Genomic DNA, 57,671 nt, shown 5'->3' with positions numbered 1-57,671 from the left:
CATTTATGTAATGGGGTTTAATCCTGGGGCAACTAAATCAGATTTTCATTCAAATGCTGGTAAGGAAACCAATTCATATCCCGAATTTGTATTGTCCACAGCATATGACGTAGCACAAGATTTAATTACCGGTTTGGAAAGAAGAAGTAAACCAAGAGTAATATCAGGCTGGAAAAACCGCTTAATGTTATTCAACTTCAAGTTTCTTAGCCGTGCATTGGGCATTAAAATAATGGGGCAAATAAGTCCAGGAATGAAATAAGTAATTACATCCTAGTTCCTTATTTCAAAGTCACAAAGATTTTGTAAAAAAGGCATTAGAATTTTTGGAAATATAAATAGAAAATAAAATGAAAAACAAAAGACTTCAGTTACTTCAGAGTTTTATTGGCAAACCATTTTCGGGAAGTCCGTCTCCATTTGCCAAATGGCTGAATGGGACGGTGATTTCTGTTGATGAAAAATCGGTTGAATTTCAATTTGAGGTAAGAAAAGAGATGACCAATCCGGCAGGAACCCTTCACGGCGGTGTCATTTGCGGTATGTTTGATGATTGCATCGGTGTTAATTTTATGATTTTAGGTACAGAATATTTCTTCCCAACGATTAATCTAAATGTAGAATTTTTTAGTGCGGCAAAAGAAGGCGATGCTGTAATAGTTAAAACAAATATCATAAAAAGAGGAAAATCTGTAATCAATATAAAAGCTGATATGTTTAATTCTGAGAGAATTATTGCTTCAGCCACATCAAATCTTGTGATAAGCGAAATGACGATAAACATGTAGGTACATTTTTTATTCAATTTATTGGTTACAATTGATTTTGGAAATTATTTTTTTTGGAATAATTTATATGATAAAGGCAAATTGTATTGATTCCTAAATGATGGTAAAAGGACATAAAAATAGCCCATTTCCGAAGAAATGGCTATAATTTTGTTTGGATAAAAATTGTAAATTTACACACCAAGTTAAGGTTTCGATTACAGATGAATTTTAGTCTTTGCTTAAAGCTTGGGGTATTTAAGACATGAATTTTAAGTTTGCGAAGCATGTCAAATGTGATATTATTAGGAAAGAGATAGGCTTACTTTTATAGTATTTTAGAAAAAAATCATGGAAAATTATTTAAAAAAAACATTGCAAATCTTAGTACTTTCTTTATTTGCGAGTACTTCTTTACTAGGACAATCGTCTATTTTTAAAAAAAGAGAATCGTATCAGACTCTTAATCAAATATGGGAGTTAGAACCTGAAACAAAAAAGGAACCTTTTTTGATTACTACCTATAAGCCGGTTTATGTTTTGCCTTTTCGATTTTCGAGCCATAGACGTGCTGTTGACTTTGTAGTGCCAGCTGATGAAGTTTCAACTGAGAAATCAATTCAATTGGACAATGTCGAAGCTACAATTCAATTAAGTTTCAAGGCCAAAATAGCACAAAATATTTTTGGAAAAGGTGATTTATGGATAGCTTATACCCAAAAATCGTATTGGCAAGTATATAATGCCGAATTTTCAAGACCTTTTAGAGAGACCAATTATGAGCCGGAACTTATCTTTAACTATCCCATAAAATCTGATTTTTTGGGTTTGAAAACCAAAATGCTAGGGTTTGCTTTTAACCACCAATCTAATGGAAGAGAAGGCAATCAATTTTCTCGCAGTTGGAATCGTTTCATTATGCACGCTGGCTTTGAAGACAAAGATTGGAGTTTAATAGTTAGAACTTGGGTTGCTTTTCAAACCAATGAAAATCCCGATATCGAAAACTATATGGGCAGAGCCGATGCTACCTTTAATTACAGATTGAACAAACATTTATTGACCCTAAAAGCACAGCATTCATTACGAACCGGTGATGAAAACCACGGTAGTGTTGAATTCGACTGGGCTTTTCCAATTTATGGAAATTTAACAGGCTATGGCCAATTTTTTCACGGATATGGAGATGCAATGATTGATTACAATCAAATTCATACCATTGGGGGAATCGGAATAGTATTTGCGGGAACTTTATAAAAATTCACCTCTTCTTTTTCTCTTACTTTTTTCCATTTAAATTGCTTAGGCAAATAATCATAAGTCATTTCCGGTTGCAATAAAAAATCGATTAGTTTGCAAATTGCCAAAACATCCAATGTTTTTTTGGAACTGTTTTCAAAGGCGAATGAATTTGGACTTTCGGAGAGTTGTTGTTTGTTTTCAACAGTGATATAAGGTCCAGAATCCCTTTTGCGTTATGGTAGTCATTGCTATAATGTGATTTTTACCAAACCACAAAATAAACGGGATTACTTAATATTCCTCCCCATTCTAATGTAACATAACTAAAAAGAATTGATGAAAGGTATTTAACATTCATCAAATAAACTTTTAGTGGTTTATAGCTATTTAGGCGAACCTCTTGGTGCAAAATTCTAACCTTTTATTAGAAGAATTGAAACTTTTATGTGATTGTTTTGAAGGTTAAAGGTAATATAAGTTTAACTTAGAATCAAACAGAATCTATTTTTCATTTATACAAATTGGTAGTGGAATTGCATAATGTGCGTATATATACTTGTTTTGTAATCAGGTATTTATGCTCTTTTTAAGTTTGTTGAACTACTTTAATTTTAGGCTTCTAATATAACATCAGCGGAAGCCGAAAAACTGAAAAAATGAGTAGGCAAAAATTAAAAATTTAATTCAAATGGATTCAAAATTAAAAAACGCAGAAGTTCTAGAAGCAGTATTAAACAATGTTGCGCAAATTACTAACATTCAAATAATCATCGATACGGATAAGATCCAGAATGATTATCCAAACGGAGGAAGCAAAGATCCTGCAAAGCCAACAGGAATAGGACATCAATACCAATATATGGTAAGTTCTAATTTGACAGGAAGTACTGGAAGCGGTACCGCTGACTTGACTATTAATGCACTCGTTGGTGATGTCGTTCGGTTTAATGCTGTATCCGAGTATGACAATTTCAACAGTGCAGTTATAATGTATAATGTGCAGAAATTTGGTGGTTCAAATGTATTCGGTGATTTTACATCCAAAGTATTTACTGCGCCAGGAGTTCAGCCATCAGTAGGCGCGTCTCCTCTTCCAATTCAGCCTGTTAATACAATGACATATTGGTTTTATCAAGCTGACGTGATTACCAGCGGAACGGAGCAATATAATATTAGTTTTGCTCTTTATACTTTAGACAGAACTTCTGCTGCAATGAAATTGTTTGGCTATTTTGTATGGGATCCAACAATTATAGTTAAAGGGTAATTTTAAAAAAAAATCTATAAAATAAAAGAATGGCTATCTAGAACATCTGTTTATGATAGCCATTTTGTTTTTCAAAATGTAGAAGCTACCATGCTGTTCAGTTTCAAAGCCAAATTAGCTCAAAGAATTTTTGGTAAATGTGTTTTATTGCAGGTTTATAATTCAGAATATTCAAGGCCTTTTAGGAAACCAACTTTGAACCGTAAATTATTTTTAACTATCCTGTTAAGTTTGATTTTTTGAAGATAAAAATGTTTGGATTTGCATTTAATCACCCGTCAAATGGGAGGGAAGGACATAAATTTTTCCCGAAGTTGGTACCGATTTATTTTGCATACAGGTTTTGAAAATAATCAATGGAGTTTGGTTGTCAGAACATGGTTTGCAACTGAAATTAACAAAAACCCGGATATAGAAGATTATATGGGTAGAGGAAGCGTTCTCTTTAATTATAGAATAAATAAACATTTGTTGACATTAAAGGCACAACATTCGTTACGATTTGGTGAAGATAACCATAGCAGTATTGAGTTGGACTTGACTTTCCCCCATATATAAAAGTCTAAAAGGATATGGCCAATTTTTCACGGATATGGAGATGCAATGATTGATTGTAGTTAAATTCGTACTATTGGAGAAATTGTTTTTTTGCAGGAACTTTATAAAAATATACCTCTGAATAATTTATTGAAGAGTGTATGAAAACCGCCAAATAAAAATAAGAGGCAAAACTATTTTGATAACAGAAGCGTAATTGTCTCTGCCGAGTTTACTCTCGAGGATTTGAAAAAAGCTTTACACCTCTAAAAACATGAAAGGGACTAATTTTTATTCATTAAAAATTAGTCCCTTTTGCTAAAATATACTGGTGCAAAACGGTATTAATTATTATGTTATTCGTATTTTTACGAACATAATAATTTTATGAAAATGCCGGCTGTAAAAACAAATCATTACACAGAAGAACAAGAACAAGCTGCCCGTTTTGCTAAAGCTTTGGCACATCCGGTGAGGATAGCCATTTTACAACTACTCAATAATCAGACTTGTTGTTACCATGGTAATATGGCTGAGGAATTACCTATTGCGAAATCAACCCTTTCCCAGCATTTGAATGAATTGAAAGATGCAGAATTGATCCAAGGAAATATTACGTCGCCAACAGTAAGATATTGCATCAATAGGGACAAATGGAATTTGGCTATCCGTTTACTAAGCGGAATTCTACCACCGAATCTAGAACCAAATGTTGCCATAGTTGTGAATCCGGAACAATTAATAAATAAATAGTACCCTAAGACTTCTGTTTTTAAAATTTAAGTAAAAAAAATGAAAACAATTAAAATTCTTGGCCCAGGCTGCCCAAAATGCAAAACCACTTTTCAGAATGCAGAGAAAGCCGTCGCTCAATTAGGAATTGAAGCCAAAATAATCAAGATTGAAGATATCGAAGAAATGATGCGATATAACGTACTGACCACTCCTGTTTTGATGATTGATGATTTAGTAAAAATAAAAGGAAGAATTGCCCAGATAGACGAAATTAAAGATTTTTTAAAACAATAAATACAATGGAAAAACAAGTAGAAGTATTCGAAATCTGTCCAACCAAAACGCAAGCACTCATTAAAAATGGAGCATTATTAGTAGATGTTCGTGAAAAAGAGGAAGTGGCACAGTTAGCCTATGATGTACCAAATATCATCAATATTCCTTTAAGTATTTTTGAAGAACATTATACCGAGATTCCAAAAGACAGAGAGGTTGTTATGGTTTGCAAAACAGGCGGAAGAAGCCTGAGAGCTGCCGGATTTTTGGTCTATCACGGATACGAAAACGTAATTAATATGAAACACGGAATAGTTCGTTGGGTTCAGAAAGGATTCCCTACTATTGGCGATACTGCCGCGGTTTTAGAAAATGCTGCAGAACATACTTGCTGTGATTCACATTCTCATGAATCCGAAAGAAAAAATAAATGCTGCCACTAATGATGCTATAAATCTGCTGTTTAAACAGCATAATTAATATAAAACGATAATGTTTGACTGGCTGCAAAATTTTGCCGATTGGCTGATTTATTCAGTCTTTGCAATTGAACAACATTCCAAACTTGGAGATGCTTTAAATTTTTTCGTATTTGATACGTTAAAAATTGCTTTATTGCTTTTTTTAATCACAACGGTAATGGGGATTGTCAACTCCTATTTTCCTGTGGAAAAAGTGCGCAATTTTTTGAGTCGCAATAAACTCTATGGATTAGAATACCTTTTTGCGTCCTCTTTTGGGGTTATCACACCATTTTGTTCGTGTTCATCAGTTCCTTTGTTTATTGGTTTTGTCAAAGGAGGAATTCCGCTTGGAATCACATTTACCTATCTTATAACTGCACCATTGGTAAACGAAGTAGCGATTGCACTATTTTTAGGAACTTTTGGATTTAAAATAACGGCTATATATGTTGGAACCGGAATACTTTTAGGTATTATTGGCGGTTATACTTTAGGCAAATTAAAGTTGGAAAAACATCTTTCTCCATGGGTACAAAGCATTATTAACAATTCCCACACAGAAGAAGAACTGATAGAAGAAAAGCTAAGCTTGTCAGAGCGATTTCCCAATATTTTAAAAGAGGCCTGCACTATTGTCAAAGGGGTTTCTCCATATATTATCATTGGTATTGCCATTGGAGGATTAATGCATGGTTTTGTTCCGACAGGATTTTTTGAAAATTATATTAATACGGGACAATGGTACGCAGTGCCATTGGCAGTTATCATGGGAGTACCAATGTACAGCAATGCAGCTGGAGTTATTCCGATTATTCAAGTATTAGTAGCCAAAGGTGTTCCGCTGGGAACTGCCATAGCTTTTATGATGGGAGTTATTGGTTTGTCCCTGCCCGAAGCAATGCTTTTGAAAAAAGTAATGAACTGGAAATTGATCGCAATTTACTTTGGGACTATTGCTTTCTTCATGATTGTTTCCGGCTATATTTTTAACATTATTCTATGAAAAAATTAAAATCATAGATACCCCAAAACAATAAAACAATAAAATGATGAGTAAAAAAAAATTTTTAGCATTCGTGTTTACAACACTAATGATGTTATCTGTTTCTTTTATTGGAAACGCTCAAACCAAAAATGTCTCAACTGTCCAAGTAATTCAATTTCACTCGGAACACCGTTGTATGACCTGCAACAAGATTGAAGAATTAACTAAGGTTGCCTTAAAAAAGTATCCGACAATTCCGTTTTCGTTGGTGAATGCCGACGACAAAAAGAATGAAAAATTGTGTACTCAATTTCAGGCTTATGGCAGTTCTTTGTTTTTGTACAATACCAAAACCAAAAAAATACAGAATTTAACTGAAATGGCTTTTATGAATGCGGGAGACCAAGATAAATTCGTTAAGGAATTCAATAAGAAAATGGATGCTTTCCTAAAATCCTAAATATGGAATGGTTAAATGCATTGGCTCAAAACAGTGAGTTTCCATTATTGGCGGCATTGGCTTTGGGGTTACTAACAGCAATTGCCCCTTGTCCTCTGGCAACCAATATTACGGCAACAGCTTTCATCGCCAAAACCATTGACAATAAAAAAAAGGTTTTATGCAGTGGCATGCTTTACACTTTGGGAAGAATGTTTTCATACACTCTTATTGGAGTAAGCATCTACTTGGGCACAGACAAATTCCAAATAGCAAAACTTTTTCAGGCAAATGGAGAAAAATATATAGGATTTGTATTTGTTTTTTTTGGCCTGATAATGCTAGATGTTATCAAATTCAATTTCATAAAAGGAGGAGATTGGATCGAAAAACTTTCAGATAAATTAAAAATAAAAGGTTTACAGGGTGCTTTTTTATTAGGTGCTTTATTTGCTTTGGCATTTTGTCCCTATAGTGGAGCTTTGTTTTTTGGAATATTAATTCCGATGACCATCAAATCCGGTTTGACAATGGCTGTGTTGTTTTCAATTGGTAGCGGAATACCTGTAATTATTTTCGCTTTTGTCATCGCTTTTAGTATGGAAAAACTTGGGATATACTTCAAAGCCGTAACCAAAATTGAAAAGGTAATGCGGATCGCAAATGGAATAATATTCATAGGTACAGGATTTTATTACCTAAACATCTATTTTAAAATAAATAGCATGCTAAGTTTTTAAAAATAGAAATAATTTTGCTAAAAATTAGTTAGAACAAATGAACTGAATAGAAAAGAATAAAAAGGCGATGTGTCAATAACCTTTTTAGTATAAATCTAGTCTAAAAGCATACAGCTTTAGATAATTTTAAAAATTTCAATTACAATATCCATGATAAACAATGTACTTATTGAAGATCAATACAAAAGAACCCGTTTATTTGAAAAAGAAAATATAAATTATTTGGTTCGGGTTTTGAAGAGATTTAATACTGTTCCCAAGATAAACAACATAAATATCATTACTTCAAATAGTGAGCCTGATTTATTTAAAATTGTTCCGAACAAATCCGTAATAATTGGTTCTTCCTTCTTAGACAAACCTGTTTTGGCCTTAATTTATTTGAGGTATGGAATTGAATGGCAACTTTGGTATAAAGCTTTAGGGAAAGATAAATCCAATGCGCTTTTATGCGATTTAGCTGCTTTAAAAGTTACTAAAATATTTTATGGAATATTGCCAAAAGTGGATAAAGAAAAGGTAAAAAAGCTCAATCATTTTTTGATTGACATGATTAAAGATGATGAGCATTTGAATGCGGAATCTCTATTAAAATATGCAGAATTGGAATCTTTACATGGAATTAAAAATTCTAAAAAAGTATTTGAAAAATCATGGGAACCCATTCTTGAAAATTTGGCGAAACCAACAGAATATTTATTAATGTCAGGGGGGGATCTGAGATTGAATATTGACGAAATTGAATTGCTAAATAAATATGGCTGCCGACCCTTTCCAAGACCAGATGCTTTTACTTTCGCCTCATCAACTGCAACAAGTATTTCTAATTTTGCATTTGACAAAACAGACAAAATTAGGCGCATATTAATTCAAAATAGCTTGAAAAAAGGTTTCAAAGATACAACCATTGCATTTTCAGAGTTATTAAAAAGCAATCTAAGGAAAACGCTTAAAATAAAAGAGGAATGTCAAATAATTTTTTCACCATCAGGAACTGATTCGGCCCTTCAAATTGCGGCAATTACTCAAATTATTTCTGATAAGGAAATTACACATATTTTAGTTGCTTCTGACGAAACGGGCAGTGGTGTGCCTGCAGCTTTAAAAGGATGTCATTTTGAGAACACAACAGCTTTAAATTATCCGGTTACAAAAGGGGATAAAATTGATGGTTTTAGAGATGTTGATTTGATTAAAATTCCTTTAAGAGATGAAAACGGTGAGTTAAAATCCACATTACAAATGGATGCGGAGGTTTTTGCTGCCATTTCAAAAACGAATGAACAAGGGAGACATATCGTATTGCATGTAATGGATCAATCAAAATTAGGGTATCAATCACCTAGTGAGGAAATAATACAAAAAATTGATGCACTCAAGAATTTATCGATCCAAATTATTATAGACGGCTCACAACTTAGACTGGACCCAAAAGACATACAAAATTATTTAAATAAAGGATATATTATTACAATTACCGGGAGCAAATATTTTACCGGCCCTCCGTATTCAGGTGCCTTGATCTTGCCTAAAAATATTAGCAGACGTATTAATTCAATAAAGGTTGCGATACCGGCAGGTTTAACCAATTATTATAATCATTCTGATTGGCCAGCATCTTGGTTTTGTTCCAAAGATTTATCAGATGGGTTTAATTATGGTTCAAATATGCGCTGGAATGCTGCGATAGTTGAAATGGAGAGGTATTACAAAACACCTATTTTGTACAGAAATATGGGAATTGAGATGTTTTGTAATTTTGTAGAAGATTCTATTAAAGATGCCGTTTTTTTGGAACCACTTTTTGGAGATAAAACAAAAACTAATTCATATAACAGCAACGAATTTGGATTAAGAAACATTTGTACCATTTTCCCTTTTTTCATTCTTAAAAATGAGAAAGTATTATCTGTTGATCAGGTAAAGAACCTTTACATATTGCTTAATTCTGACCTCTCTGATAAATTTGAGGGTTCATCTGTAGAAATCATTAGGCTTGCAGCCCAAAAATGTCACATTGGGCAACCTGTAAATGTAAAATATGGCAATGATTGTCAAAGTGCCGTTTTGAGAATTAGTTTGGGAGCCAGAGTTATATCTGAAAGTTGGGTCAACAGGGATATCAGTCTCTTTTTTAGAAATATTGAAGCACAAATGAATCAGATTACTTTAATTATAAAAAAGCTAGAATTAATCATAAACAATCCTGAACTGTTGAATTAAACATAATTGACCATGAATTGTAGGTAATTTTATATTGCCCCATATTGGATCGGATTCAAAAGTTAGGAATTAGACAAAAAGATTTGCTAATCGAAATAAGAAGAAATTAATTTTCTGACTCCTCTGAAGTAGGATCAGAAAGCTTTTATATTTGCGTTAAATGAGGAGACATTTGTACTTCTGTCTTCAAAATTGTTCAAGATTATCTAATAATTGGAGATTATTGTGTTGATGGATTACACTCTCTTACAGAATATATGAATGAAGCACGGTAAGTTTTTTTAAAATCACATAAAAATAAGCTTCAAAACTAAAAAGCCGAAAGATTTCAAAGCTCAGAAAGAATAATTTCTTTTGTTCATAGTGTTTCAATTCATTTCAACTTTTTACACTACACCAAAAAGTAGCTGTTTGGATGAATGAAATTGAGTTAAATTTTAATTATTTAGCTGATTATCTGTTTAATACGTATAAAAAAAGTAAATTTGTATATAATCCGTTTCATTTTTAGTTTAGGATGTATTAGGATTATGACAGTCTACCATTATAAAAGTACATGCCTGAAAATGCAATAGTTATAAATTAACTAAATGTACTAGCCTAGGTCAATATGATGAAATTAATTCTTCACAAACATGGCGGAAATTATCGAAATACGGCCTCTGACAATAAACGACTACAGACAACTCATGGAAGCAATGAAAGCTTCGTATAAAAATTGGTCGGGTAGTCTTTGGTCTCCAAATGCGATTGATTCACTCATAGAAAAGTTTCCCGAAGGACAGTTTGTTATTTGCAGTGATCAGAAAATAGTTGGCTGTGCATTGTCAATTATTGTGAAATATGATGATTTTGGAGATAACCATACTTATGCACAAATTACGGGCAAGTATTCTTTTACGACTCACAACACGGCAGGTGATGTGCTTTATGGCGTTGAGGTGTTTATTCATCCGGAACAAAGAGGTAAACGTTTAGGAAGGAGACTCTACGATGCCCGAAAAGAATTGTGCGAAAAATTGAACCTTAGGGCAATAGTCTTTGGAGGAAGAATTCCGAATTATCATAAATATGCAGATAGCATGCGCCCTAAGGAGTACATTGCTAAAGTAAAAATGAAGGAGATATATGATCCTGTTTTAAGCTTTCAATTAAGCAATGATTTTCATGTAAAAAAAGTTTTGACCAACTATATGCCTGATGATCTTCAGAGCAAGGAGTATGCTACTCTTTTGCAATGGGATAATGTGTATTATGTGAGTGAGAATGATTTTAAAAAAAGGATAACCCGAAACGTCCGATTGGGTTTGGTTCAATGGCAAATGAGGTTTTATGAAACAATTGATGAGATGTTTAGGCATGCTGAATATTTTATTGACTCGATATCGGCATATCACTCAGATTTTGCCTTGTTTCCCGAGTTATTTAGTGGCCCATTGATGGCTTTGATTGAAAGTAAAAATGAAGCAGAGTCAATGCGGAAACTAGCAGATTATACCAACCAGATAAAGGATAAATTTAGTGAATGGGCGGTTAAGCATAATGTTAATATAATCACCGGTAGTATGCCATTGCTCGAGAATGATGCCCTTTTAAATGTAGGTTACCTATGTCATCGCAATGGTCATGTAGAAAAATATGAAAAAATTCATGTTACTCCTGATGAAGAAAAATTTTGGGGGCTAAAAGGCGGGCGAAATATAAGAACCTTTGAAACAGATGCCGGCCTTGTGGGCGTATTGATTTGTTATGATATAGAATTTCCTGAACTCGCCCGAATTTTGGCAGAAGAAAGAGTTCAGATACTTTTCGTCCCATTTCTCACAGATACTCATAATGCCTATATGAGAGTCAGACATTGTGCTGCCGCACGGGCAATAGAAAATGAATGCTTTGTCGCCATTACGGGTAGTGTCGGAAACCTTCCACAAGTCGAAAATATGGATTTACACTACTCTCAGGCAGTCGTATTTACGCCTTGCGATTTCGCTTTTCCTTTTAACGGAATAAAAAGCGAAGCCACAGCCAACACAGAGATGATATTGATTTCCGATGTAGATTTACGTCTCTTGGAAGATTTGCACTTTCACGGCAGCGTTAGAAACCTGTTGGATAAAAGAAATGATATTTATTCATTGCAACTAAAAAAGTAATTAGCGATGCATAAACATTTTTGTACTTACACTTGATTAAACTAATTATCAAAATTATAACGATGAAACATTTAGAAAATCTTAGTCAGTTTGAACTGGAATTGCTCTTAAAGTTTCCGGTGTATATTTCTTTGCTTGCCGCAAATAACAACGAGGGGTTGGATGAAACAAAAAAGGAGGCTGCTATTAAATTCTCTCATGTCAAAACCTTTTCCTGCAATCCCAAGCTTCACGATTTTTATCAATTAGTAGATAAAAATTTCGAAGAATCAATCACCAAACTTGACAACGAACTCCCCAAAGGGAGAAAAGAACGCGAGCTTGCTATCAGGGAACAATTGGCAAAGCTTGAGCTTATATTACAAAAAATGGACAAAGAATACGCAGCAAAGATGCACCGCAGCATGACATCTTTTAAAAACCATGTTTCAAAAGCACATCAAAATGTTCTTGAATATTTTGTGTTCCCAATACCCATCAAAGGCTTAACCGATTAGATCATATTTAAACAATGTCTTTCAGATCATGCTCATTTTATTTTAGTCTCTTTTACAATTACCTAGAGGTTTTACAACCACTAGGTAAAACTGTGGATGGTTTACATTGGTATGCAAACATTACATAAACAAGTTACCTGTGCTATGTAAATTGTAATAAGAAAGTAGATCGATTTAACAAAAAATTGGAGATACTTATTATTGGAATTTGATTATTAACCATTATTAAGAACAAACCACAGGGGTTAATTATAATTTTAGTTTAAATATCGGTATTTATCTGGTAAAAGTAGATTTGAAAAGTATCGATTTATAATTATTTGATTTCTAATTATCTGTTCTATATGAGGTAGTATTGCTACTAAATTTTAAAATACGGTGCTAATAAATCCTCAAAACGATACAATCCGGTCCTCTTGTTTTTTAAGTTTTCAGCAACGAAAATTACTCCGGTACCAAACGCTTCTCTTGAAATAGACTCGTGAATAAGCCTGACTGTTTGATACGGAAACCCAAATATTACTTCGTGTTTTCCAACAATACCACCGGCTCTTACCGTGTTAATGTTTTCTTTTTCAATATCTAATGCTTCAGCAATTTTTATTGCGGTACCAGAAGTCCCTTCTTTCGTTTTAAAGTGTTCTTCGTTGATTTCAATATCTACCAAAGGGGCTATTTTTTTTAAAAATTTTGCAGCAAACAATAAAAAATTTACGCCTAAAGTAATGTTAGGAGACCAAAAAACAGTGGTTTGACTGGATAAATTTTTCAATAGATTTATTTCCTCTTCCTTATAATGCGATATAGCAGTAATAATTTTTATTTTTCGTTCAGAGGCTATTATTCCATAGGTGTAAATTCCTTGATTGGAAGAAAAATCAATAATAATATCCACTGGATGTTTATCCAGAAGTTCTTTTATGGTTGTTTTTGAACTGGAATATATTAATCCAGGCTCATCTGAGTGAATACCAAAAAATTCAGGAACCGATCTATGTTCTAAAATGGTGCTTTGTCGTAACACCCATTCCAAACAAAACTCTTTATTTTCAAGCAATACCGAAGCAACTGATTTGCCCGTTTTTCCAAATCCAATTAATCCTACTTTCATAATTGCTATTATTAATTCAATAAATTATTTTAAAAAAAATGATTCTCAGATGAATAATTAATTTAATGCTACATAAGAAAAGGGGGATTAAAAGAGAGGAAGGATCATACGATATTTGCTTAGCAAATAAACAAACAGCTCTTGGATTTATGTAATATTGAATAATCCAAATTGATTAAATTAAATTTGATTGATACAAGGTTTTTACTTCAGCCTTGTATCAATCTTTAATATTTAGTGTTTTATGTATGAATAATCTAATTTTAATCTCTGATCATTTTTAATTCTTTAAGAATTGATTCTAAGTATAATATAGAATCAATCAGATCTGCTTTATCAGCAAACGGAGCTGCCGTTTTTTCAAATTTTTCAGTTCCATCTAAAAAAGTCTTGATGTTTTCTTGTTGTGTTTCTAATGCTTTTATGTTATTTGAGCTGCTAGGAATTCCAAGATCACTTATAGAAACACCTCGTTTATTTGTTAAAGCAATGAAGGGGATTTTATTAACAACCACATTAATTCTTTCTATATATAAATCAACTAATTCCCCTTTCTTCATTTGTTCAAGTTCGTTTTTCTGATAATACTTCTTAATTACTGCGGTAGGACTAATAATACTGGTTGTCATTGACAATGATTGTGCATTGGAATTGCTTACTGCTATTATGGATATAAAAGATAAAATAAATATTTTTCTCATGATTGTTTTAAAAAAATTAATGTGTTATAAAATGTTAGTTGAAATTATTGGCGGGGCCATTTTTTAATATAGATTGAAATGCATTAGAATATTCTATTTTGGTGTTGAAAATCAAATGCTTTTAAATATTAATTGCATTGTTGTTAAGATGCTGTAGCGTTATGGGAACGTTTAAAATGTTATAGCGTATTTCTTAAATTTATTAATGTTGGATTCTTTTTTAATTTAAAGGTCATTTTCTTTTTTTAGGTTTGTAATTGTTTTTAATTTGGATATTGCAAACTAAACCAATATTTGCATGATTAAAGTTGACCGTCGTCAATCTATATTAATAATTTATTTATGGGCTTTGAAATTTTAAAATATTCTTTTAAAAGTAACCAACTTTTAGGTGAAATTGAACCTGAATGTATGTCGGAATTAGAGGAAATAAAGAGCGTTCAATTGTTTACTAAGAATGATGTTTTGTATGAGCAAGGTTCAGTGGCAAAGGCTTTATACCGAATAAGAAAAGGGAAGGTTAAAATAGAACAGCTTAACCAAGACGGCAAAACAAGAATAGTTTATGTATATATCCAGGATGATTTTTTTGGTTTTCGACCTTTGTTAAGCAATGAAAAACATCCCGTGTCCGCAATTTTTTTAGAAGATAGTGAAATTGAGATTTATGCGGGAAACGAATTCATTAAGATTGCTAAAGAATCCCCTAATTTATCATTTAACCTAGTTGAAATTTTAAGTTTTGAATTTAATGTTTGGATCAATTTGATTTCTTCACTTTCACATAAATCAGCAAAGGAGAAAATTGCTTTAATTTTGTTGATATTAAACGAAAAGTATAGAAATGATGATGGAATATCGGAAATCATTATGACTAAATCTGATATCGCCAAATATAGCGAAACATCAAAAGAAACAGTAGTCAGAGTTATTGGTTACTTGGAGGAACAAGGAATCTTAATAAATAAGGGCAGAAGTTTTGAAATTACAAACCAAAAAATACTTGAAATTATCGCTGAGGGATTCTAAAAAATGAACTTTTAAAACAATATTTTCCAATATCAGTTCTTTCCATTCGGTTTCTGATTTAATAAAAACTACAGCAATACTTTTTCTTTCTTATTCTTTTCCTGAATGCTGACTTGCATACTAATCGACTTTAATTCGGTCACAACGGCATCGAAAAAAGTTTTAAGGGAAAAATTGGATGTGATTCCAGTAATGAAAAATTGAGATCTTCAGAAAAAACTGCTAATGTAATTTCCTGTATAACCCCTTTTAGGCATAGAGAAAACGGTTTGCAAAAATTAGAGGTAGATATTAATATTTAGTTGAAAAATTAGCAAGTTAAGATGGAGAGGTGTAAATTCCAGTGCCTTTGATCACCTAATTAGGCTTTAAGTTGTCTATGTAAATTGAAATGTAATATAATGCTAGTCAGTTGATTTTGATTAAGTGCCGGTTATCAATTAGCTCTGCTCTATTGAAATTGGAATTAGATGGTCAGTCATGCCGTTTTTTTTTCTTAATTGTTACTCTACTTTTTATAAGCATTTCCAGTAATATACTGATGTTTAAATTGTATTCTTAAATTGGAATATTCGATTTTTAGGATGCTTGTTTGCAAATAAAAAATAGAATTATTTTTATGCGGTTATGAATTTGTGTTTTATTCTGTTATTTTTGGAAATTTTAGGAAGTAAATAGTAGTTTATAGCAACATTCTTGATGATTCTATTTCGCTCAGCAATAATAGTATAATTGTCATTACTGAAGATAATTTGAAGTGATTGCGGGTGGTACCAGTTGTAGATTAAATTCCGATAAAGAATTAAAACAATAAGCCAAATTAAAATGTAATTACCTCTTTTGCTAATAACGTTCCAAATAGTTTCTTTATAAAATGAAGCAAAAAATTAGAATCATTATACTTTTTCTTTTATTTACATTTATTGTTAGTGCCCAGTCTAAGGATTTTGTTTTTTCTCCAATTAATGTTTTACAGGGATTGAGTGATAATCAGGTAAGGTATATATTACAGCTGCCAGATGGGAGAATGATTTTTAAAACAAGTGGGAATATTAATATCTATGATGGTGGACAATTTAAATACATTCATCGGGCAACTGGTGATGTCTATCCATTAACTTGTTATGATGGTTTCTATCGAATTTATCAAAGTAAAGATTCGCTTCTTTGGATAAAAGATACTCATAAATTGATGTGTGTCGATCTTCGTTCCGAAAAATATCTGTCTGGTTTGAATTCCTATTTTAACAAAAAGGGATTTAGAAAACCTATTGAAGATTTTTTTATGGATTCTAATAAGCAGCTATGGATCCAAGTTTCCGGGAAGTTGTATAACGATGATTCTACTACTATCTTAGACTTATCTGCTAATCAGGGGCGTTTACAAGATTTAGAATCTGTCAAGAATAATTTGTATTTATTTTATAGTACAGGCGAAGTTGTCTGTTATGATTTAAAAACAAAACACAAACTTTACAGTATCGCTGCTTATCAGCCAAAACAACAAGAGCTTTTTAAAAACACTTCACTGGTAGTTAAGGGAAACATTGGCTTTTATCAATTGCGAAATGGAAGTAAAGGAGGTTTTTTCTTTTTTGATACCCAAAAACGTACTTGGAAAAAAATACTCGAAACTAATTACACCCTTAACACATTGGTAGTTAATTCAGATGATATTGCATATATCAGTTGTACTTATGGTATTTGGATAATTAATTGTAAGAGCGGTGAAAAACGTTATTTGCCTACATTGAAAAAAGTAGATGGAAGTATTTTGGATACTGAAATAAGTACTCTTTTTTATGATAAACAAGGAGGATTATGGCTAGGGACACTCAATCAAGGACTACTTTATTATCATGCTTCCAGATATAAATTCAATTATATTGGACGTTCCTATTTTTATAAAAACTCTTCAAAAGATGTAATAGTTCAGTCATTTGCAGAGGATGATGCTGGAAATATATACATTAAATGCCAATCAGGGATTTATCGCTATGCTGTCTCTTTGAAAAATGATAAGTTAACTCTTGTTCCTTCTTCGTTAGTGCCAAAAGAGGTTTTTAAAAAACTTAATCATAATAACAAATCGATTAATCTTAGTGTTAACCAAACTGCCTCACTTACTGATGTGCGTGGTTGGCAATGGACTGGAACTCAAGACGGATTAAAACTTTTTGAACCTAAAAAACAAAAAGAAAGATTTTTTTATACCAAAGACGGTTTGTCAAATAATTTTGTACATGCTATTTTAGAAGATAGGAAACATAACATTTGGATAACAGGTAGTTATGGGATAACAAAACTGCAAGTAGATTCTGTAAGTGAAAAAATTCATTTTACTAATTTTACTTCAGAAGAAGGAACATTGGAAGGAGAATATTCAGATGGGGCAGCATTTGAAGCAGCAGACGGAACGCTGTATTTTGGAGGTATAAATGGATTTAATGTATTGAAATCAAATAATGTGGTTTCAGAAAAATTACCATTTAAAGCTGTTTTTACTAATTTGTTTTTACGAGGAGTAAAGGTTGAATCAGGAAAAAAATATGATGATCGTCTTATTTTGCCTCAATCCGCTGCCTATACTAAGGCAATAGAATTGTCTTATGATCAGAACTTCCTAACCTTTGAATTTTCTGCGCTCAATTACCAAAACCCTTCTCAAACGTATTATCGTTATCAGTTAGAAGGTATTGATAATGAATGGAGAGAAGCTACTATTAGTGGACGAAACGAAAACTTTAATTCTGACGGCATTCTTAAAATTCCCTATACTAATCTTCCTCATGGAAAATGCAAACTAAAGGTTATGACCTCGAATAATAATCGACATTGGAATGGATTAGTTACCGAACTACAAATCACAATCAACGCACCATGGTGGAAAACTTCGATTGCTTATATAGTGTTTATAGTTCTTTTTATAGCTCTAATTGGTTCAAGTTTCTATGCTTATGTTTCTTATACCCGAAAGAAACTGGAACAAAATCATAGAGAAGAGGTTTTATTAATTAGGATAAAAAACTTATTAGAACAATGCGATTTTCTTCAATCAGAAAAGGAAACTTATTTAACTCAAACAAATTTAAATTCCATACAATCTGTTGAAGGGAATAACGGGAATAATGCTGATAGTGCTTTTTTAGCAAGAGCTTTGGAACAAGTAGAAAAAAACTTGCACATTTCAGACTATTCCGTAGAGCAACTCAGTCGAGATCTTTGCATGGATCGTACAGGTTTGTATCGTAAATTAATTGGGTTATTGGATAAATCGCCTTCCTTGTTTATTCGAAATATTCGCTTGCAAAGAGCTGCTGCATTGATTCTTGAAGGAGAACTCAATATTTCAGAGATTACTGAAAAAGTGGGTTTCAGTAGTTCTAGTTATTTGAGTAAATGCTTTCAGGAAATGTACGGTTGCCGTCCGTCTGAATATGCCGAAAAGGCTAAGAAATCAACCTAATTGTTGTTTATTTCAACATGATTGTTGTTCTGTTTTTATTCTTAAAAAATACTTTTGTTACTAACATAAATTGAAATTATTAATTTAATCAGTAACCATGAAATTTTTTAAACAAATCTATTTTCTAGTAGTCTTGGCAACTATTTTGACGGCTGCAAAAATGAGTGCTCAAAGTATTGAGCAAACAGCGCAGGGAGTGAAATTTTCTGCTCAGAATTTAAACATTCATATCGAATTCTATTCAGGTAATATTGTAAGAGTGTACAAAACGCCAAAAGACGTTTCTTATGAAAAAAAGAGTCTTTCGGTTGTGAAATCTCCTGAAAAAACAGTGGTGAATTTTGAGCAAAAAGGAAACAATATCATATTAAAAAGTAGTTCAATACTAATTGATGTTAACTCAGTAACTGGAGGTATCACTTTTTATGATACATCTGGAAAATTATTGCTCAAAGATAAAGATTACGGAACGCAATTTTCGCCTTTAAGCGAAGCCGGTACTTCTATTTATAAAGTTAGGGAAGGATTTTTATTGGATAAAGACGAAGCAATATATGGTGTTGGGCAAATTATGGATAATAAATTTAATCGCCGTAATTCATTCCATCACATGCAAAACGAGAATATGTCAACCTACTCTCCCTATTTTATGTCGGTAAAAGGATATGGCGTTTTTTGGGATAATTATTCCATTTCCGATTTTAATGACAATCCACAAGAGCTTTCTTTTGATGGGAAAGGCTATTGTTCTGATTATTATTTTATGTATGGTAAAAATGCAGATGGTGTTATTGCACAAGTTAGGGAGTTAACGGGCAAAGCACCTATGCTTCCATTATGGGCTTATGGATTTTTCCAAAGTAAAGAGCGGTATCATACGGAAGATGAAAGTCTGGACGTTTTAAAAAAATACCGTAAATTAAAAGTACCTCTTGATGTGGTTATTCAGGATTGGCGTTATTGGCCGGAATTTCAAAAAACAGATAGTTTATGGAATTCTCAAAGTTTTGACAAGGAACGCTTTCCAAATCCTAAAAAATGGGTTGATGAAATTCACAAACTAAACGCTAAGCTATTAATTGTTACATGGCCAGGATTTGGTCCTAAAACAGAACAACGTAAAGAGTTTGATAGTAAGAATATGATAATTAATTTTGATACCTGGCCTCCAAAAAGCGGTGCGAGGCCTTATGATGTTTACAACCCTGAAGCACTGAATATCTATTGGAAATATCTCAATAAAGGAATATTTAGTTATATTGAAAATGATGGTTGGTGGCTTGATTCAACAGAGCCGGATCATATTAATAAAAAAGAATCAGATTTTACACTTCCAACATATTTGGGCAGTTATGGTAGTGTTAAGAACGCTTATAGCTTAATGCACAATAAAGGAATTGCTACCAATCAACGTTTAACAAATAGTAATAAACGTGTTGTTATACTTACTCGTTCAGGTTTTATCGGTCAACAAAGATTTGGTTCTAATACGTGGAGCGGTGATGTAGTTTCTTCATGGGAAATGCTTGAAAAACAAATTCCTGCTGCTTTAAACTATACCTTGATGGGAATTCCTAATTGGAATAGTGATATCGGTGGTTTTTTTGCAGGACGTTGGAAAAATGGCGGGGGTAATAAAAATCCAGAATTTCAGGAGTTGTATGTTCGTTGGATGCAATTTGGTGCTTTCACGCCTATGATGCGTTCACATGGAACGGATCTTCCTCGTGAGATATGGAACTTTGGTGATCGTGGTACCTGGTGTTTTGATGCACAAGAGAAATCGATTAATCTGCGTTATAAATTGCTGCCTTATATTTATAGTACATCTTGGGATGTTAGTCATAACAACGGTACATTCATGCGTCCGTTAATTATGGATTTTGCAGCCGATACAAAAACGCATGATATCGGTAATGAGTATCTATTTGGTCGTACTTTTCTCGTAGCTCCCGTAACGCAATATAACGCAAGAAAATGGCCTGTTTACCTGCCACAAGGAAGTAGTTGGTACAACTTTTGGACTAATGAATATTTTAAAGGAGGACAAACTGTTGTAACCGATACACCTGTAGATAAAGTTCCTCTTTATGTAAAGGCTGGTGCTATTATTCCTTTTGGACCCGAAGTGCAATATTCAACAGAAAAAAAATGGGACAATCTCGAAATTCGTATTTATCCGGGGGCTGATGGTGAATTTTTATTGTATGAAGATGAAAATGATAACTACAATTACGAAAAAGGAAGTTATTCAACTATCAAATTCAAATGGAATGATCTGGCAAAAACACTTACTATTGGAGATAGAGAAGGTTATTTTTATGGTATGCTTAAATCACGCAAGTTTAAAATTACTGTCGCTAGTTATGATAAAGCATCAGTTGATGCTCTTTCAAAATTTGTAAAGGTTATTTCTTACAATGGGAAAGAGATAGTTGTAAAATTGTAAAAGAAACGAAGATAATGATGCTGGTTAAAAAGCAAAAGACAGATTAAGAATTGATTGCGAATTAAAAAGGAGTAGGAAACTTTATTTTCTGCTCCTTTTTTTATATGCACAAATGTTGTAAGCACATCTTTAACTTTTTTAATTCCCTGTTGAATTCTTTTTATCTTTTAATTATTTAATTTTTTAGAAAAATAACCGAACCTTATTTTCAATTGCAAAAAAGAAATCGATTAGTTTAATCTTGTGGTAGGGGTGGAATTCACATTTGGCGCATAAACAAAAAAAATTCCGAAATCTTATAAATTAAGAGTTTCGGGATTTAGTAAGTTACGCTTAATAAACAATTTACAAACCATTTTATCAATGATTTGAAGAAATTGGCATATTTCTCTATTGATTTGTAAGATAATTATTTTAAATATTTATTTTAAGCGGTTTGGTTGTATTGCAGGGGTTAAATCTTAAAAAGCGTTAAAATATCTAAGTTGTTTTTTCAAAAAACAGGTTATCTAGTAAAAATAGGATGATCAGATATTATTCGTAAAAAAAATATAGACTTAATCTTATGTTTTTTGTCAAAAGCAAGATGGTTATTGCTAGTTCGTTACATTTTATTTCTATATGTAACGTAGTGTAAAGTATTTGTAACAAATAAATAAGAGCTCTCAGTTTTTAATAAATACTTTTGAATTGTCTTTTTTTTATTGATTATTAAAAATAAACAGTATTTTTTTTCATATCAATAATTATTTCTTAAAAGTGTGCTGTATTGCATGTTTTGATTGCTGCTTCTTTTGAAAACTTATTTAAAAATAGTATTAGTTAAGTGTGAAAAAGGGATTGTATATGAATTGAAAGAGACAAAAAATAAGATTAAACTAAAGAGCTTTTCAGATTATAGACTTTATTATTCAACTTCAGCACTGCAGGCTAAACTATAAGGAGAAATAATAAATAGAAAATTATGAATTACTCTCCAGTTGTTCTTCAAAAAAAATAGTGGACTTGTGGTTTTGGGTAATTCCAAAACAATCACATTGTAAAAAATATAATTGAATAAATTAATCAAAAAAAAGTTATGAAATTGAGAAACCAATGTTTAGTATTTGTATGTCTTTTTATGTTAAGCAGCTATAGCTTAAAAAAAGAGAAATCATATACTGTTTCTTTAAAGGATGTTTTTAAAGATGAATTCTATATTGGAACAGCTTTAAGCGCGGACCAAATCGAAGAAAAAGCACCAAAAGAAGATTCTCTGATTCGCAAAGAATTTAATGCCATTACCGCTGAGAATATTATGAAATCAATGTTCGTTCATCCGCAAAAGGACAAATATGATTTTTCTCTTGCAGATAAATTCGTGGCTTATGGTAAAAAAAATAAAATGTTCGTTCACGGGCATACTTTGATTTGGCATAGTCAATTAGCTCCGTGGATGAGGAAGATTAAAGACAGTGTCGAGATGAAAGCTTTTATGAAAGATCATATTAATACGATTGTTTCCAGATATAAAGGACGAATTGGTTCCTGGGATGTTGTTAATGAGGCTCTGAATGAAGATGGAACTTTAAGAAAGTCTGTTTTTTTCAATACTATGGGTGATAAGTATCTAGTCGATGCTTTTAAATTGGCTGCAAAAGCTGACCCTAAAGCTGAATTGTATTACAATGATTATAATATCGAAGAACCTGTAAAAAGAGCAGGTGCTATTAATTTGATTAAAAAAATTAAGGCAGGCGGCGGAAAAATCGACGGTGTTGGTATTCAAGGACATTGGCGATTAAACAGTCCGTCATTAAATGAAATAGAACAAAGTATTTTGGATTATTCAGCCCTTGGGCTTAAAGTTGCTTTTACGGAACTTGATATTACTGTTTTACCAAATCCCGGAGATCTGAGAGGCGCCGATGTAAATCAGAATTTTCAAGGAAACAAAAAAATGAATCCTTATCCAAACGGATTGCCAGACTCAATCCAAAACAAATTGGCAAATCGATATGAGTCACTTTTTAGACTATTCTTGAAGCATAAAGACAAAATCAGCAGAGTTACTTTTTGGGGTGTTCATGATGGTCAATCATGGTTAAACGACTGGCCGATAAAAGGTAGAACAAATTATCCACTGTTGTTTGATGCCAATTTAAAGCAAAAGAAAGCTTATCAAAGTATAACTAATTTATAGCAAAAAGATGAGATTAAAAATGAAAACATATAGTAATGGTTTGAGTTGTTCCTTAAAATTGGAATAACTATTCGCATGCTATTTTTTTGCAGGTTAACACAACCGATTGTTTTTTTTCTCTATCTTCATGATTGCCTTTTAGGCAAAAGAATTTTAGAGATTGTGTATTCAGATAAATATTAATTACTAACAAAATAACTAATGAATTTTACTTCACAAAAATTGTCCATTAAAGAAAAAATTGGTTACAGCTTAGGAGACTTAGCTGCAAACTTAGTTTTTCAAACTTTGATGACCTATTTGGCTTACTTCTATACCGACATATATGGATTGTCACCTACTGATTCATCAATTATTATGTTAATTGTTGGTTTAGTTGCTGCTTTTGTTTTTAACCCAATAATTGGGGTTTTAGCAGATAGAACCAGAACAAAATGGGGAAAATTCAGGCCTTGGATTTTACTTACGGCAATTCCTTTGGGAGTTGTTGCTTTAATGGCGTTTTCGACTCCTGATTTTTCATATAAGGGAAAAGTTATCTATGCTGTAGTTACTTACACCTTATTATTGATTTTTTATGCGGGAAATAATTTACCATATTCTGCCTTAAGTGGTGTAATTACTGGGGATATGGCTGAGAGAAACAGTTTGTCATCCTATCGTTTTGTGGCTGTCATGTTTGCGCAGTTTTTTGTTCAGGTTTTTATGCTTGGAATTATAAAAAGTGCCGGAAATGGCGATAAGGCCTTAGGAATAGAAAAAGTAATGACTGTTTTGGCAATTATCGGAACAATAATGCTTTTAATTACATTTTTGACCACTAAGGAAAGAATAGTTCCTAAACCAGAGCAAAAGTCAACTGTTAAAGAAGATTTGAGTGATTTGATTAAAAATAGACCGTGGCTTATTATGCTGACATTAACTACTTTGGTTTTTGTTACTTTGGCAATGAAAGGTGGTTCTTATGTTTATTATTTTGAAAATTATGTAAATAAAGAGCAATTAGCCTCTTTTATTAGCCCTATTTTAAATTTGTTATCTGATATCGGTTTAAATCATTTTGGAAATGATCCTGTTGCTGCTGGATTTGGATTGTTTAATGCAGGAGGTATCATTTTTATGATTGTCGGCATTACATTGTCTAAGAATCTCGCTGATAAATATGGTAAGCGTAATGTCTTTGGTGCATTTTTGTTTATTTCTACGTTGTTTATCATCGCGTTTTATTTCTTTTCTCCAGATTCTATTGGACTTATGTTTTTTTCACAAATAATACACGGTTTTTTCTATGGAATCACAATCCCAATTCTTTGGGCTATGATTGCAGATGTTGCTGATTACTCCGAATGGCTGAATAACCGTCGTGCAACTGCCATTATTTTTTCAGCGATGATGGTAGGACTAAAAACAGGGTTGAGTATTGGAGGATCTTTAACAACGTTGTTTCTTGGCTATTTTCATTACGTGCCAAATTCATTGGTACAAACAGAAGTAGCTATTAATGGAATCAAATTATTAGTAAGTATTTTTCCGGCTATTCCTTTTTTGATTGGCACTGGATTGTTGTTTTTCTATAAAATCAATAAAGAAATGGAAGTACAAATTGAATCAGAACTTAAAAATAGAAGAACTTAATTATTTAAATAAAATTATCACTATGCCTGAAGATAGTATTGAACAGATTAATTTCGAGGAAATTAACGAACTGGCGATTTCAAAGCCTTTAGTATCCCATATCTATACTGCCGATCCCTCGGCACACGTATTTAATGGTAAAATATATGTTTATCCTTCCCATGATATAGATGCCGGGATTCCCTTCAATGATAATGGAGATCATTTTGGAATGGAAGATTACCATGTTTTCTCGATGGATGATATTTCATCAGAAGTTGTTGATAACGGGGTTGCATTGCATGTTGATGATGTGGAGTGGGCAGAAAAGCAAATGTGGGCTCCAGATGCAGCTTATAAAAACGGAAAATATTATTTGTATTTCCCTGCTAAACGTGCGGATGGAATTTTTCAGATTGGAGTGGCAGTTGGGGATTCACCTATTGGGCCTTTTAAACCAGAGGCTGATGCGATAAAAGGAAGTTATAGTATCGATCCAGCAGTTTTTGAAGATGAAGATGGGAAACATTATATGTATTTTGGAGGAATTTGGGGCGGACAGCTTCAGAAGTACAGAAATAACAAGTATGACCAAAATAATGAGGAACCATCAGTAAATGAAAGAGCATTAGGCCCTATTGTAGCTTTGCTCAGGGATGATATGCTTGAATTTGCAGAAGAGCCAAAAGAAATAAAAATTTTGGATGAAAATGGAGAACAACTGTTAGCAGGAGATAATAATCGTCGTTTTTTTGAAGCTTCTTGGGTTCATAAGTATAAAGGCAAGTATTATTTTTCATACTCAACAGGAGATACTCACTTTATATGTTATGCCATAGGTGATAATCCTTATGGGCCATTTATTTATCAGGGAAGAATTTTAAATCCAGTTATCGGATGGACATCGCATCATTCGATTTGTGAAGTAAAAAATGAATGGTATTTGTTTTATCATGATTCAAGTTTATCAAGAGGGGTAACACATTTGCGAAGTATGAAGGTTACTAAAATTGATTATACAGAGGATGGGGCAATTATTACAATTGATCCTTATGGGATAAGAAGAAAATTGTTTATGTAAATCAATTGAGAATTTATTTTAATTCTCTAGTTCCCTTAATATTCACATTATTTTATTTTTTTTAATTGACTTTTTTTGTCGATTGGAATTAAGTGGCTTTTGCCTTAATAGAGGAATAAATTAGACAACCGATTGCTTTACGAAGCTCATAGTTGTTAAAAAATAAACAACAGTGTTTTTAATGGTTTTCTGTTAAAAACACACTTATTAACTAAACCAAAATGAATTTTTAATTTAAATCAATTTTTATGACTAACTTTTTTGTTACAAGTAGACAGAGGCATTTTAGATGTTTTTGTTTTTTGATGATGATGTTTGCATTCTCACTGTTTTCGAATGCGCAGACAACGGTCACTGGTGTAGTATCAGATGCCAATGGCCCTATTCCTGGGGCAAATGTGAATGTAAAAGGAGGAAAGGGTGGAGCGAGTACCAATTTTGATGGGCATTACTCCATAAGTGTGCCTGCAAATGGTGTTCTTGTTTTTAGTTTTGTGGGTTTAAAAAGCAAAGAAGTGGATGTAAACGGGCGAAACACTATTAATGTTAAGCTTGAAGAAGAATCCAATACTTTGAAAGAAATTGTAGTAATTGGATACGGTGCTGTACGTAAGGAAGCAGTTACCGGGTCTGTATCTACAATTGCAGGAAAAGAATTGAGCGAATATGCATCAGGAAATGTTACTCAAGCATTACAGGCAAGATTACCAGGTGTGGAGTTAACTCAAACCTCTACAAAACCAGGAGCATCCATGCAAATTCGTATTCGTGGTACCAGATCGCTTACGGCAAGTAATGATCCTTTGGTTGTACTTGATGGTGTTCCTTTTGCAGGGTCAATTGGAGATATCAATCCTGTTGATATAAAATCACTTGACATTTTGAAGGATGCTTCTGCTACTGCTATTTATGGATCTCGTGGTGCCAATGGAGTTGTGTTGATTACAACGAATAAAGGGTATAAAGGTCAAAAACCTAAATTTACTTATAATGGATTTGGTGGTGTAAAGAATGTTTTTGGGGAATACGATATGATGAATGGCGATAAGTTTGCAGCACTTCGTGATGTTACTAAATTATATTCGGATGGAAGAGACGAGGTAAGAGGTACTAATACTGACTGGCAAGGATTGTTGTATGATTCTGGACAAATTATAAGTCATGATTTTGGTGTTTCCGGAGGAAGCGAAGGCGGTTCTTATACTGGAGGATTAGGGTATTATAAAGAAGGATCCGTTTTGCCTGTGCAATCATATGAGCGTTTTAGTCTTAGAGCATCATTAGATCAGGAAATTGGGACTGCATTTCGCGTAGGATTTACTACTAATAACAACTATGCAATTACAAACGGTGATAATATTGGGCCTGGTGCGGCTTTAGGGATGTCGCCTCTGGTTAATCCTTATGATGCTAATGGCAATTTAAAGAGAACTGTTAATATGGGATTAATAGATGATAAATGGGTTTATACAAGAGAATCTATTAATGCTTTAGGCGACAAGTATATTAACCAAAACAGAGCGTTTAGTTCTTATAACAATATTTTTGCTGAGCTTAAAATTCCAGGTGTAGACGGTTTGAAATACAGATTAAATTCTGGATTGAATTTCCGTGCAACTAATAATGGGTATTATGAAGGCCAAGGTGTTTTTGATGTAAATGCTGCAACTTTATCAAATGCTTCAATTAGTAACTTCATGTCAACGCAATGGTTACTTGAGAATTTAATTACTTATGATAAGACTTTTGCCCAAAAACATACAATTAATTTTGTTGGATTATATTCTAATGAGGGTTATACAGGTAATAGTTCGAGAATTTCAAGAAACGGAATTACTTCTGATGCATTTCAATTTTATAATCTGGGACAAAGTGAGGAACCTATCACTATCACACCGTCTGAACAGGATTATACAAAATGGGGATTACGTTCTTATATGGCAAGGTTAATGTATTCGTATGATAATCGCTATTTTATTTCAGGTACGTTGCGTTCTGATGGTTCATCAAGATTGGCAGAAGGTCACAAATGGGTAACTTATCCGGCAATTTCAGCTGGCTGGACTATTTCTAATGAATCTTTCATGAAGGATATTAGTTGGCTTAGTTCTTTGAAACTGCGTGCAGGATATGGTGAAACTTCTAACCAGTCAGTTGATCCGTATGCTACCTTAGGAACTTTAAGTACAAGACCTTATAATTTCGGAACTACTTATTCTACGGGAGTTTATGTTACTGAATTGCCTAACCCTGCTTTAGGATGGGAATATTCTAAGACTATGAATTATGGTTTAGATTTTGGATTTTTTGGTAACCGTTTGACAGGTACTGTAGAATATTATAATACACAAACGGAAAATTTATTACAAAGAGTTGGCTTGCCAACAACATCAGGTGTTAGTGGTTATACAGCAAATGTTGGTGCTACAGAAAATAAAGGATATGAAATTTCATTAAATGGAGTGATTTTGGATAACCCAAATGGCTTAACTTGGACAGTGGGTGTTAACTTTTATGCTAATAAAAATAAAATTACTTCTCTTGCTTCTGGAAAAGATAGGGATGAAGCTAACTTATGGTTTGTTGGTCATAATATCGCCTCTGTTTATGATTATCAAAAAATTGGGCTTTGGCAAGAGGGTGACGCTTTTATGGATAAATATGAAGCAGGACCAACAGGTGTTAATCAAGCAGGAACTGTTGTAGGATCTATTAAAGTAAAATATACTGGAGGTTTTAATCCTGATGGTTCTCCTACGCGTAGAATTGATGCTACAGATAGACAAATTCTTGATACCGATCCTGACTTTCAAGGTGGATTCAATACTAACTTAACGTATAAAGGTTTTGATTTTAATGCTGTTGGAGCATTCAAAAGCGGTGGAACTTTAGTAAGTACACTTTATGGTAGCGCTAGTTATCTGAATTTGCTTAATGGACGAAGCAGTAATGTCGATGTAGACTATTGGACACCAACAAATACAGGTGCAGATTTTCCAAATCCAAATGGAGTTAGGAGTGGTGATAATCCAAAATATATGTCAACTATGGGGTATTTTGATGCTTCTTATTTGAAAATAAGATCAATAACTCTTGGTTATACTCTTAAGGAAGATTTTATGAAAAAAGTCGGAATTGATAAATTAAGAATATATACTTCTGTTCAGAATCCATTTGTTTTCTTTTCTCCTTATCATGATATGTCTGGTATGGATCCAGAAACAAATTCATTAGGTGATCAAAACCAAGCAGTAAATTCATACCCTCGTAGAATTTTAGTTATTGGTACAAATACGCCATCAACTCGCAACTTTTTAATGGGTCTTAATTTAACATTTTAATAAAACATAATATGAAACGATATATATTTAAAAATATAATAGTAGGATCAGTAGCTTTGTTTAGTTTGGTAGGTTGTTCTGACCTATTGGAGGAAAAACCGCATGATTTTTATGAGCCTGGCTACTTCAAAACGGAACAGGGTGTAATTCAAGGATTAACATCGCATTATGCACATTTACGCTGGCTGTATGGAAATGCTTATTTTTATAATTCATTAGAAACAGGTACAGATGAGTCTACCTATGCACAAAGCGCCGATGGTAACTTTAAAGATCATGATTTATCAGGTGTAGGGACAATTACACCAAGTTCAAGTCGTTCAGATGTCTTATGGAATAATTCCTTTGCGGATATTAATACTGCCAATGGAATTATTGAAAATGGAGCAGCAGTGGGCGTTGCAAAAAGTTTGATTGCTGAATCTAAATTTTTCAGAGGATTTGATTATTTCTTGTTGGTACAGACTTTTGGAGGAGTTCCTCTGGATCTAGGGGCAGGGGAATTAAAATTTAATAGTAAACCTTCAAGATTTTCAGTACGTAACAATGTAGCAGAAGTTTATACCAAAGGGATTTTTCCTGATTTAAAAGCAGCAGTGGCTGAACTGCCAGATGCATCTAGATTGACTGGTACAGCAACTAAAACATTGGCTCGATTATATTTAGCAAAAGCTTATTTGACGTATGCTTGGTGGTTGGAAAACCCAAATAATATACCAACTTATCCAGAAACTCCCAGAACAGACCCTAACGGTCACAATGCACAATGGTATTTTCAAGAAGCATATAATGTTGCTTTAGAAGGAATTAATAATGCTGGGACTAATTTTGCTTTACAGGCAAGTTTCTACGATGTCAATTTGGGATCTAATGACCGTAATAAAGAAATGTTGCTTTATGCAGACCATACAGAAGCTAATGAGTATTATAACGGATCGAGTCTTACTTATGCTGGTGGAGGCGATGCAGATAATTTTGCAGGATGGATGCCAACCTGGAATTATACAGCCATTAAAAGTAAAAATGCAGCTGGTGCTTTAGTATCTCCTGTTCAGCGTGAAGCGGCTCAGGCTTTAGGACGTCCTTGGACTCGTATGGCTCCTCCTATCGATGTTTTTACAAACACATTTGCTGATAAAACAAATGATTCACGTTATGATGGTACTTTTACAACAGTGTATCGTGGAAACTGGAATTTAAAAGGAACTGGATTAACAGATGTAACAACATTGTATAATGCAAATTCATTGCCTATAACTTCAAAAGATGCTGTATTAACGTTTTTGGGAGCAGAACCTGCTACTGCTATAACATATCCTTCTGGAGCAGGCGATAGTGGTATTGGTGCCGGAGTATTACCAGGTAGATCTGATTATGTAATCTCTCCTCTAGGATTTAGTAGAATTGTGTATCCGGGATTTTGGAAAATGGGGCCATACCGTACAGACAATGCTGGAACTTTAGGACAGCCTAATGCCGCAAGTACAAGACCATTTCCTATTGCTAAATTCTCAGAACTCTATTTTGTAGCTGCTGAAGCTGCTGTAAAAGGAGCAACTGGATCTATGACAGCCAGAAGCCTGATTAATGTTATCCGTGCACGTGCAGGTAAATGGCGTTGGGATAATAATGGTAATGTAGCAAAAGTTGCAGATAATAGTGCGGCACTTACTGCAGCAACTCCAGCTGTTATTGACATTAACTATATTCTAGCTGAGCGTTCACGTGAATATTTTGGTGAGGGATACCGTTGGTATGATTTAGTACGTACTCAAAAATGGAATGAGTTAGCAGGAACCTATAGAATTGGAGGAGCTAGTTATGGCAATCATACTCCTGCAACAATAACAAGAACTATCTTGCCATATCATTATTTAAGACCAATTCCAGTTGGTCAGCTTGATGGGATGGAAATGACAGATGCTGAAAAGAAAGCTTATCAAAATCCTGGATACTAAGTTTTGGATTTAATGAAAAACTAATTTAAATAAGAATTTTGGTTAACAATTATGAGTGTAGTTTTTACAGGATACCTTAATAATTTGTTAGTTTTAAGTTTGTTTTAGTTAGGTAAGCCGAGGGATAATTCTCTCGGCTTTTTTAGTATCTTTTCAATATTTTTGAAATAAATAATCACTAGTATCTACTTAAAACCAGATTGTGCATTGGTCAAAAATTTCACCGATTAGTACAAATTTATTTAACTACCTGTGGGGAATTGACATTTATAAAGTTTACTTGTAAAATGAATAATGTAGCTGATTAGGTTATTATTATATTAACAGTTACGGAAAACTACTATTAGAAAATATAAATCACTAATTAAAATAAAAATTAATGAAAAGTATTCACAGTTGGATTACAGTATTGATAATCTGTATTTATTGGCCTTTAAGAGCTACAGAACCTTTTATAAAGAATGTAAGAAGTTCTGATGTTATTGTTTTAAAAGAAAAATCGGTAAATCTTTCTTTTTTTGTAAATACCACGTTGGATGCTGGTATTATGCGGGCTGTAGGTAATTTACAATCAGATTTTGAAAAAGTTACAGGTGCAAAACCTTTTGTCCTTAATCAAAATCCAGTTGCTTCTTCACCTCTTGTTATAATTGGGATGGTGGGAAATCCTATTATCGATAATTTGATCAAACAAAAGAAAATTGATGGAAAAGCTTTGATTGGAAAAAATGAAAAATTTATTATTCAGAATGTTCAAAATCCTTTTAAAGACGTTCAGGAAGCGGTCGTCATTGCAGGCAGCGACAAACGTGGGACAATCTATGGGATTTATGAATTATCAAAACAAATTGGTGTTTCTCCTTGGTACTATTGGGCAGATGTTCCTGTAAAGCAAAATGATAATATTTATTTTATAAAAGGAACATATACTGATGGTGAGCCTGCAGTGAAATACAGAGGAATTTTTCTTAATGATGAAGCACCGGCTTTAAGCGGTTGGGCGAAGCAGACTTTTGGAGGTTTTAACAGTCGTTTTTATGAAAAAGTTTTCGAATTACTGTTGCGTTTAAAAGCGAATTATATGTGGCCGGCGATGTGGGGCAATGCTTTTTATGATGATGACGCTGCAAGTGGGCCTTTGGCCAATGAAATGGGAATAATTATGGGAACATCACACCATGAACCCATGGCTTTAGCCCAAACGGATTGGCATCGCTACATAAAAAAGAATAATCTTCCTAATGTCTGGGATTATTCCAAAAATAAAACTGTTCTGGATGAATTTTGGAAAAGTGGTATAACTCGTAGTAAAAGCTGGGAAAAACTGGTAACAATTGGTATGCGTGGCGATGGAGATGAGGCTATGGGTAAAGGTACTAACATTAGTTTACTGGAAAACATAGTAAAAGAACAACGTCAAATTATTTCTCAGGTCACTGGAAAAGCACCCAATGCTACTCCACAGGTATGGGCATTATATAAAGAAGTTCAGGATTATTATGATGAAGGTATGCGTGTACCTGATGATGTAATTTTACTTTTTTGCGATGATAATTGGGGCAATGTGCGCAAACTTCCTGATCTAACCAAACCATTACATAAAGGAGGGTACGGAATGTATTATCATTTTGATTACGTGGGAGCACCACGAAATTCAAAATGGATTAACATAAGCCCGATACAAAGAGTCTGGGAGCAAATGAACCTGAGCTACGAACACGGCGTGGATAAAGTTTGGGTTGTCAATGTTGGGGACTTAAAACCAATGGAGTTTCCAATCAGCTTTTTTTTAGATATGGCATGGAATCCTAAGAAATTTAATTCGCAAAATTTATTTGATTTTACTGAGCAGTGGGCTGCAGAACAGTTTGGAAAAAAATATTCCAAAGAGATTGCTGGATTTCTAAACACATATCCAAAGTTTAATCGTCGTGTAACCCCTGAAATGCTTGATAGTCAAACGTACAGTCTGGAAAATTATAATGAATTTCAAACGGTGGTGAATGATTATAAAAATTTAGCATTGGATGCATATAGGGTTTATAATGAAATGCCAAAGGAATATAAAGATGCTTATTTTCAATTAGTACTGTATCCAGTAGATGCCTGCAGTAATTTGTACGAAATGTATTTTGCACAAGCTAAAAATAAAATACTTTCTCAGCAAAAAGATATTGAGGCAAATTATTATGCAGATTTAGTAAAAAGTAAATTTGAACGAGATTCCGTTCTTCAATATAAATACAACAATGAAATATCTGGTGGGAAGTGGGTTCATATCATGGATCAGATGCGTATTGGGTACAAAAATTGGAATGATTTGCCTAAAAATATAATGCCTGAAACCAAATACGTTGCTGAATCCGAGAAAAATGTACCAACGGTTTTTGTTGAAAAAGACGGCTATGTGTCCATTGAGGCAGAACATTTTTCAGCGGTTGGTGATGCAAAAAGAATCCATTGGGGAGTTATTCCTAATTTTGGAAAAACAAAAAGCGGTATTACCACTTTTCCGCAGAATCTTTATCCCGATCCAAAGGAAAATGTTTTTGTGGAGTATGAAATTAACTTTACTTCAACAGGGGAGTTTAATGTAGAACTTCTTCTGGCGCCTACCCTTAATTTTAATAGTAATAAAGGACTCCGTTATGAAATTTCTTTTGACGGTGATATCCCGCAGATAGTGAATTTTAATGGAAAGTATAGAGGAGAATTAGGGAAATGGCAGGCAGAACATATTATTAAATCTGCAACCAAACACAGCATTTTAAAATCTGGAAAACATACACTTCGCATCCGAGCATTAGATCCGGGAATTGTACTTGAAAAAATACTTATAGACTGCGGCGGATTAAAACCTTCTTATTTGGGGGCTCCAGAAAGTAACAGGATTTTCCTGAAGAACTTTTAATGAAATACTTAATGTAAAGAGTATAACAGAATTAGGGTATTATTTACTCCATCCTTTGTTAACCTCAGGTTGCAAATTAGACATAAATCAGACTAATTAGCATAAAAAAACTGCAATAATCTGCGACTTGAGCAATCAATGTCATTAGGATTAAGACTTTTTACTAGATTTTATCTAAATATAATTCTCATAAGTAGCGAAGACGCAAAGAAATCCAATTTTATCTTTGCGTCCTTGTGAGAATAACTACATCATTTACTGAATGACATTCCTCGATCGACACCGAACAGGCGAAGCAAATCTGCATAAAAAAAAACTATAAAATCCTAATGTTGATTTTGGGATAAATTGAACTGCTTTTTAGATATGTTTTTTACTTAAAAAATCAGATATCTATAAAAAATCTGCATCAAGTCTTACCTCTCTCATTTTTAATAGCACCCGTTTTCTCTTGTAAAATCTGGGGAAATGGTATTCTTTTTTGCTATGTAACACATTTTTGTCCTTTATGTAACGTAGTGTAAAGCATCTGTAACGTAAAGATAGTTGACATCTGTTTTTAACAAATACTTTTGAATCCTGTAATTTTTTTATCGATATGATAATATTTCAGGATTTATTTTCCTATCCCACAATTATATTGTTAAATCACGGGGGTAAATATATTGAGCGATATTCCTATTGTTTCTAAAGACTGATTTATTAGAACAATATTTTTTTAAAATAAAGAAATAGAATCAAATACTTAAACTTTTAAACGAATGCTACAGTGAACAAATTATAATTAAAAAAAACACCAAACAATTAACCAAGAATTTATTAACCATTATGACCAAAATTTTATTTTTTCGGAAAACCTTTTTAAGGGCTGATTCTTTTAAACGGCCTTTAATTTTTAAATCATATGCGAATTATAAAAGCATTATGATTCAAAAACAATTTAATGATCTTTTACTTAACAACTGGTGTCTTGATGTATTCAACTTTTTCAAGACAATTTTTCATCCAGAAATTCAAATGATTTTACTTAAACAGTTACAAGTTTGAATATGACATTATAATTATCAGCCTGAATAAAAAATGAAAGCTTATCAATTTTCGGCTGGGAAGAATATAAAATTAGTTTAATCAAATCTGTATCTGTTTGTCGCAGTATTGATAACAGTATAAAGTATAGATCAAGTTCAAAATATTTAAATAACATGAAAATAAAATTATCTAAAATTCTAAACGGAGCTAAGTATCTGCCTTTAGGAGTTTTGTTTCAGTTTTTGTTTATCACGCAACTATCTGCTGCAGAGAATGACTTCTCTGGTTCAAAATATGTTGTAAACAGTAACATCGAACAGCAAATCACAGTTACTGGAAGGGTAACATCGTCAGAAGACGGCCATGGTGTGCCAGGAACAACAATTACAGTAAAAGGCAATACCAAATTAAGTGTTACCACCGATTTTGATGGAAGGTATAAAATTAGTGTGCCGTCAGACGCCGTTTTGGTATTCAGCTTTGTTGGCTTTAAAACTGTTGAAAGACAAGTAGGCAGTAACACCGAAATTAACGTAGTACTAACACCTGAAAAAACAACCTTAGATGAGGTTATTGTAGTTGGGTATGGGAAACAGAAAAAAGCAAGTTTAGTAGCTGCAATTACTCAGGTTTCCGGTAAAGTTCTTGAGAGAGCAGGAGGTGTTCAAAGTATTGGTGCGGCATTGACAGGTAATGTACCTGGTTTGATAACTTCGGCCAGTTCAGGAATGCCAGGAGAGGAAGATCCACAGCTTTTTATACGTGGTGCAAGTACATGGAATAATGCACAACCTCTTATTCTGGTTGACGGTGTAGAGAGACCAATAAATAGTGTTGAGATTAGTTCGGTAGAATCTGTTTCGGTATTAAAAGATGCATCGGCTACTGCGGTTTATGGAGTGAGAGGAGCAAATGGAGTAATACTTATAACAACTAAACGAGGTCAATCTGGTAAAGCACTGATAAGAACTACTTTCAATACTACCGTGAAAACCCTTTCTAAATTGCCAGCTAAGCTAGATTCCTATGACGGATTAATGGTTAAAAACAGTGTCATCGAAAACGAGCTGGCATTAAGTCCATCTAGCTGGGCTGATTATGTCCCACAGGCTATTATTAATAAGTATAGATATCCAGCAAATGTACAAGAATCTGAGCGCTATCCTAACGTAGATTGGCAGCATGCTTTATTTAATGACTATGCGATGTCTTATAATGCGAGTTTAAACGTAAGCGGAGGAACCAAAGCGGTAAAATATTTTGCAACCGCTGATTTTTTAAGTGAAGGGGATATGTTTAAAAAATATAATAACAATAGAGGATATGACCCAGGGTATGGGTTTAACCGTCTGAATGTTAGAAGTAATTTAGATTATCAAGTTACTCCTAGTACAGTATTCAAAGTAGGTTTGGCCGGTTCTCGTGGTATCAAGAAAAGTCCTTGGGGAGCTTCCGGGGGCGAATATACTATGTGGGATGCAGCATATTCAACTGCTCCGGATGTTTTCCTGCCTTATTATGAGGATGGTTCCTGGGGCTATTATGCACCAAATCAAGGGAAAGCATCAAACTCTGTAAGGAATCTTGCGATAAGCGGTATTCAATATGTGACTACAACAAGACTTAACACAGATTTTACACTTGAACAAAGTTTTGACAAATGGGTAAAAGGGCTAAGCTTTAAAGGAATGGTTGCCTTAGATAATTCATTTGTAGAAGGGGATAGAGGTATAACTGATTTATATAATGATGTACAACAAAAGTATATTGATCCAGCTACTGGCGTGGCTCTTTTCAGCAAAACTTATGATTCTAATAACAGGTTTGATTTTCAGGAAGGTGTAAAATGGAGTACTACCGGAGGATCAGTAAGAGATTATTCAACTTATCGTAAACTTTTTTATCAGTTACAGTTAAATTATCAAACAAAAATTGCCGATAATCATCATATAACAGCACTGGGACTTTTTAGTAGGGATCAGCAGGCTATGGGAAGCGAGATTCCTCATTATAGAGAAGACTGGGTATTCCGTACTACATATAATTATGCCGATAAATATTTTATAGAATATAATGGCGCCTACAATGGATCTGAAAAGTTTAGCAAGGAGAATCGTTTTGCATTTTTCTCTTCTGGTGGTTTAAGCTGGATTGTTTCCAAAGAAAATTTCATGAAGAGTACGGAATCATTCCTTGATTTATTAAAGATTAGAGCTACGTATGGAGAGATTGGTGATGATAATATTAATGGAAGATTTCTCTATCAATCCCAATGGGCATACGGTGGTAATTCGGTTTTAGGAACAACTGGGGAGGCTGCAGAGGCAAGTCCTTATACTTGGTATAAACAAGCAACTGTTGGTAATGAAGATGTACACTGGGAGAAAGCAAAGAAAAGTGACATAGGTGCTGATTTTTCTTTCTTTAAAGGATTTGTTACAGGTACTTTTGATTATTATCAAGAAGATCGTACCGATATTTTATTGAGTGGTTCCAGCAGAGCAATACCGTCTTACTACGGTGCAGTAGCACCTGTTGCCAATTTAGGTGAAGTTAAAAATAAAGGCTACGAATTAGAATTAAAGTTCAGTCATACTTTTGGGAATGGTTTGAATTTATGGTGGACAACTAATTTCACTCATGCCAAGAATAAAATTATAAGCGCAGATAATCCTGAATTACTGCCTGATTATCAAAAAAGTGAAGGATATTCAATCGGTCAGGCGCATTCGTATGTAAGTCAGGGGTACTACAATACTTGGGATGAGTTATATGCCAGTACTGTTCATAGCACAAATGATGCGGCAAAACTTCCCGGTAATTATAACATCTTAGATTATAATGGTGACGGGGTTATTGATTCTAAAGATAACATACCTTTTGGCTACACAGGTACCCCACAAAACACTTATAATAATACCGTTGGTGTTAATTGGAAAGGTTTCAGTGCGTTTGTACAGTTTTATGGTGTAAATAATGTTACCAGACAAGTTGTTCTTACCAGTTTATCAGGTCAAAACCATGTTGTATATGATCAAGGATTTTATTGGTCAAAAGATGATACGAATGCAGATCAGCCAGTTCCAAGATGGCTTGCAACAGCCAGTGAATATAACAACGGAAGCAGATACATGTATGACGGATCCTACCTCCGTCTGAAAAATGCTGAGATTGCTTATACTTTCGACAAAAAAGCGAATTGGATAAAATCGTCGGGACTCCAAAGCATTCGATTTTATTTAAATGGAAATAATTTGTTTTTATGGTCTAATATGCCCGATGATAGAGAAGCAAATTATGCTGGAACGGGTTGGGCATCACAAGGTGCTTATCCAACTGTAAAAAGGTTCAATTTGGGGGCTAACATTATATTCTAAAATTACAACTATGAAGAATTATATTAAAATAATAGCGCAGTACAGCTTAATTGTAGGCTTACTTTTACTTTCAGGATCCTGTAATGATTATCTAGAAAAATCTCCAGAGTCAGATATAGCACCCGAAGAGGCTTTCAAAAATTTTGAAAATTTTCAGGGATTCACAGAGGAATTGTATCAAAGCATTCCGGATTTTACCAATGGATATTGGACAAATTCATGGAATTGGGGAGAAGACGAAATTCAATCAACTGCTCGTGATTTTCACTTTATATGTAAGATCGATAAAGGAGATTTTTGGGGCTGGCAAAAAGAGTATGACGGATGGCAGGCAGGCTGGATGAACAGAAACACTGTCAGTACGGATAATGATCGTATGCATAAGGATTTGTGGACATTAGGCTGGGCGGGCATTCGTAAAGCCAATATTGGTCTTGCCAATATTGATAAAATGACCGAATATACTCAAGAAGAAAAAGATTTAATCAAAGGACAATTGTTGTTTTTTAGAGGATGGTTTCATTTCGAGTTTATGCAGTATTTTGGAGGTCTTCCTTATATTGATGAGGTGCTTCCTAGTGATCAACCGCTTAGATTGCCAAGACTTAGTTATCAGGAGTGTGCTGATAAAGCGGCTAGTGATTTCAGAGCAGCAGCTGACTTACTTCCTGTTAATTGGGACAATACAACTACAGGAAAAAGAACATTAGGAAAGAATGAGCTTCGTATCAATAAAATAATGGCTCTGGGATATTTAGGTAAAAATTATCTATGGGCAGGAAGTCCGTTGATGAATAAAGTATCTACAGGAAATGCTACTTATAATGCGGAGTATTGTAAAAAAGCCGCTGCAGCTTTTGCAGAATTATTGAATATTACAGAAAGTGGTACTTCTCAGTATAAATTAATGCCGTTTACAAAATATAGTGATAATTTTTATACTACCGGAAGTAACTGGAAAATGCCAGGAGGTACTGAAGCTATTTTTAGAGGACCTTACTGGGGAGCAAACGGTTCCAACTGGGGGACTTCTAAACAGTATCAGCCAGCACCTCAAATATGTGACGGGGATGTGAAATTTCTTCCTACTGCTAATTATGTAGATAATTACGGAATGGCAAATGGAAAACCAATTAAAGACATAACTCAGGCTGATCCAGATTCAGGATATGATCCAAGATATCCTTGGAAAGGCCGTGATCCTCGTTTTTACAATGATATTGTATATGATGGTGTAAAATGCGTTTCGGGTACTATTCCGGCTGCTGAAGAAAGCAATCGTTATGCAAACTTATATACAAACGGCAGTTACCGAAACATAAGTACAGGAAGCAGAACGGGTTATTTGCTTTATAAGTTTATTCCAAGAAGTGCCAATAAGTTTGATGGTGGATTTGACTATGGCAACAATTTAAATATTCACCTTCCTTGGATGCGTTTGTCTGATATCTATATAATGTATGCTGAAGCGGCCGCTCAGGGTTACGGTTCAGCTACAGGAAAAGATCCAAAATATTCAGTAACTGCCGTAGATGCTATAAATGTAATTCGTGACAGAGCCGGAGTTGGACACGTAGCCGCAGACTACTTAGGTTCATTGGATTCTTTTATGAGCGAAGTTAGACGTGAACGTGCTGTGGAGTTGAGTTTTGAAGGACACCGTTTTAATGATTTACGCCGTTGGTTACTGTTCATTCAAAAACCATATACTATTAAAAAATCTATAGAATTTGATCGTGCTTCTACATTTGATGCAACAAAACCAAGTGAAAATAGAGTCATTAATATCCGTGAGGAAGTGATTTTGGAGAGAAATTTTAGCGAAAAGCATTATTGGCTTCCGTTAAAAAATGCAGATGTAAATATGTATTTGGAATTTTCACAAAATCCTGGATGGTAATAAAAATGATTTTTTTAAAAATTTAAAAATAAAATTATAGAATAATGAGATATATACAACTTAAAATAGTGTTATGTTTTGTGCTATTTGCTTTCTCATCTGTCGATATTTTCGCTCAAATTGATCAGAAAATATTTTTGTCCGGAATTGTTATGGGAGCAGAAGGAAAACCACTTGAGAATGCAGCTATTGTCAGTAAAAAAGATAATATTTCAATAGTTACTGACAAGACCGGGAGCTACTCAATAAATGTAACAACAAATACAGATTTAGAGTTTAGGGCTGCTGGTTATACTACGCTTGTAATAAAAGCAACAACAGGTATAGATGACATCAATTTAAACAAAGAGAATTCAAATTTGGTTCAGGTTGCTTTCAAGAAAGAAGAAAGCAGGGATTTAATAGGAGGTATTTCTTTCATAAATCAACCTGAAATATTAGAGAAAAACTATACAACTTATAGTCTAGATGGAGTGCAGGCTTTTGTCGGAGGATATAATGGAAGTAATAATGGCAATATCTGGGGAATGAGTGGGTATTTAGTTTTAGTTGATGGTGTTCCCCGTGATGCCAGTACAGTAATATCTACTGAAGTTGAACAAATCACTTTCCTAAAAGGAGTTTCTGCGGTTGCACTTTATGGGAGCCGTGCTGCAAAAGGGGTAATTTATATTACAACGAAAAAAGGGAAAGTACAAAAACAGCAAATTACGACAAGATTTGATAATGGAGTATTTGTTCCTAAGAGCCTTCCAAAATATTTAGGTTCTGCCGAATATATGCATTATTATAATCAAGCCCGTGTTAATGATGGTTTAGATCCAACATATTCTGATGAAACTATTTATAATTATGCATCAGGTAAAAATCCATACAGATATGCTGATGTTAATTATTATTCACCAAAATACGTTAAGGAGTTTTATTTTAATTATGATGCAAATGTTGAGATAACAGGAGGAAATAAATCGGCACGATATTATACTGTTGTTAATTTTTCGTCTCAGCAAGATCCTTTACAAAGTTTTGGAGAGGCGGAAAAAAATAACAATAATAGATTTAATGTTAGAGGAAATGTTGATCTTCAAATTAATGACCGCTTTTCAGCAACAATTGGGGCAAATGCTATTTATAGTAATTCCAGAAGAGTAAATGCAGATTACTGGGGTAGCGCTGCTACTCTGCGACCTTATTTATATAGTCCATTAGTACCGATCAACATGATTGAACCAAGTGATGCTGCATCAATGGCTCTTGTAAAAAATAGTAATTATATAGTTGATGGGCAATATTTATTAGGCGGTACACAACTTAATCCTACTAATCCTTTCGCATCTATATACGCCGGAGGTCACAACACTTTTACAAGCCGTCAGTTCCAGTTTAATACTGGCATTAATGTTAAGTTAGGCGATGTTATCGATGGACTGACATTTCACACAGATTTTGCAGTTGATTATTCTAATTCGTATAATCAAGCTTATAATAACAGTTATGCAACTTATGAAGCATCTTGGAATAACTATGCAGGTATAGACCAGATTACTTCGTTGACGAAGTATGGAAAAGATTCAAAAACTGGTATTGAGAACATCAGTGGAAGCTCCCTTTCTCAAACGGTTGCATTTTCCGGACAGTTTAATTATGTAAAAAAAATAAATGAACAGCATAATTTATCAGCAATGCTTATTGGTTCAGGATTTCAACAAAGTCTATCTGGTGTTTATCATAAAACAAGCAATGCTAATTTAGGTTTGAATTTATCTTATAATTTCAACCAGAAATACTATGCAGAATTTAATGGTGCATTTGTGCATTCAGCAAAATTTGCAGAAGGTAACCGTGAAGGATTTTCGCCTACAATGACTTTGGGATGGAAATTATCTGAAGAAGATTTTATGAAAGACGTGACTGCTGTTAATAATTTAAAATTAAGTGTATCAGGAGGTGTTTTAAATACAGATCTAGATGTGTCTAATTATTTCCTATACGAAAGCATATATAGTCAGACAGACGGACAGTGGTTCAGCTGGAGAGATGGTGCTCTTAACAGAAGTACAGATGCCAGAAGAGGTGAAAATTTGGATTTAGGTTTTTCAAAGAGAAATGAGCTGAATGTTGGATTAGAAGGAGCTTTCTTTAAGAACTTTATAACTTTAAACACTAACTTTTTTGTTAATGAAGTGACAGGTAATATTATTCAGCCTTCAACTTTGTATCCAAATTATTTCGTTACTGGTTTCCCTAATACTTCATTCCTGCCCTATATTAATTATAATGATGATAAGCGCATAGGTTTTGATTTTGATTTAAGATTTAATAAAAAAGTTGGCAATGTTGATTTAGCACTTGGATTTACAGGTACTTATGTAGATACTGAAGCAACAAAGAGAGCCGAATTGTACGATGACAGTTATCAAAACAGACAAGGAAAACCATTAGATGCACTTTGGGGTCTTAAAAGTGATGGTTTCTTTATGAATGCACTAGATATTGCTAATTCACCTTCTCAAACTTTTGGGCAGGTTAAGCCAGGAGATATTAAATATATAGATCAGAATGGTGATGGTATTATCGACAATAAAGACGAAATCTATCTGGGTAAAGCTGGGTGGAACGGAGCTCCGTTTACATTTGGAGTTAATTTTACTGCTAAGTGGAATAATTTTACATTCTTTACAATTTTCACAGGACAAACAGGTGGTTATGCTATGAAAAACAGCTCTTATTTCTGGATGGACGGTGAAGACAAGTATTCAATTAACGTACGTGACAGCTGGACAGAAGAGACTAAAGAAACAGCAACTTATCCAAGGTTAACTTCATTAAGTAGTGATAATAATTTCCGTTCGTCAGATTTTTGGATGTATAGTACAGACAGGGTAAATCTTTCTAAAGTACAGCTTACCTATGACTTTCCAAAAAAGATGCTTCAAAAAACTTTTTTTAATGGACTTAGTGTTTATGCACTTGGATCTAATCTGTTAACTATATCTCAGAACAGAGATGTTATGGAATTAACAGTCGGAAGTGCACCACAAACCAGATATTATAATCTTGGTGTTAAAGCATTATTTTAAATTTAAAACACACACTTTAATTTAATTATTATGAAAATAAAAATATTAATTTTTATATCCGCTCTGTTTGTTTTTTGTGGTTGTGATGATTTGATTGATCCGGCAATTGAAAACAATAGAGGGCTTGACGATATGTATGCAGAAGCAGAATATGCACAGGGAATTCTTCTTAATGCTTATACAAGACTGCCTGGAAATAGCTGGTCATTTAATGATGTGGCAACAGATGATGCTGTAACAAATAATATAACAAGCAGTTACCTTAAGATAGCGACAGGTCAGTGGACTTCAAATTTTAATCCATTAGATCAATGGTCAAATTCAAGATCAGCCATCCAGTATTTGAATATTTTTCTTTCAGAAGCCGGTAAAGTGAAATGGGCAAAAGATGAAAAAGTAAGTCTTTTATTTAGAGATCGTTTGATGGGAGAAGCTTATGGACTAAGAGCTTTATATATGTATTATTTATTGCAAGCTCATGCAGGTACAGCGACTAATGATCAGTTATTAGGAGTTCCGGTATTATTGGAGCCAGAAACTGCAAATTCAAATTTCAATGTGGCGCGTTCCTCTTTTGAAGATTGTATGAAACAATTGTACAGTGATGTAAAAAAAGCTACTGAATTACTGCCATTAGATTTTGAAGATGCTACAACATTGCCTCCAGGTTACGATAATTTAAGCGATTATAATCGTGTTTTTGGTCAATATGCGAGACAAAGAATGTCTTCCAGAATTGCACAAGTGGTAAGGGCACAAGCGGCCTTATTAGCAGCGAGTCCTGCTTTCAGCGCTGGAAATACAACAACTTGGGAGGATGCTGCCAAATATGCGGGAGAATTGCTTAAGCTAAATGGTGGAGTTTCCGGGATAGCTCCTAACGGATTGAATTGGTATAGTGATGTTACTGAGTTAAGCGGTTTAGGTGCAGGAATAAACCCTCCTGAAGTTCTTTGGAGAGGCGACATTGGTGATAGTAATAGTTTAGAAAAGGATAATTTTCCTCCAACTCTTTTTGGAAATGGGCGTGTCAATCCAACTCAAAATTTAGTTGATGCTTTCCCAATGGCAAATGGTTACCCTATTAGTGCTGTTGGTAGTAATTATGATCCAACAAAGCCTTATGATAACCGTGATCCTCGTTTGAAAAAATTTATTTTAGTAAACCAATCAACTGCAGGAGTGAGCAATTCTGTAATTACTACAGCTAGTGATGGTACTACAAATGATGCATTAAACAAAGTAGGTACTTCAACCCGTACGGGCTACTATATGAGAAAATTATTGAGACAGGATGTGAATTTAAATCCAACTTCAATTAATAATCAGAGACATTATAAACCACGTATGAGATATACAGAATTGTATCTTATTTATGCGGAAGCTGCAAATGAGGCTTGGGGACCAACAGCAACAGGAACGATAGGATTTTCTGCCTATGATGTTATTAAGGCTTTAAGAAAAAGAGCCGGAATAATACAGCCTGATCCTTACCTAGAATCGATTAAAGCTGATAAAACGGAAATGCGTAACCTAATTAGAAATGAGCGCCGTTTGGAGTTATGTTTTGAAGGATTCAGATTTTGGGATTTACGAAGATGGAATTCAAATTTAAATGTCTCAGCCGATGGGGATAAGATCCAAGGAGGTGTTCATCAGAGAATTACTGTTGAAAGCAGACTTTATAAAGATTATATGAAATTTGGGCCAATTCCGTACTCAGAAACGCTTAAGTTTAATGCTTTACTGCAAAATAAGGGATGGTAGAACATTAAGATTCAACTTAATGTATTATGAAATTTAATAATAAAGAAAATGAAAAATAAAATATTTTTAATGCTAATAGCTGTATTTGTCTCTTTGGTTTCATGTACGAATCAAGATGCAGAGTTTGATAATTTTGATCATCAGTCGGTTTATTTTGCATATCAATACCCTGTCAGAACTATAACATTGGGAGAAGACATTTTTGACACTACATTGGACAATCAACACAAGTGTAAAATAATGGGAACTTTAGGCGGTGTTTATAATAATGACAAAGATGTAACTATTGATATTGCTGTTGCAAATTCATTACCTGCCGGTTTCTTATTTAATGCAGGCGGAAGTGATATTGTTGCTATGCCAAGCAATTATTACACGCTTTCAAGCAATCAGATTGTAATTCCAAAAGGTCAGATTACAGGAGGTGTTGAGGTGCAATTGTCTGATGCTTTTTTTGCCGATCCTCTGTCGGTAAAAAACACCTATGTTATTCCTCTTGAGATGAAAAAAGTAGTGAATGCAGATACTATTCTTTCTGGAAAAGCTCTAGTGCCTAATCCTCTAAAACTATTAAGTACAGACTGGAGTGTAGCACCCAAAGATTATGTTTTATATGCTGTAAAATATGTAAATCCTTGGGACGGCAATTATTTAAGAAGAGGAAAAGATGTCATTGTTGGAAATAATGGAAATACGGCTCTTAATAAAACAGTAATCAGACATAGTACTTATGTAGAAGGTGATCAGGTTTCCAAAATAAATACGGTATCATTAAATACAATTGATTTTCCAGTTGTTGTCAAAGATGCCTATGGGGTTAATATTAATTTTAATCTGAAACTTACTTTTGATAGTGAAAATAACTGTACAGTATCGGGAAGCAGTGCATCGTTTACAGCAAGCGGAACAGGTAAGTTTGTGAAAAAAGGAGAAAAAAATAGTTGGGGAAGCAAAGACAGGGATGCCATTTACCTTGATTATAAAGTGAATTTCCAAGATTTTAATTTAACTACAAAAGACACGCTTGTATTACGTGATAGAGGTGTAACAGCAGCTGTTTATAGTCCAGTTAAAAAATAATACCATTTAGAATTAAAAAAACAATCCTATCTCCCCCTTTCCTTTGGAGAGGGTTGGGGAGAGGGAAAAACTATTTTACATTACTAAATGGTATAATTGAAAATTTTATTAAAAATTAAAAATTTAAAGAAGATGAATAAATTATACAAAATATCGCTATTGTCTTCAATTTTGATGATGGCCGCATCCTGTACAAATGATAATATTTTAAAGTACGATTATGACAAACCCACCAGCATCGCCAATCAGGAAGAAATAAATGCTTATTCGGATTTAAAAAGCTACATAGATAGAACAGCTAGTCCTAATTTTAAATTAGGTGCCGGAATTTCATTAAATGATTATGTAACTAAAAGTTTGATGTATCGATTAGTTAACAAGAATTTTGATGAGATTACTTTGGGCTATGAAATGAAGCACGGTGCAATAGTACAGGCAGATGGGAGTCTTGCTCTTGATAATGTGAATAAATTGCTTACCACAGCCAAAGAAGCTAATGTTTCCGTTTTCGGCCATACACTTTGTTGGCATGCAAATCAAAATGCAACTTATCTGAATAAACTAATTGCTCCGGATATTTTATCATCAACAGGTCCAGGCTGGAGTTTGATAACTGCAAATGATTTTGAGACTGCTGATGCATCCAACTATCAGTATAATTCTAATATAACAGCATCGTTTACAGCCGTTGGACAGGGTGCTAAGGGAGTAGGAAGAGCACTTAAATTAACAAATGCCAGTGTTCGTACTAATGAATGGGATGCACAATTTTACGTAAAGTTTTCTCCGGGTGTACAAGTGGGCGAAAAATACAGACTTACTATGGATGTTCGTGCTGATGCCGCAGCAACTTCTCCTACACAGGCACAATTAAATCCTGGAGGTTATAAACATTGGGATTTCTTTGGCGTTGTTCCTTATTCTACCACATGGACAACTTATATTAAAGAGATTACTGTTACAACTGAAATGGCAACTTGTAATACAATCGCCTTTAATCTTGGAAAAACGGCCACTAGTTTTTATTATGATAATCTTAAAATAGAAAAGTACAGCGCAACGGGAAGCGTTCAGACAAAAGATAAAACACCGGAGCAAAAGAAAACTATTATTGGTGATGCATTGGATAAGTGGATCACAGGAATGGTAAAAAACTGTGCTCCATATGTTACTGCATGGGATGTTGTTAATGAGCCAATGGATGATGGAAAACCATATGAATTAAAAACAGGTGTGGGCAAATTAAATATGGCTGGAGACGAATTCTACTGGCAAGATTATTTAGGGAAGGATTATGCTGTTGAGGCGTTTAGGCTTGCCAGAAAAAGTGGCAATCCAACTGATAAATTGTTTATCAATGACTACAATCTTGAATATAGCACGGATAAATGTAAAGGTCTTATCCAATATGTAAGTTATATTGAAAGTAAAGGACAAAAAGTTGATGGAATTGGTACCCAGATGCATATTGGTATTAATGCTGACAAAGATAAAATCAATACAATGTTCCAATTGCTTGCTGCAACAGGTAAACTTATAAAAGTTTCAGAACTAGATGTTGCTGCTGGACTTAAGCCTACAGAGGCTGATCTTAAAAAGCAAGCAGAAATGTATAAATATGTGGTGGATATGTATGTGAAATACATTCCTGCAAATCAGAGATACGGAATCACTGCTTGGGGATTAACGGACAGTAAATCTGATTCTTCGTGGCTGCCAGGTCAGAATCAAGGTTTGTGGACTCTTACTTATAACCGTAAGCCTTCTTATTCAAGTTTTGCTGAAGGACTTAAAGGAGTGAAATAATAGAAATATGAAATTCAATTTATTATTTACAGGAATAATTTTGCTTGCATTTTTAAGTTGTGGAAAGGATGATGATCCTGTAAAGGAAACATCTCCAGTTGAGGCTGCGGTATCGTGGCCTCAAAAAACTCCACAGCTAAAAGTGGAAGGTAAATTTTTGAAAGATCCATGTGGCAACACAGTTAATTTGCATGGAGTAGCAATGACACCAAGTCCTTGGTTTAATGGTGGTGCTGTCGGTGAATGGCGCTGGAATAATTATGATGTTGCAGGTTGTTTGCAATATAATAATGCTATAATGGATAAATTATCGGATTCAAAACAAGGTTGGTATCTTAATTATGTAAGATTGCATATTGATCCTTATTGGACTAATAATTTAGGAGTTTCTGGAATATCTGAAAATGATATTTCTCAATTTAATTTTGATAGATTTAAAGAAGCGATTGATAAAGTTATTTTGCCACTTATTGCACATGCAAAAGCAAGAGGGATGTATGTTATTTTACGTCCACCAGGTGTTTGCCCCGATCAAATCGCGGTTGGTGGAGCTTATCACGATTATCTAAAATTAGTTTGGGATTATTTATCGAAACATCCATCGTTGAAAAATGCTGACAATGTAATGTTCGAACTAGCTAATGAACCGATAAAAATTAAGTTGACCGATGGTTCAGTTGGTGCAAATACTCAAGCTCATTTTGATCAATTAAAATTATTTTTCCAACCGATTGTTAATATGATTAGGACTAATGGAGCCAATAATATTCTTTGGATCCCAGGTTCAGGTTGGCAGTCTCAGTACAAAGGTTATGCCGTCAATCCAATTGAAGGGACAAATATTGGTTATTCGGTTCATGTCTATCCTGGATATTGGGGCAAAGATAATAATGATCCTATGGTTTTTAGGGCAAATTGGAATGAAAACATTAAGCCGGTTGCCGATATCGCACCCATCGCAGTTACAGAAATTGATTGGGCTCCTGAACAATATGCAGTATGGGGTAAAGGTGGAGTTACCGGAAAAGCAGGTCAAAGGGGGTTTGGTGCTAATTTTAAAGTTTTGGTCGATGAGTCAGGAAATGTAAGTTGGAATTTATTGTCTCCAGAAAATCTTATCGATAAAGGGGCTTTGAATGGGGGTATTGCTTACAATAGTGATCTCGAGGCTTGTGCTTACCCTGTTCATAATTGGTTTTATGAATACGTAAAAAAATCAGTCAACTGTAATTCTGTCAAATAACCCATTTGATTTATCTAATAAATATTGATTTGGATATACTGAGTTAATGTTATCAAATTGAATTAATTGTGCTTTTATATATAAATCAATTAATTGGTTAGTTTAAATTAGTTTTTACAAAGAAGACTGTCCGAAAAGTATTTTTCGGGCAGTTTTTGTTTTATAGAATGTTTGGATACAGTATTTTAAGCTATAGAAATATTTTGAAATGCTGAATTCTATATTCAGCATTATTTTCTAGCTTAGATTTGTAATTCTATTTTGCAATATTGAAGATTAAGTTTTTCAATATTCTTAACCAAATGTAATTATTAATTAAGGGACATAAAAATAGAAGATTATTGATTCAAATATGCATAAAAACGAATACAGGCAATAATTTAGATTAAATGGCATCTTGTTGTTGAACACAATCATTTTTTTTGAGATGCTCTTCCATATATGTCTTTGGAGAAACGCCATAAAACTCTTTAAAGCTCGTTGAAAATTTTGATGTATTAGAAAAGCCCACAAGATAGGCCACTTCAGAAATGTTAGTCTGTTTTGAGGCTAACAATTCACCTGCTTGCTTTAACCTTACGTTGCGAATCAAATCCCGTGAGGATTGATTTGTGAGTTCTTTTAATTTTCTATGTAAATGGACACGGCTAATACCAATTTCAGCAGCAATCATTTCTACATTCAGACTAGGATTATTTAGGTTATTATTGATAAAATGCATTATTTTTTGAATAAGTTTTTCATCGACAGATTCCATTGTTATTTTTTTTATTTTGTCGTCTTGTCCCTGATTACCACTATAATTATTTTTTAATAAGTCCCTTGTTCGAATAAGATTAAGTGCCGTTTTTTTCAATATTTCCATATTGAATGGTTTAGTGATATATGCATCTGCACCAATATTAAGACCTTCCAATTGATCGTGCTCATGCGATTTTGCAGTTAACAAAATAACGGGAATGTGATTCAGATTAATATTTTTCTTTACTTTTCTACAAAATGTGACTCCATCCATTTTAGGCATTTTTACATCACTGATAATCAAATCCAGAGGTTCTTTTAGAACTATATCTAGAGCGTCTTTTCCATCAGGACTCGTAAGTACCTTGTAATGAGTTGATAATTCTTTATAGATATACTCTCTGATTTCCTCATTGTCATCAACAACCAATACTTTTCGTTTACTGGTTGTATTATTAATGTGCAATTTATTTTGCTCTTCAAATGTAATAGTTTCTATATTGGACTCGGAAGAATCATGTTCAGTTTCTTGGACTTCTGACATTGTTTCTTCTTTTATAAGTTCTTTTTGAATAGGCAGGCTAATAATAAATCGACATCCTGGAGCATCAGTATTGTTTTCGGCCGTGATACTTCCGTTATGCAGTTCAACGATGGATCTCGTTATGTGTAAACCGATACCGGTACCTTCTGTATATTTAGCTTTATTTTGTTTAATTTGATAAAACCTATCAAATATTCTTGATAGTTCCTTCTCAGCGATACCTATTCCATTGTCGGCAATTGTAATGATAAAATTAGACTCATTCTCATCTATAAAAATATCAACCTTTCCTTCATTATGAACAAACTTAATGGCATTGGAAAGTACATTTTGTATTATACGGTCAAAATATTTTGGATCTACACCAGCGTATAAATTTGGCTTTTGATAATGTAATTCTAATTGAATATTTTTTGCTTGTATCTGATCTTCGAACAAAAGACAAAGTTCTTCAATGGAAGCAATAATATCTGTTTTTTCAAAATGTAATGAAATTTGTCCCTGATCAATTTTACGAACATCCATTACCTGATTGACCAGCTGCAGGATTTTTTCAGAATTACGATGCATTACCCTATACGATTTCTGCCTTGTGGCATCATGATCTGTATTCATTAATTTTAAAAGTGGATTGATAACTAATGAAATAGGCGATTTTATATCATGTGAAATGTTGGTCAAAAACTGAAGCTTGGCTTCATTTACTTTCTTGTTTTGCAAATGTTCCTGTAATTTTATTTTAGTCAATTTTCTTTGATTAATCTGCTGTCTTGTAACATATGCTGCACCAAAAAAGAGTGCCCAATAAAACAATTTCGCCCATATTGAAAAGTACCATGCAGGATGAACAGTTATTGTCAATTGGCGAATATTTGAATACTTGCCATAGACTTCTGCTTTTACCTTAAAATTATAAGTTCCAGGTTCAAGATTGTTAAATGTGACGTTGTTTACACCTTGTTGCAGTTTATTCCATTTGTTATTTTCTAAAGAGTAGAAGTAAGTTATATGCCGTTGATTATTAAAATCCATAGTAGAGAATTCAATGCTGAACGAATTGTCTTCATGTCCCAAATCGACTGTTTTGGCATCAATAAGTGCACTGTTTACAATCTCGAACTGGTCAGATTTCATGCCCTTCTTTACCGATTTGTTCTGAATATAAAAGCCTGTTATATAGACATTAGTGCTTTTCTCATTGTATTTTATCATTTCAGGATCAAAATAGGTTACACCTTTCATTCCTCCGAAAATAATCTGGCCTTTATTGTCTTGAAAAGAAGCATTTTTACTGAACTCATTTCCCTGAATTCCATCATTAAAATTAAAATTAAAAAACTTTTTGCTTCGCGGACTGAACCGTGATATACCACTGTTCGTGCTGATCCATAAATTTCCGTTTCTGTCCGCTTGTATCGCAGAAATTATATTGCTGGGCAAATTATTATCAGTAGTATAAATAATAGGTTTCCCTTTTATTGGCTGGAAAATAAGGCCCTCAGAAGAACCAATCCATAAATTTCCGAGTTTATCCTCATGTAAGTCGTATACTATTTTTTTAGGGAATGTATGGTTTTGTGAACCTTTTTTTATGTAAGTCTTGGTTTTCAGATCCATGCAGTAGAGTCCGTCATAGGTCCCAATGTAAAGCTTATTGTTTTTGGCAGGCAAAACACAGTTTACACACCAATTTGCTAATGTATTAGTACTGTCTTTTGAGTTTGAATTATAGTTAACTACTTTATGAGTAGTAAGATCCATGCAATATAGCCCAGAACCTAGAGTGCCTATCCATAGTTGTTTATTCTGATCTTCGACTATACTGTAAATGTTTTCTACGGGTTTATTCTCTTTACTTAAAATAGTATTTATGAACTGAAATTCGTTAGTGCTGCGGTTGAGTTTTGCCAACCCATGCAGGTAAGTGCCTATCCATAAATCATCATTTGAATCTTCAAAAATGCACATAATTGCCAGTCGACTAAAACCATTTTTTTCAAAAGTATAATGGTATTTTTTTTTATTCTTATCTGTAATGCCATAAAGACCGCCTCCATCAGTTCCTATCCATAAAATACCTTTTCTGTCTCGGAACACTGACATGACGCAGCTTGAACCAATAATGTTGTTGTTTACGGACTGGTATCCTATATAGTTAAAATTGTTTTCTTTGGGAGGAATCTGCAGCACTCCTTTTTGATATAGACCCATCCAAAGATTTCCTGCCCGGTCTTTAAGGATAGAATGTACCTTTGACATTGAAAAATCAAAATTAGCAACATTAAAGTTAGCGATTGAAAGTTTCTTTTTTTCAGGATCAAAGTTATACAATCCCATACCGTCAGTTCCCACCAGTATTTGATCATTTTTAATCAAAAATAATTTTTTAATGGGAAGTGATATTGAGTTTGAAAAAGATTCAAATTTCTGTTCAGATTTGTTGTAAATAAAAAGACCGTTATTAAGTGTGCCTAAAAATAGGTTTCCTTTTTTATCTTCACAAATACTGGTAATGTTGGTCAAATGATCTTTTAAAAGAAAAAATTGCTTTAAGTTATTTTTACTGTCAATCCTCCAAAGTCCTCTGTCCTGTGTTAAGATCCATAAATTTTGATTTTTGTCTTCATAAAGGTCATGAATCATAGTGGTAGGAATCTGGATATTCATATGATTTGCAACTAAGGACTTTTTTTTAGAATCAATTTTAAAAATACCATAGCCTGAAGATCCTACTAAAATGTCACCATTTTTTCGCTGTATCATACAGCTGACATGAGGGCTAAATTTTGTATTAGCATTATCAGTCAACGGAATGTCAGTAAAAGAATCCGTTGCATGATTATAGATTTGAAGGCCATCGATAAAACCAAAAAATAAATTTTTGTTTTTGTCTTCAAAAATTGATTTGATGTAGTTATTATGAACAGTTCCGGCATTGTTTTTACTGCGTTTGTAGATGACAAACTTTGCTCCATCATAACGATTTAAACCATCTTCGGTAGCAATCCAGATATATCCTTTACTGTCTTGATACATAGAATTTATCAAACTGCTTGATAATTGCGAATCTGAAGTGTATAGGATTCCTGTTTGGGATTGCACCCGAGAGGAAATCAGCAGTGATATGATTATTACTATTTTAAAGATTTTCATAAAATATAATATATTAGAAAAATTTTGATCTAAAAAATGAAGCCCTCTTGAAAACTATTTGCTGAAGACAAGTTATAAAGTGATGTATATAGAAATGTGTAAGCGTACTAAAGTGTTTGCAAAAAAGAACAACCATATCTCGGTATTATTGATCGTAATAAATTACTATAATGAGAATGATTCTTGGATTGTTTTTATATATAGTCTAATTGACTACAATTTTAAGAGATATATTTTATATGAGCAAATTTTTCTTGAATATATGGTTCTTTTTTATTGTGTTTGATATAAAATTATAGTGTTATAATTTAATTTTTGTCAATAGAACTGTAAAAATGTTTAACAATATTTAATTTTGTTTAATAAATGTAAAAAACACATTTAATTATTTAAGATAACTTTGTTTTTTATTGCTAATTGTGCAATTTTTTTCTAACTATTTTTTTTGATGTAATTTCTGCTTAAAAATTTGATACCCCTTTTTTAATTTTGATATTATCAAAAGTTGAATTGATAGACAGTATAAATAAGAATATTTGTTTACTGTTAGAATTCGAAACTGAATCCTTTTTTAGTTAGTTTTTCGTAAATTTCAGTATCAAATTCATAAAGCTGTGCGGCCCTGTATTTTGTATTCAACTGTTTCTCAGGGAGTGTTTTAAGTAATTTCATATTCAGGAACTTACGTCTAAAGTTAGGTTTGTCCATTTCGTATCCTAAAATTTCTTCATACAAACGCATAAGTTCAAGTAAAGTAAATTTTTTTGGAAGTAGTGAAAAACCAATAGGTGCTTTTTTAACTTTTTTTCGAAGTTTTTTAAGAGCATATTCTAGTATTTGATTGTGATCAAAAGCTAATTCAGGTATTTCTTTAATGTTGTACCATTTTGCGTCAGAGATGTTATCGCCGGCTGTGATGTTGTAATCTGTGCTTTTGATTACGGCATAATATCCTATAGTGATGATCCTTGCTGTAGGGTAACGGTTTGGTGCTCCAAAAGCTTTTAGCTGTTTAAGATAGATTTTATCAAGTCCGGTAATTTTTTTGAGTAGTCTGTGTGCGGCGCCTTTTATATGTTCTTTCTCGGTAATCCATCCGCCGGGAAGTCCCCATTGTCCTATTGAAAGTCCTTCGCCATGCTTTACAAGAAGTATTTTAAGGCTTCCGTTGTCATAGCCAAATACTGCACAGTCAATAGTAATGTCTCTCATTACCCAAGTAGTTTCATTTTTGCTAAACTTTTTGCTTTTTTTGTTTTCTGCCACAATAAGAACTTTTTTATAAAATTAAATCTGTTGCACTATAATTTATTAAGGCAAAAATATTAAAAAGACATTATATATTGTCACTTTGACTATATTTAATATTGGGATTAGCTCTTTTTTTAAACTGAATTTTTTGAAAACACCTGTTTCATTTTAAAGCATGCAGATTTTTATTGAAAAATCAATTGAGTTTTTTGGGTCAAAAAGAAATATCATTTGATGCTTTTTAGAAGAATTCGGTTTCCATTACGGTTATATATCCACGGATAAAAAATGTTATTGTGAGTAAAATTTTTGCAAGAAAATAGTAAGTAGTAGGGGACTATTTTGTGTTTTTAGCCCTGTTTATTATGATGTCTCTTTTATATGATATGATTTTCAGGAAAATGTAATTAATGTTAGTGATTACACTTATTTAATTTTATGTAACGTAGTGTAAAGCATGTGTAACATGTAAGCGATTCTTATCCAGTTTTAACAAATATATTTGAATCATTATTTTTTTGAAAAAAAAGAGTCTTTTAAATTTCTGAAAGTTTAACTTTTTAAAAGTACCAGTATGGATAAAAAGATTCTGCAGACAACTGAAGGCGTAGCCAAAATAAAATATACACCTAAGATTCAAATTTATACGATGAAAAATAAAATTAGTATCATTTTTACCTGCCTGATTTTAATTATGCAAACGGCAGCATTTTCTCAAAAAACAACAGCTACAAATCCCGTGATTTATGCAGATGTACCTGATTTATCTATGATTAGAGTTGGGAATACATACTACATGAGCAGTACCACAATGCATATGAATCCGGGTGTTCCTATTATGAAATCGACCGACTTGGTAAATTGGAAACTTATTAATTATGCTTATCAAACATTAGAGGATAATGATGATAAACTGAATTTGGATAATGGTAAAAATGATTATGGCAGAGGTTCATGGGCCAGCAGTCTGCGCTATCATAATGGTACTTATTATGTCAGTACTTTTTCTGGGACAACTGGTAAAACGTATATTTTTTCCACAAAAAATTTAGAAAAAGGTCCTTGGAAAAAAAATGTATTAAATGCTTCTTACCATGACCATTCGATTTTTTTTGATGATGATGGCAAAGTGTATATGATTTGGGGAGCAGGAAAATTGGAGATTATAGAATTGAACAGTGACCTTTCTGCAGTTAAGGAAGAAACCAAAAAGGTCTTAATTGAAAATGCAAGTGCTCCAGCCGGAAGCAATATCATGCTTAATTCGGAAGGTTCTCAGCTTTTTAAGGTGAAAGGAAAATACTATTTGTTTAATATCGCCTGGCCTAAAGGAGGAATGCGTACCGTAGTTATGCATCGAGCTGATAAAATTACAGGGCCTTGGGAAGGAAAAATTGGTTTGCAGGATTTAGGCGTGGCACAAGGCGGACTTATCGACACTCCTGATGGAAAATGGTTTTCTTATTTATTTAGAGATGCAGGAGGCGTAGGCCGTACTCCCTATTTGGTTCCTGTTAAATGGGAAGATGGATGGCCTGTATTAGGAGAAAACGGAAAAGTGCCGGAAACTTTAGATTTACCAGCAAACAAAAGCCTGATTCCGGGTATTGTAAATTCTGATGATTTTACGCGTAAAAATGGAGAAAGTGATTTACCATTAGTGTGGCAGTGGAATCACAATCCAAACAACAAACTTTGGTCTGTTGCAGAAAGAAAAGGCTATTTGAGATTAAAAACAGGCCGAATTGACAACAGCTTTCTTCAAGCTAAAAATACTTTGACACAAAGAACTTTTGGCCCCGAATGTTCAGGAACAACTTTAATTGAGGTCTCTAATATGAAAGACGGCGATTTTGCAGGACTTTCTTTATTGCAAAAAGATTTCGGACTGGTAGCTGTAAAAGCTGAAAACGGTTCTAAAAAAATCGTAATGATTGATATTTCCAAAGAAATTGAAAGTGTCCTTTTAAATCAGGACAAAGTATATTTTAAAGCCGAATGCAATTTTAAAGACAAAGTCGATACAGGAAGATTTTTCTACAGTCTGGATGGAAAAAAATGGATTAGTATCGGGAATGCTATAAAACTACCATACACACTGCCGCATTTTATGGGATATCGTTTTGGGCTTTTCAATTATGCAACCAAAGATACTGGTGGTTTTGCGGATTTTGATTATTTCCATATCAGTGATAAAATTTCAAAAACGAATTAGTTTTTCTTTTTGTAACAAGCTTAGCTATTAAATTATAATATAAAAAAGCATGAAAATTAATTGTCTCATCATCATAAGTTTATTTTCAATATGCAGCATAAATGCGCAGAAATATCCTTACCAGAATCCTTCTCTTAGTTCAGAAGAAAGAGCTAAGGATTTAATTTTAAGACTGACACTTGAAGAAAAAGCTGCATTAATGTGCGACCAGTCTGATGCTGTGCCAAGGCTTGGAATTAAAAAATTCAACTGGTGGAGTGAAGCTTTGCATGGCTATGCAAATAATGATAATGTAACTGTTTTTCCAGAACCTATCG

36 protein-coding genes (2 of these 36 cut by a window edge) are annotated in these 57,671 nt (G+C 33.5%); 32 read left to right on the top strand and 4 right to left on the bottom strand.

What is annotated here, in order from left to right; genetic code table 11:
- The 14 genes from OZP12_RS13865 to OZP12_RS13800 form a co-directional block, all read left to right on the top strand.
- Window positions 1-262, top strand: partial view of an SDR family NAD(P)-dependent oxidoreductase gene (locus OZP12_RS13865; RefSeq protein ID WP_281225620.1) — the 3' portion only. Its footprint begins 509 nt before the window's first position; 262 of the gene's 771 nt are visible here — the last part of the coding sequence; its start codon lies off the left edge, out of view; the stop codon is at window positions 260-262.
- Between the two features lie 88 nt (window positions 263-350).
- On the top strand, window positions 351-788 hold the full coding sequence (locus OZP12_RS13860) for a PaaI family thioesterase (RefSeq protein ID WP_281225619.1): 438 nt from the start codon (window positions 351-353) through the stop codon (window positions 786-788).
- Between the two features lie 330 nt (window positions 789-1,118).
- Complete coding sequence (locus OZP12_RS13855) at window positions 1,119-2,024, top strand: phospholipase A (protein WP_281225618.1); 906 nt, start codon at window positions 1,119-1,121, stop codon at window positions 2,022-2,024.
- Window positions 2,025-2,697: 673 nt separating this feature from the next.
- Window positions 2,698-3,276 carry an inclusion body family protein gene (locus OZP12_RS13850; RefSeq protein WP_281225617.1) on the top strand — a complete coding sequence of 193 codons (579 nt, stop codon included), beginning with the start codon at window positions 2,698-2,700 and terminating at the stop codon, window positions 3,274-3,276.
- A gap of 261 nt (window positions 3,277-3,537) precedes the next feature.
- Entirely contained in the window at window positions 3,538-3,834 is a 297-nt protein-coding gene (locus OZP12_RS13845; RefSeq protein ID WP_281225616.1) for a phospholipase A, read from the top strand.
- 372 nt (window positions 3,835-4,206) lie between these two features.
- Window positions 4,207-4,566, top strand: a complete 360-nt coding sequence (locus OZP12_RS13840; RefSeq protein WP_281225615.1) for an ArsR/SmtB family transcription factor — start codon at window positions 4,207-4,209, stop codon at window positions 4,564-4,566.
- Between the two features lie 39 nt (window positions 4,567-4,605).
- Window positions 4,606-4,842: a thioredoxin family protein gene (locus tag OZP12_RS13835; protein ID WP_281225614.1), complete on the top strand. Its 237-nt coding sequence runs from the start codon at window positions 4,606-4,608 to the stop codon at window positions 4,840-4,842.
- Window positions 4,843-4,847: 5 nt separating this feature from the next.
- Window positions 4,848-5,267, top strand: coding sequence for a rhodanese-like domain-containing protein (locus OZP12_RS13830; RefSeq protein ID WP_281225613.1), 420 nt, complete (start codon window positions 4,848-4,850; stop codon window positions 5,265-5,267).
- Between the two features lie 49 nt (window positions 5,268-5,316).
- Complete coding sequence (locus tag OZP12_RS13825) at window positions 5,317-6,291, top strand: permease (protein ID WP_281225612.1); 975 nt, start codon at window positions 5,317-5,319, stop codon at window positions 6,289-6,291.
- Window positions 6,292-6,337: 46 nt separating this feature from the next.
- Window positions 6,338-6,733, top strand: a complete 396-nt coding sequence (locus OZP12_RS13820) for a nitrophenyl compound nitroreductase subunit ArsF family protein (protein WP_281225611.1) — start codon at window positions 6,338-6,340, stop codon at window positions 6,731-6,733.
- Between the two features lie 2 nt (window positions 6,734-6,735).
- A complete protein-coding gene (locus OZP12_RS13815; protein WP_281225610.1) occupies window positions 6,736-7,452 on the top strand; it encodes an aromatic aminobenezylarsenical efflux permease ArsG family transporter in 717 nt (238 codons plus the stop codon).
- Window positions 7,453-7,602: 150 nt separating this feature from the next.
- Complete coding sequence (locus OZP12_RS13810; RefSeq protein ID WP_281225609.1) at window positions 7,603-9,675, top strand: hypothetical protein; 2,073 nt, start codon at window positions 7,603-7,605, stop codon at window positions 9,673-9,675.
- Window positions 9,676-10,310: 635 nt separating this feature from the next.
- Window positions 10,311-11,828: a bifunctional GNAT family N-acetyltransferase/carbon-nitrogen hydrolase family protein gene (locus OZP12_RS13805; protein ID WP_281225608.1), complete on the top strand. Its 1,518-nt coding sequence runs from the start codon at window positions 10,311-10,313 to the stop codon at window positions 11,826-11,828.
- Between the two features lie 62 nt (window positions 11,829-11,890).
- Window positions 11,891-12,325: a hypothetical protein gene (locus OZP12_RS13800; protein ID WP_281225607.1), complete on the top strand. Its 435-nt coding sequence runs from the start codon at window positions 11,891-11,893 to the stop codon at window positions 12,323-12,325.
- 361 nt (window positions 12,326-12,686) lie between these two features.
- On the opposite strand, the gene OZP12_RS13795 is transcribed toward OZP12_RS13800, so the two are convergent.
- Window positions 12,687-13,436 (bottom strand): 4-hydroxy-tetrahydrodipicolinate reductase, encoded by a 750-nt coding sequence (locus OZP12_RS13795; protein ID WP_281225606.1) that lies wholly within the window; start codon window positions 13,434-13,436, stop codon window positions 12,687-12,689.
- 263 nt (window positions 13,437-13,699) lie between these two features.
- Window positions 13,700-14,137 carry a hypothetical protein gene (locus tag OZP12_RS13790; RefSeq protein ID WP_281225605.1) on the bottom strand — a complete coding sequence of 146 codons (438 nt, stop codon included), beginning with the start codon at window positions 14,135-14,137 and terminating at the stop codon, window positions 13,700-13,702.
- Between the two features lie 342 nt (window positions 14,138-14,479).
- Between OZP12_RS13790 and OZP12_RS13785 the strand changes: the two genes are divergently transcribed.
- The 16 genes from OZP12_RS13785 (at window position 14,480) to OZP12_RS13710 (ending at window position 49,450) form a co-directional block, all read left to right on the top strand.
- Window positions 14,480-15,166: a Crp/Fnr family transcriptional regulator gene (locus tag OZP12_RS13785; RefSeq protein WP_281225604.1), complete on the top strand. Its 687-nt coding sequence runs from the start codon at window positions 14,480-14,482 to the stop codon at window positions 15,164-15,166.
- Window positions 15,167-16,040: 874 nt separating this feature from the next.
- Window positions 16,041-18,632, top strand: coding sequence for a ligand-binding sensor domain-containing protein (locus tag OZP12_RS13780; protein ID WP_281225603.1), 2,592 nt, complete (start codon window positions 16,041-16,043; stop codon window positions 18,630-18,632).
- 97 nt (window positions 18,633-18,729) lie between these two features.
- Window positions 18,730-21,081 (top strand): glycoside hydrolase family 31 protein, encoded by a 2,352-nt coding sequence (locus OZP12_RS13775; RefSeq protein ID WP_281225602.1) that lies wholly within the window; start codon window positions 18,730-18,732, stop codon window positions 21,079-21,081.
- Window positions 21,082-22,159: 1,078 nt separating this feature from the next.
- Window positions 22,160-23,263: an endo-1,4-beta-xylanase gene (locus OZP12_RS13770; protein WP_281225601.1), complete on the top strand. Its 1,104-nt coding sequence runs from the start codon at window positions 22,160-22,162 to the stop codon at window positions 23,261-23,263.
- Window positions 23,264-23,464: 201 nt separating this feature from the next.
- Window positions 23,465-24,898, top strand: coding sequence for an MFS transporter (locus tag OZP12_RS13765; protein WP_281225600.1), 1,434 nt, complete (start codon window positions 23,465-23,467; stop codon window positions 24,896-24,898).
- Window positions 24,899-24,920: 22 nt separating this feature from the next.
- The gene (locus OZP12_RS13760; RefSeq protein WP_281225599.1) at window positions 24,921-25,958 is read left to right on the top strand and encodes a glycoside hydrolase family 43 protein; all 1,038 of its coding nucleotides are present in this window, start codon (window positions 24,921-24,923) and stop codon (window positions 25,956-25,958) included.
- A 305-nt stretch (window positions 25,959-26,263) separates the two neighbouring features.
- Window positions 26,264-29,299, top strand: coding sequence for a SusC/RagA family TonB-linked outer membrane protein (locus tag OZP12_RS13755; protein ID WP_349293544.1), 3,036 nt, complete (start codon window positions 26,264-26,266; stop codon window positions 29,297-29,299).
- Window positions 29,300-29,310: 11 nt separating this feature from the next.
- On the top strand, window positions 29,311-31,257 hold the full coding sequence (locus OZP12_RS13750; RefSeq protein WP_281225597.1) for a RagB/SusD family nutrient uptake outer membrane protein: 1,947 nt from the start codon (window positions 29,311-29,313) through the stop codon (window positions 31,255-31,257).
- A gap of 379 nt (window positions 31,258-31,636) precedes the next feature.
- Window positions 31,637-34,168 (top strand): glycosyl hydrolase 115 family protein, encoded by a 2,532-nt coding sequence (locus tag OZP12_RS13745; protein WP_281225596.1) that lies wholly within the window; start codon window positions 31,637-31,639, stop codon window positions 34,166-34,168.
- Between the two features lie 1,202 nt (window positions 34,169-35,370).
- On the top strand, window positions 35,371-38,574 hold the full coding sequence (locus OZP12_RS13740; protein WP_281225595.1) for a SusC/RagA family TonB-linked outer membrane protein: 3,204 nt from the start codon (window positions 35,371-35,373) through the stop codon (window positions 38,572-38,574).
- 10 nt (window positions 38,575-38,584) lie between these two features.
- Window positions 38,585-40,474: a RagB/SusD family nutrient uptake outer membrane protein gene (locus OZP12_RS13735; RefSeq protein WP_281225594.1), complete on the top strand. Its 1,890-nt coding sequence runs from the start codon at window positions 38,585-38,587 to the stop codon at window positions 40,472-40,474.
- 44 nt (window positions 40,475-40,518) lie between these two features.
- Window positions 40,519-43,554 carry a SusC/RagA family TonB-linked outer membrane protein gene (locus OZP12_RS13730; protein WP_281225593.1) on the top strand — a complete coding sequence of 1,012 codons (3,036 nt, stop codon included), beginning with the start codon at window positions 40,519-40,521 and terminating at the stop codon, window positions 43,552-43,554.
- A 30-nt stretch (window positions 43,555-43,584) separates the two neighbouring features.
- A complete protein-coding gene (locus OZP12_RS13725) occupies window positions 43,585-45,321 on the top strand; it encodes a RagB/SusD family nutrient uptake outer membrane protein (protein ID WP_281225592.1) in 1,737 nt (578 codons plus the stop codon).
- 48 nt (window positions 45,322-45,369) lie between these two features.
- Window positions 45,370-46,401, top strand: coding sequence for a DUF5627 domain-containing protein (locus tag OZP12_RS13720; protein WP_281225591.1), 1,032 nt, complete (start codon window positions 45,370-45,372; stop codon window positions 46,399-46,401).
- A 132-nt stretch (window positions 46,402-46,533) separates the two neighbouring features.
- Window positions 46,534-48,207, top strand: coding sequence for an endo-1,4-beta-xylanase (locus OZP12_RS13715; protein WP_281225590.1), 1,674 nt, complete (start codon window positions 46,534-46,536; stop codon window positions 48,205-48,207).
- A 7-nt stretch (window positions 48,208-48,214) separates the two neighbouring features.
- Window positions 48,215-49,450, top strand: a complete 1,236-nt coding sequence (locus OZP12_RS13710) for a cellulase family glycosylhydrolase (RefSeq protein ID WP_281225589.1) — start codon at window positions 48,215-48,217, stop codon at window positions 49,448-49,450.
- 385 nt (window positions 49,451-49,835) lie between these two features.
- On the opposite strand, the gene OZP12_RS13705 is transcribed toward OZP12_RS13710, so the two are convergent.
- On the bottom strand, window positions 49,836-53,888 hold the full coding sequence (locus tag OZP12_RS13705; RefSeq protein WP_281225588.1) for a hybrid sensor histidine kinase/response regulator transcription factor: 4,053 nt from the start codon (window positions 53,886-53,888) through the stop codon (window positions 49,836-49,838).
- Window positions 53,889-54,434: 546 nt separating this feature from the next.
- Window positions 54,435-55,100 carry an NUDIX hydrolase gene (locus OZP12_RS13700; RefSeq protein ID WP_281229076.1) on the bottom strand — a complete coding sequence of 222 codons (666 nt, stop codon included), beginning with the start codon at window positions 55,098-55,100 and terminating at the stop codon, window positions 54,435-54,437.
- Between the two features lie 613 nt (window positions 55,101-55,713).
- On the opposite strand from OZP12_RS13700, the gene OZP12_RS13695 reads away from it, so the two are divergent.
- Window positions 55,714-57,354 carry a glycoside hydrolase family 43 protein gene (locus OZP12_RS13695; RefSeq protein ID WP_281225587.1) on the top strand — a complete coding sequence of 547 codons (1,641 nt, stop codon included), beginning with the start codon at window positions 55,714-55,716 and terminating at the stop codon, window positions 57,352-57,354.
- A 49-nt stretch (window positions 57,355-57,403) separates the two neighbouring features.
- Window positions 57,404-57,671: the 5' portion of a xylan 1,4-beta-xylosidase gene (gene xyl3A / locus OZP12_RS13690; RefSeq protein WP_281225586.1), read on the top strand. It continues 2,327 nt past the right edge of the window; the window shows 268 of its 2,595 coding nt (coding positions 1-268); the start codon lies at window positions 57,404-57,406; its stop codon lies beyond the right edge, outside the window.

This window comes from Flavobacterium aquiphilum (assembly GCF_027111335.1).
In the GTDB taxonomy this organism is placed as follows: Bacteria; Bacteroidota; Bacteroidia; order Flavobacteriales; family Flavobacteriaceae; genus Flavobacterium; species Flavobacterium aquiphilum.
Note: the sequence above shows the minus strand (reverse complement) of the source record. Positions and strands in the feature narration are given on the sequence as shown.

Excerpts from the sequence above, each read along its gene's own strand:
- OZP12_RS13750 (WP_281225597.1), top strand. The coding sequence starts at position 29,311 with ATGAAACGATATATATTTAAAAATATAATAGTAGGATCAGTAGCTTTG.
- OZP12_RS13835 (WP_281225614.1), top strand. The coding sequence starts at position 4,606 with ATGAAAACAATTAAAATTCTTGGCCCAGGCTGCCCAAAATGCAAAACC.
- OZP12_RS13805 (WP_281225608.1), top strand. The coding sequence starts at position 10,311 with ATGGCGGAAATTATCGAAATACGGCCTCTGACAATAAACGACTACAGA.
- OZP12_RS13745 (WP_281225596.1), top strand. The coding sequence starts at position 31,637 with ATGAAAAGTATTCACAGTTGGATTACAGTATTGATAATCTGTATTTAT.
- OZP12_RS13730 (WP_281225593.1), top strand. The coding sequence starts at position 40,519 with ATGAGATATATACAACTTAAAATAGTGTTATGTTTTGTGCTATTTGCT.
- OZP12_RS13740 (WP_281225595.1), top strand. The coding sequence starts at position 35,371 with ATGAAAATAAAATTATCTAAAATTCTAAACGGAGCTAAGTATCTGCCT.
- OZP12_RS13720 (WP_281225591.1), top strand. The coding sequence starts at position 45,370 with ATGAAAAATAAAATATTTTTAATGCTAATAGCTGTATTTGTCTCTTTG.
- OZP12_RS13705 (WP_281225588.1), bottom strand. The coding sequence starts at position 53,888 with ATGAAAATCTTTAAAATAGTAATAATCATATCACTGCTGATTTCCTCT.
- OZP12_RS13695 (WP_281225587.1), top strand. The coding sequence starts at position 55,714 with ATGGATAAAAAGATTCTGCAGACAACTGAAGGCGTAGCCAAAATAAAA.
- OZP12_RS13715 (WP_281225590.1), top strand. The coding sequence starts at position 46,534 with ATGAATAAATTATACAAAATATCGCTATTGTCTTCAATTTTGATGATG.
- OZP12_RS13755 (WP_349293544.1), top strand. The coding sequence starts at position 26,264 with ATGATGATGTTTGCATTCTCACTGTTTTCGAATGCGCAGACAACGGTC.
- OZP12_RS13800 (WP_281225607.1), top strand. The coding sequence starts at position 11,891 with ATGAAACATTTAGAAAATCTTAGTCAGTTTGAACTGGAATTGCTCTTA.
- OZP12_RS13840 (WP_281225615.1), top strand. The coding sequence starts at position 4,207 with ATGCCGGCTGTAAAAACAAATCATTACACAGAAGAACAAGAACAAGCT.
- OZP12_RS13780 (WP_281225603.1), top strand. The coding sequence starts at position 16,041 with ATGAAGCAAAAAATTAGAATCATTATACTTTTTCTTTTATTTACATTT.
- OZP12_RS13830 (WP_281225613.1), top strand. The coding sequence starts at position 4,848 with ATGGAAAAACAAGTAGAAGTATTCGAAATCTGTCCAACCAAAACGCAA.
- OZP12_RS13815 (WP_281225610.1), top strand. The coding sequence starts at position 6,736 with ATGGAATGGTTAAATGCATTGGCTCAAAACAGTGAGTTTCCATTATTG.
- OZP12_RS13760 (WP_281225599.1), top strand. The coding sequence starts at position 24,921 with ATGCCTGAAGATAGTATTGAACAGATTAATTTCGAGGAAATTAACGAA.
- OZP12_RS13820 (WP_281225611.1), top strand. The coding sequence starts at position 6,338 with ATGAGTAAAAAAAAATTTTTAGCATTCGTGTTTACAACACTAATGATG.
- OZP12_RS13855 (WP_281225618.1), top strand. The coding sequence starts at position 1,119 with ATGGAAAATTATTTAAAAAAAACATTGCAAATCTTAGTACTTTCTTTA.
- OZP12_RS13860 (WP_281225619.1), top strand. The coding sequence starts at position 351 with ATGAAAAACAAAAGACTTCAGTTACTTCAGAGTTTTATTGGCAAACCA.
- OZP12_RS13700 (WP_281229076.1), bottom strand. The coding sequence starts at position 55,100 with ATGAGAGACATTACTATTGACTGTGCAGTATTTGGCTATGACAACGGA.
- OZP12_RS13785 (WP_281225604.1), top strand. The coding sequence starts at position 14,480 with ATGGGCTTTGAAATTTTAAAATATTCTTTTAAAAGTAACCAACTTTTA.
- OZP12_RS13775 (WP_281225602.1), top strand. The coding sequence starts at position 18,730 with ATGAAATTTTTTAAACAAATCTATTTTCTAGTAGTCTTGGCAACTATT.
- OZP12_RS13795 (WP_281225606.1), bottom strand. The coding sequence starts at position 13,436 with ATGAAAGTAGGATTAATTGGATTTGGAAAAACGGGCAAATCAGTTGCT.
- OZP12_RS13735 (WP_281225594.1), top strand. The coding sequence starts at position 38,585 with ATGAAGAATTATATTAAAATAATAGCGCAGTACAGCTTAATTGTAGGC.
- OZP12_RS13825 (WP_281225612.1), top strand. The coding sequence starts at position 5,317 with ATGTTTGACTGGCTGCAAAATTTTGCCGATTGGCTGATTTATTCAGTC.
- OZP12_RS13810 (WP_281225609.1), top strand. The coding sequence starts at position 7,603 with ATGATAAACAATGTACTTATTGAAGATCAATACAAAAGAACCCGTTTA.
- OZP12_RS13790 (WP_281225605.1), bottom strand. The coding sequence starts at position 14,137 with ATGAGAAAAATATTTATTTTATCTTTTATATCCATAATAGCAGTAAGC.
- OZP12_RS13765 (WP_281225600.1), top strand. The coding sequence starts at position 23,465 with ATGAATTTTACTTCACAAAAATTGTCCATTAAAGAAAAAATTGGTTAC.
- OZP12_RS13850 (WP_281225617.1), top strand. The coding sequence starts at position 2,698 with ATGGATTCAAAATTAAAAAACGCAGAAGTTCTAGAAGCAGTATTAAAC.
- OZP12_RS13770 (WP_281225601.1), top strand. The coding sequence starts at position 22,160 with ATGAAATTGAGAAACCAATGTTTAGTATTTGTATGTCTTTTTATGTTA.
- OZP12_RS13710 (WP_281225589.1), top strand. The coding sequence starts at position 48,215 with ATGAAATTCAATTTATTATTTACAGGAATAATTTTGCTTGCATTTTTA.
- OZP12_RS13725 (WP_281225592.1), top strand. The coding sequence starts at position 43,585 with ATGAAAATAAAAATATTAATTTTTATATCCGCTCTGTTTGTTTTTTGT.